Source organism: Chryseobacterium urinae, from assembly GCF_030518295.1.
Lineage (GTDB): Bacteria > Bacteroidota > Bacteroidia > Flavobacteriales > Weeksellaceae > Chryseobacterium > Chryseobacterium mucoviscidosis.
This window is the reverse complement of the sequence record NZ_JAULSJ010000008.1, coordinates 57,672-115,342: the sequence shown is the minus strand read 5'-3', so window position 1 is coordinate 115,342 and position 57,671 is coordinate 57,672. Positions and strand designations below refer to the sequence as shown.

The following is a 57,671-nucleotide window of genomic DNA, read 5'->3' as shown; positions in this document are numbered from 1 at the left end:
AAAGTTTATCTTCATATATTGGACAATCAAATGTTCAAATAAGATTTCAGTATACAGGTAACGATGCAGATGCTGTATCAATTGACGATGTACAAGTATTGGCTGCTGTTCTTTCAACTAATGAAGTAGAAACCAAACCTAAAGCTTATCTTTACCCCAACCCCACAAAAGGCGAGATTTTTATCAAGACGGATAAAAAAATAAAACTTTTAAGCGTGTACGATCTTTCTGGAAAACAAATTCTTACTTTAAATCCTGAAAGAACAGATCTTAGCGATTTGCAAAAAGGCAACTATTTTATTGCTATTGATTTTTTAGATGGAACTTCTGTTGCAAAAAAAATTATAAAAGAATAACATCATAAAATGTAATACACAGAATCCGCCTCACAACAAAATCTGAGGCGGATTTTTAATACGCAAAACTTTCTGTTGTTTTGGAAAAAGAAAAAGTTATTCTTTTCAGGCAATCTTCTTTCTCAAATTATAGGATAAGCATACAACCCAAACTCCAATTCTACTTTTTTCCAGACCCATGAGCATAAATCGCTTAAAACCACAGCTCCAAATGATGGTTTCGTTCAACGCTTCGGTCTTCTGTTAATTCTTCTAATTGGAGATATCCTTCGCGTTTTTTTTGCCTGATAATATGATATTCTGAGGACAACCTCTTTTGGTCTTCCGCGTTCTTTCACGCGTTTTCTCCATTCTTTGTCACATTGGACAGATGTAAAACTTTGTATTCTCTAAAATAATGCATTATGGACGAGTTTATGCTGGTCGTTCTTCATGCCCTGCTCATGGCTCATTTTTTTTGTTGATTTTAATTGAATTCGTGAAACTTCGCTTTCATGCGCGTGAAAGTAGTATTCATTAGTCTTGCTGTAAGAACTCCTTGCTTTTAAAAACACTTACTGAGCTTCGTATTTATCGAGATATTTCTCAAAATTATTTTAGCTTGGCATTCTTGTCGGAATCGATTTTCTCTAGCAGCCTTTTAATTTAGCATTGATATCTTGCATCGTTTGCGGATTTTTTTCTTTGCTGATAGATTAATTCTAGCTATCCGATCTTTATCTTCTTCACGGGCAACACTTTGGACAGACCTCCAGAATTCCTCCAATTGAAAAAGCTTCTTAACTTTATAGGCTTTAATGGGACTTACCCAGAAAAATGTGTCGCGGTTTGCCTGTTCCTCAATTTTGATTCCATACACAAAACCTCTCGCAGAGCCATCAGAAGTTATTCGGCAAGAAGCAAAATGATACGCGAGAAAATATCTTTGAGAGTGACTTCCAGCTTTTGGATGCGAAAATGATATTATAGTCCATCATAGTAATATATGAGAGTCACATAAATTGATGTTTTTCCAAAGTATCTTCTCAATCTTCCACAGGGAGCAATATTCCTTATATAGGCCAGTATCATCATCATAGAATTATTACCTCGATTCCCTTCTTTGTTGTAAACTTTCAAAAATGGTTTCATGTCGACTTACTCTAATATTATAGACGATCAAAACGGGATAACGCTCGGAGATCAAACCTGAAAACTGCGCAAAAACAAAACAACCTGATTTTGTTTATAACTTCTGCAAGTTATAAACAAATGTCACCTTATCAAAAACAAATACACTAAACATCAAATAATACATAAAACATTTGCCTCAGTTGTGAAAACGAATTGTTTTATTTTACTTTTGCAGAAAGTTTTTGCAGGTGTCAAAATTCAAGACAAAATTTATCCATTTTTTCAAGTTGCTTTTTCCGACAACGGGAGTTGAACTTATTGTTTTTCTGTTTTTTCTCGTTGCGTACGGATATATGGGATCATACATTGCCATTCATCATAAAATTATTTTTGACGGAAGAATTCCTTGGGATGCCTATTTCAGTTTTGATAATAAATCGATTGTAATGACGGGCGGAAGTTTTGAGAGACATCCCCTCTCTTATTATTTTTTTAACTGGATTAGAGAACTGGCTCTGCTTTTCTCTAATGGCAAAATAGATGGAAATTTTCGTTTTGCTTTAGCCTGGATGAGTAATCTCGCGGTAAGCCTAAGCGTTCTTCAGGTGTTTAAATATCTTAAAAACATTATTGGACTTCCATTAATTTTAAGTATCTTATTAATTCTGTTTTTCGGAGCCTTTTCAACGAATATACTACTTTCCTTCACGCCGGAAAATTTTACCTACACTTTATTTTTCCTGACTCTCTTTCATCATTATTCAGCTATAAAATTAAAGAAAGAGGAGAAAATTCCGCCTTTAGCTTTGGCTTTTTCAGGAACTACCATAGGAGGTTTAACGGTAACGAATATTGTAAAAGTATTCATTCCGGTAGCTTTTGAGAAAGGACTTTTTAAGGATTGGAAAAAACTTGGGAATGCGGTTTTAAGAGCAGTTTTTACCTGCTTCTGTTTTGTTTTATTATACTTAAACCGAATCGATTTTAAATATCAGAATATATTCAGTAAAACCAATGAACAGTACGAAAAGTTCTCCAATGTAAATTCTACTCCGACTTGGGATATGATCCTTTCGTACTTTTTCGGGGGAAATATACTTTTTTCAAATTTTCTGATCCGCGATAAACATAACATGAGCGGTTACCACTATAAAGGGATTATAATGACTGTTTATTCATCATGGATTCCTTATATTTTTATTGCCGTTTTATTGATCCTGATTTGTTGGAGTTATTTTAAAAATTTCAGAAATAAACTCGTTCAGGTTTTAATGATTTCATTCCTGTTTGATGTTATCATTCACTGTGTTATGAGATTCGGACTTCATACTTCTTACATCTACGGAGGGCATTTTGTTTTTGTCTATCCGCTGTTGATCGGATGGCTTTTTTACAGCTATAAAGAATCACCGAAAATGCTGTCTTTTTTATCCGTAATCTTTATAATTTTATGCGCTTATCTGATCATCAATAATTATTTGAGAATGACCGAATTCTTTTGGTTTTTAAATAAATTTTATTAAAATTTTACTTTTTATTTTGAAAAATTAAAATCAATAAAAAAAGCTGAGAAATAATTTTTCCCAGCTTTTCTATTTTTCTATTGCTAAATGTAAATTATTTTGCTTCTGCACAGAAAATTCTGTACTGTACTGCAAGTGCCGATTTAAAATATTCTCTCACTTTAGAAAGATCAGAAGCCGCGCTTTGTTTTGTGAAATAACTTCCCGCTAAAATCTTATAATTCGGTCTTAAAGAAGCATCCGTTTCCACTTTCAGATTAGGAAATCTTTTTCTGAAATAAGCCTTTACCTCATTGGCTTCCTCATTACTTTTTACTGTTGTAATCTGAATTTTATACCCTAAAATTCTTGGATTTTTTCTGCATATTTCAGCATTGGTAAGTTCCCTGTTCGGAACATAAATTTTAGTTGGTTTTGAAGGACTGAAATCTTCTTCGTCGTCTCTTGAAGAAGTTGCCAAAGTTGTTTTGGAACACTTATCTTCTATGCCTTCCAGAGCCGCATTTACCTTAGAATCCATCGTTATGGTAAGTTCAGTTCCCGCCAAAGTATCTTTTCTTACAACTTGTTGTGCATCAACACCATAAAATGCAAGCACAGACAGCATCGAAATTATTTTGATTAAATTTTTCATTTAAACTTGTTTGCGCAAATTTATACAAATTAAAAAATTATACCAAATTCAGTTATTTAGAATAATTACAAATTAAACGGAAATGACATTTTCCCCTTTCCATATACCGTTAAATTCCTGTTAAAAATATTATTTTTGCGGGATTGATTGAATGTTCAATATTTACTAACATAAGATAATTTAAATGATTAGTTGGAGAAAGCATTATAGACAGACGTTGATCGCAATAGGCTTATTGCTATCGACCAGTGCTTCAATTTACGGGCAGGACGGCGATCCTAAGAATGGTGAGAAGCTTTTCAAAGCGAATTGTACTGCATGTCACGCACTAGACAAGAAACTTGTAGGTCCTGCTCTTGGAGGAGTAGTTGAAAGACTGAAAAAAGATCAAAATCTAGACATTGACTGGTTTCAAAAATGGATAACCAACAATGAAAAACTTAGAGCTTCCGGAGACAAGTATGCTAATGAAGTATACGAAGCCAACGGAAAAGCGGCAATGCAGGTTTTTGAAGGGAAACTTTCAGAAAAAGATATCAACGATATCTTGGCATACACCTCAAATCCTCCGGCTGAAGAGCCAGCTCCTACAGCAGGAAAAGATGCCAAAGCAGGAAACGAAGCTCAAGCAGCGCCTGCAAACAACACTACAACAAGCGTAGTAATCATTTCACTTTTAGCAATCGCAGCTCTATTGGTTTGGATCTTGGTAAAATTAAGACAATTGGTAAAATTGGGTCAGTCAGACGACTTAGCCGGTCTTAACGAAACAAGGGTAAAATCTTTCAGCGAAATCTATGCAAAATATCACTATGTAGGAAAGGGATTAATCGCAATCCTTGCACTTCTGGCAACTTACGGAATCTGGAACTGGATCATGTGGATCGGGGTTTACAAAGGATATAAGCCAGAACAGCCTATTTATTTCTCCCATAAAATTCACGCTGGAGAACAGAAAATCGACTGTCAGTTGTGTCACTCCAGTGCCAAATACGGTAAAGTATCCGAAATCCCTTCGATGAACGTTTGTATGAACTGTCACAGAACAATTTCTGAATACAATGCAAACCACTACATGGAGCCAGGAAAAGATAAGGCTTTCTATGACGGAGAGATCAAGAAAATCTATGCCGCTACAGGTTGGGATCCTGAAAAACAACAGTACACAGGAAAAACTCAGCCGGTTGAATGGACAAGAATCCACAACATGCCAGACTTTGTATACTTCAACCACGCACAGCACGTTGTAGCAGGTGAACAGGCGATCATCAATTCTTTCAACAAAAAGAACCCTAACAACAAAATTGATGTTGTATGTAAAGCTTGTCACGGAAAAATCGATACAATGAATGTTGTTCAGATGGCTAACGACTTTACAATGGGATGGTGTATCGAGTGTCACAGAACTACAGAAGTTGACATGAACAACGGTTATAATAAAGAATACTTCAAAAATCTACACGACAAGTTGAAAAAACAGTACCCTAAAGATGGTGGTAAGATTACGGTAGATGCTATTGGAGGTCTTGAGTGTGGTAAATGTCATTATTAATAACTAAAAATTAGAAGTATCAAATGGCTTCAAACAAAATACAATTCAGAAGTATTCACGAACTTAAAGATCCGGCTTTAAACAATAAGCTGGCTCAGAAAGAGTTCCAGGAAGAAATTCCGGTAGAAGATTTCCTTGATGATGCGGAAAAGAACGGTTCCGCAACCTCAAGAAGAGATTTCTTAAAACTATTAGGTTTCTCTACTGCAGCAGTAACACTGGCTGCCTGTGAAGCTCCGGTAATCAAAACGATTCCTTATGTGGTAAAGCCGCATGAAATCATTCCGGGGATTCCAAACTATTACGCTTCAACGTATTTCGACGGTTTCGATTTCGCAAGCGTATTGGTAAAAACAAGAGAAGGAAGACCTATCAAAATTGAACCAAACCCGGCAGCAGGAGATTTAGGTAAAACGAATGCAAGAGCTCAGGCAAGTGTACTTTCTCTTTATGATAATGATAAAGTAAAGCAGCCTAAATTTGAAGGGAAAGACGAAACTTTCGACAAAGTAGACAGCTTCGTTATCAAAGGACTGGATGAGGCTAAAGCAGCAGGTAAAAGAATTGTTTTACTATCTCATTCTTTTGCATCCCCTACTTTCAAAAAATTATTTGCTGAATTTAAAGCTAAATATCCTACAGCAGAATTAGTAACCTATGATGCTTATCCTTATGCTGCAGCATTAGACGCGGCTCAGGAAGTTTTCGGAACAAGAGCATTACCAGTTTACGACCTTAAAGGAACTGAATTAGTGGTTGCATTCCAGGCTGATTTCTTAGGAGATTACAACGCAGGAGGTTTAGAATCTTCTTACGCAGTGGCAAGAACTCCGGGAAAAAATATGTTGAGACACATTCAGGTTGAATCCAATATGTCTTTAACAGGAGCAAACGCAGATTCAAGAATCAGACTGAAACCAAGCCAGGTAAACAAAACGTTAGTTGAAGTTTACAACGCAATCGTTGGTGGTGGTACTTCTGACAAAGCTGCATCTGAAATCGCAAAAGAATTATTGGCAAAAGGAAGCAAAGCAGTTGTTTTCGCTGACGGTTCTAAAGGAGCTCAGGTTTTAGCGCACTTAATTAACCAAAAATTAGGATCAGTAGCTTTCACAGGGAAAGCAAACTTCTTAAAAGATTTTGACAAAGCAAGATTCGAGGAATTCCTTGGATGGGTGAACGGAGGACAGGTTGGAGTATTGATCGCTAACAATGTAGATCCTATTTACTCTTACCACAAAGGAGAAGATTTCAAAAAATCATTATCTAAAGTTCCTTACGTAATTGCTGTTGCAGATAAGAAAAATGAAATGTACAAAGCAGCGAAAGCTGTAATTCCTGTAGCCAACTGGCTGGAATCTTGGGGAGATATCGAACCACAGACAGGAGTATATTCATTAATGCAGCCTACGATCCAGAAAATCTACAAATCAAGACAGATTGAAGAATCTTTATTGGTTTGGAAAAACGGTAAAAACAATGCTGCTAATAATTATTATGATTATTTAAAAGCAAATGCTACTTCTATCTTAGGAGCAACTTCTTTCAACAAAGCTTTATATAATGGTATCAATGCTTCTTCAAATGCGACAACATTATCGTATGCAGGAGGAAACGGTGCACAGGCTGTTGCTGAGTTAGGAGGTTTCAAAGCTTCAGATTTAGAATTGGTATTGTATACGAAGACAGCAATGGGAGACGGAACTCAGGCAAACAACCCTTGGTTGCAGGAATTACCGGATCCAATCACAAGAATGTCTTGGGATAACTACTTAACAATGTCTCCGAAAGATGCAGAAAGATTGGGTATTGATAACGATCTTAACGCGAGAATGCAGTTAGATGGTTCTCTTGTAAACCTTACTGTAAACGGAGTAACAATAAAAGATGTTCCTGTATTCGTACAACCGGGACAGGCAGACGGATCAGTAGGTCTTGCACTTGGATACGGTAAGAAAAACTCAGGAGCTACAGCAGATACCGGTGTAAATGCTTATCCTCTATTTGACGGTTCTAACTTAGTTGTTTCTAATGTTAAAATCGAAAAAACAGGAGAAGATCACGAATTCGCAGGTATCCAGCTTCAGAATACATTAATGGGACGTTACGAAATTGCTAAAGAAGTACCTTTGGCTGATTTCTTAAACGTAGCTTTTGATGATGAACACGACGGATGGAACAAACCTTTGGAGTATCACACCATTAGCGGAGCTCTTCCGGCAAGAAAAATTGACCTTTGGGATGCTTTTGATGACACCGATGGCCCTCACTTCAACTTATCGATTGACCTGAACTCTTGTACTGGTTGTGGAGCATGTATCATTGCTTGTCAGGCAGAAAACAACGTTCCGGTTGTAGGAAAAGAAGAAATAAGAATGTCAAGAGATATGTACTGGTTAAGAATTGACCGTTACTATTCATCAAGACAGAAGGTAGAAGTTTATGAAGGATTAAAAGAAGGAATGGCAGTTCCTGAATTATACGGAACAGCTTTTAACAAAGAAGGTGGTGCACTGAATCACCCGGCTGATAATCCGGATGTAATCTTCCAGCCGGTAATGTGTCAGCACTGTAACCACGCACCTTGTGAAACAGTATGTCCGGTAGCGGCAACTTCACACGGTAAGCAGGGACAAAACCACATGGCTTATAACAGATGTATCGGTACAAGATATTGTGCAAACAACTGTCCTTATAAAGTAAGACGTTTCAACTGGTTTACTTATAACCTGAATGACAAGTTCGATTTCAACATGAATAACGATCTTGGAAGAATGGTTCTGAACCCGGATGTCGTGGTAAGAACGAGAGGGGTTATGGAGAAATGCTCTATGTGTATCCAAATGACTCAGACTACTATTCTTGAAGCTAAAAAAGAGAATAGAATCGTGAAGGACGGAGAGTTCCAGACAGCTTGTTCTAAAGCTTGTTCTACAGGTTCAATCAAGTTCGGAGATATGAATGACAAAGAATCTGAAGTTAGAAAGCAATACGCTTCAAACAGAAGATATTATTTACTGGAGGAGATCGGAACAAAACCAAATGTGTTCTATCACACTAAAGTAAGAAACAGAGTAGAAAAATAAAGTTTAAATAATAAATAGGTAAAAAATGTCAGGACATTACGAAGCTCCGATAAGGGAACCTCTAATTATTGGTCACAAAACTTATCACGATATCACGGAAGATATTGCACGACCTATCGAAGAAAGAGCAGGTAAATTATGGTGGATTTCATTATATGCAGCCTTAGTTCTATTCATCTATGGATTCGGATGTATCGCTTACACTATCGGAACAGGTATTGGAGCATGGGGACTAAACAGAACTATTAACTGGGGATGGGATATTACTAACTTCGTATGGTGGGTTGGTATCGGTCACGCCGGAACCCTAATCTCAGCGGTATTATTATTATTTAGACAGAGATGGAGAATGTCTGTAAACAGATCTGCAGAGGCGATGACGATCTTTGCGGTTGTACAGGCGGCAATCTTCCCGGTTATCCACATGGGTAGAGTTTGGGTAGGATATTGGGTATTCCCTTTACCAAACCAGTTCGGTTCTCTTTGGGGGAACTTCAACTCTCCTCTACTTTGGGACGTTTTTGCGATCTCTACGTATTTCTCGGTATCAACAGTATTCTGGTTCATGGGGTTGATCCCTGACTTTGCAATGATCAGAGACAGAGCGAAGACACCTTGGACTAAGAAAATTTATACTTTCCTTGCATTCGGTTGGGGTGGTAAAGCAAAACACTGGCAAAGATTCGAAGAACTATCTTTGGTTCTTGCAGGTTTAGCAACTCCGCTTGTATTCTCAGTACACACTACCGTATCTTTTGACTTCGCAACTTCGGTTATTAAAGGATGGCACTCCACAATTTACCCTCCTTACTTCGTTGCCGGTGCGATTTTCTCAGGATTTGCAATGGTACAGACGCTATTGTTAGTTGCAAGAAAAGTATGTCACCTTGAAGATTACATCACTATGTATCATATCGAAATTATGAACATCGTAATCATCTTAACAGGTGGTATGGTAACTGTAGCTTACGCAACTGAATATTTCATCGGATGGTATTCAGGATCAAGATTTGAAGATTTCACATATCTTTCTCCTGGTGCTGCTGTTGGACCTTACTGGTGGGCTTTCTGGTCACTAATTATCTGTAACCTTGTTGTTCCTGCTTCTTTCTGGTTCAAGAGACTTAGAACGAATATTATCTGGACATTCATTGTTGCGTTAATTATCAACATCGGTATGTGGTTTGAGCGTTTCGACATCATCGTTATCAACCTTTCAAGAGATTACTTGCCTGGTTCTTGGACGATGTTTAAGCCAACAATCATTGATGTGGGAGTATATTTAGGAACAATCGGATTCTTCTCTGTATTATTCTTATTATACGCAAGAACATTCCCTGTAATTGCACAGGCTGAATTAAAATCGATTTTGAAAATCTCAGGTGAAACTTATAAAGCAAAAGAAGGAGATGAGCACCACTAAAATTGTATACGGACTTTATGCGGACGACGACGATTTAATGAACGGCGTTAAAGCATTCAACGATAAAGGAATCAAAATAAACGAAGTGTATACTCCGTTTCCGGTTCACGGACTAGATAAAGCTTTAGGGTTAAAGAAAACAAGAATTTCTGATGCCGCTTTTATCTACGCTTGTTATGGAGTTACAATCGGTGCTACTCTTACATGGTATGTAATGAACCACGACTGGCCTCAGAACATTGGGGGTAAACCAGCTTTCGACTGGGCTCACAATATGCCGGCTTTCGTAGTACCTATGTTCGAACTTATGGTATTCTGCGCAGCACACATGATGTCATTAACTTTCTTGGTAAGAAACAAAATGTATCCCGGAGCTCCTGCACAAAACCCGGATCCAAGAACAACGGATGATAAATTCTTAATGGAATTTGTAACTGAAGATGTAGAATCTGTAAAGCAGTTGCTTATTGAAACTGGAGTTGAAGAAATAACTGTTAAAGATGCTTAAAATGAAAAAGAATGTATTAAAAATTACAGCAGTTTTAGGTTTAACAACAGTTTTACTTAACTCTTGCGGACCAAAAGAGAATACTCCGCTGGTCTATTTCCCGGATATGTATTTTCCGGTAGCATACGATCCATTGATGAAAGCTCAGGACGCTTATTCAGATCATGAAAATGAAATTCCTGCTTTTGTTAAAAATAATTTTGCAACAGGTCTTTCTCCTGTAGAAGGATCCGTAGCTCAAAATAAAGATGGTGTTTTCGAAGAAGGATTACTTCCAAAAACACCGGATGAATACAATGCTGGTTATGATGCTTCAAAAACAGTAACAGGATCTCCTTTAAACCCAGCAAACGCTGCAAAAGATCTTGAAAGAGGAAAAAGCCTTTTCGAGAAAACCTGTTCAGCTTGTCACGGTGTAGGAGGAGACGGACAAGGGCCAATCGTTCAGTCCGGAGCATTCTCTGGTGTACCAAACTATGCAGACAGAGATATTACTGTAGGATCTGTTCATTATGTAATAACCAACGGTAGAAACGCAATGGGATCTTATGCAGGACAACTTAGCGCAGGAGACAGATGGAGAGTTGCCATGTATGTAATGGATGCTTTCAAAAAAGGAGCTGCAGCACCTGCGGCGGCTACAGCAACAGCTACTACAGCGGCTGCCCCTGCGAAATCCGAAACGATGACTACCGAAACTAAAAAATAAGAAAAGAAATGTATAGTTTTTCACCAAAATTAAAATCAACTTCTATAATCCTTCTTGTTGTAGGTTTAGTTCTTTTTGCTGTTGGTTTCTTTATGAATAAAGGAATTACTACTGAAAAAATAGAACACATGATGGAAGCGGTTCATGCTTCTGGTCATACAGCTCCTACGCATTCTAGTGAAATGGTAGGACCTCAGGATCATGCAGCTCACCTTGAGCATGCTACTCTTCAGGTTCACAACCAGCCTTTAGCGGCAATACATTTTGTAGCTGTATTTTTCTTTGGAGTAAGCTGCTGCGTATTATTCTTCTATTCTATTCAGCACGCTGCACACGCAGGTTGGCCAATTATCATTACAAGAGTAATGGAAGCTATTGCTTCTTATATTCCTTACGGTGGTGCTATTCTAATCATTCTAATGATTTTAAACATCACACACCAAGGTCACCTTTTCCATTGGATGGATCCGGAATTAACAGACCCAAATTCTGCTCATTTCGATGTGATCTTATTTGAAAAAAGAATTTTCTTAAATATCCCTTTCTATGCAGTAAGAACTTTCATCTATGTAATAGGTGCTTCTTTCTTCGCTTGGAAACTGAAAGCTCAGTCTAAAAAAGTAGACGAAACAAAATCAAGAGTAGAATATCAAATGCTTTACAGATGGGCAGTAGGATATATTGCATTCTTCGGTTTTGCTTCTGCAGCTTGGGCTTGGGACTGGTTGATGTCTATTGATCCTCACTGGTATTCTACCATGTATATCTGGTATTCAATGGTGAGCTGCCTTTCAAGTGGCATTGCGGTAATTATTCTTTTAAGTGTTTATTTAAAGAAAAACGGATTCCTTCCACAGTTCAACGATAACCACTTACACGATTTAGGAGTATTCCTTTTCGCGACAAGTATGCTTTGGACGTATACATGGTTTGCACAGTTCATGTTATACTGGTACGCAAACATTCCGGAAGAGGTTAACTATTTCTTCGGAAGATTCCAGCACTACTCTCCTACTTTCTTACCAATGCTTATTGTAAACTTCTTATTACCGTTATTGGTATTGGTGAGCAGCAGCATCAAGAGAAACTACAAAGTGGTTACAACAATGGCTGTAGTCGTAATTTGTGGTCACATCTTAGATTACTTCAACATGGTAATGCCGGGAACAGTAGGACCATACTGGAAAACTCCTGAAGTATTTATCTTAATCTTAGGAGCAATCTTATTCGTAGTTGGATTATTTATGTTCACTGTGCTTTCAGCATTATCTAAACTTAAACTGATCCCTACAGGTAACCCTTACCTTCACGAATCTGAAATTTATGAATATCCTTTCTAAGGAATTTGTAACAAGATAAAAACAAAAAAGACTGATTGTAATGATCAGTCTTTTTTTTGCTTTTTTGTGCAGAAATAAAAAAACAATGCAACCTTTTTAAGTTTTCGTTGTCATATAATCAAAGAATGATTTAACTAAAAAAACATTAATTGTATCAATCATGAAAAAAAATCTCCTGTTATTATTTTTAACAATCCTCGTAAACTTCGTCAATGCACAAAGTATCACTTTCGTTTCAGAAAAAACCAATAAGCCCCTTCCGAAGGTTTCTGTGTTTGGCAAAGACGGGAGCATTTTAGCTTATTCGGATATCGACGGAAAAATCGACAGGCAGTCCATAAAACCGGATCAGGAAAAGTTTCAGCTCATCTACGATAATATGTCTGTTGCGACTTTATCCTATGCGGATTTCGACAAAGAAATTATTAAAGTGGATGACAGGATAAAAGATATCGAACGCGTTGTCATAAAAAATAACAAGCCTGCAAAATATATTTTCGTAAAAGGAAACTTTAATACGTACGTTACCGTAAACAACAAACTAAACTGCTACACAGACGGAATAATTACTTACATTTTTGATAATAAAACAAAAAAACTGAAAAGTGCAAATGTAGAACAATACAGAGCATTCAGGATTGAAGATAAAAATGTTGATAAAAAACTGACAGCTTCCTTCGATTATGGTAAAATGATGAATGTTCCTGAAATGAAAGATGTCGGAAATATTCAGGAATACAAAAAAAAGAACGCCGTCATTAAAGAGCTGAAAGGAGACCGAAAAGATCAGATCGAAATTGCTCACAGTGCTTTACAGGAAAAAGAAGTCAACTTTTTAGGATACCGTTTCTACGATGTAAAGGTTATCTCTAATGCTTCTTACGAGAAAGAAAGCAATAAGACCTTAAGAGATCTTTTGGAATTTAACGACATTCGGTTCATCAAACTAAAGCATAAGAGTGAACCGGACTACAATCAGTTGATTTATTACTGCAATTTTTATCCTGCAGAAATAGAATTCAGAGACGATAATGATATCGAAAGTGTAAATCTGAATACCAATAAAAGCAGCTATACTACAAAATACTGGGAAGATTCATCTTTTCCGAATATGCAGACCGTTTTCAGCTCATTTTTCAAAGATCAGTTGAAAGAACAACAAAATAAAAAATAAAACACTCTATTAATAAAGGTTTTATTATTTTTGTGGTAAACCGAAAAAAAATGAAAAAGTTGTCTTTTCTACTAATTTTCAGCATGTTGCTTTTCACAGCATGCAAGCAAGATCATGTAGATGCTACCAATACTAAAACTTTGCAGTCGAGTATCAATGATATGACGGCAAGTTTACCTACCATTAAACAGATTAAATTTAACGAGGCACTCTACATCCTGAAAACTTTCGGAGTAGACGCAGATGGTGATTTTGCTGAACTGAAAGCCTTAGGACAAATGATTGATGGAAAAAAAGTTCCCGAAATCATGGCAATGGCAGATCAGGTAGCCCAGAAAAACGGAATCGAATGGGCAAGTACAGCACCTCCTTCGTTAGGAGCATTAGGAGAAATGAATATCTTTGGAAACGAAACAGCTAAAGAAAGCGATCCGAATGACGTAAAAGCAAACTCGTTAAGCATTTCTACAAGACCAACGGGAGATGACGGAACCGGAGCTCCAACAGCAATTCAGATTGTTCCGAGATTGGTAGACAATGCCGGAAATCCGGTGTCTTTTACAGGAGCAGGTCTGGAAGCAACACTGGAAGTTTTCAGCAATGGAGTAAAGCTTTCTACGGCTAAAAATTTAATGCAGGATAACAATTTCAAAGGATTTAATTTAAAATTCTCTTCACTTCCTGCAGCTCAGGTTGTTGATAATAAAATCGACATCACGGTTTCTGTAAAAACAACTGCGAAAACTTTCAAAATGACAAAAATCGGACTGGATGTTAATCCTCTTTTACTAAAAGTTCCGGCTGCTCCGAAAATAGATTCAACAGCAGTTATTCAGGATCCCGCTGTAATCGATCCGAATAATCCGAATGCAACGGTTCCTTCCACAACAGATCCGAATGCAGCCACACCTACAACTCCTGCAGCACCAAAACAGCCAGCTTCAGATCCGAAAAGTACCGTTTCAGGATTTTTAAATAACGTAAGCGCTCAAAACCTAAAAGCTGCGTACAACTCTGCAAGCAACCCGAGTTGGGGAAGTTATGAGTCATTTTCGAACCCGACTTCAGGATTTGGTTCGGTGAAAAACGTAAGCGTAAAAAACATCACCACCAATGCTTCCAATGCAACTTCTGCAAGTGTGAGTGCAACGTATGATGTAACGGATAAAAGTGGAAAAACAACTTCACTGAGAGCAACTTTCGGACTTAAAAATGTAAACGGAGACTGGAAAATTTCCAGCTACAAAATCAATCCATAAAAAATGGCATCGCAGCAGCTCATCACAAAACTGGAAGAAACCATTGAAAATATTCCAGATTTTCCGATTCCGGGAATTCAGTTTAAGGACATCTCTCCTATTTTCCTGAACCCGAAACTGTATGAAGAAGTGATTGCAGATCTGGTACATTTCAGCAAAGGAAAAGTTGATGCGGTATGCGGAATTGAAAGCAGAGGTTATCTTTTCGGGATTGCCATCGCTGTTGCATTAGAAGTTCCTTTTATTTTAATCCGAAAAGCAGGAAAACTTCCGCCACCGATAATTTCAGAAAAATATGATCTCGAATACGGAAGTGCTGTTATTGAAACCCGTGAAGGACAGTTAAAATCCGGACAAAGAGTCCTGATTCATGATGATCTTTTAGCAACAGGAGGAACGACCGAAGCCGCTGCAAAATTGGTTGAAAAACAAGGTGCAACCGTTTCTCAGTTCAGTTTCCTAATCGGATTGAAAGATTTAAAAGGCGAAGAAAAACTGAAGAAATTTAATGCAGAAATTTATCATATTTTAGAATATTAAACTGAATTAAATTAGATGCTTCGACAAGCTCAGCATGACAACGCTAATAATTTAACGTTACATCAAAACATATAGTATTAGAGATGTCATGCTGAGCTTGTCGAAGCATCTTTTTAGTAAATTCACGATTCATAATTAACAATTCTACTTGATTAATTCAAATAAAATCAACAATACGTACAAAGTATTTTGTAAATCATTCAGAAACAATTAAATTTGCATTTCAATTTTTAATAATCTATGGCAAAAATTACAAACGAGCAGGAAGGTAAAGAAACTGTTGAGTTTTTTAAAGATCTTGACAGAGAAGCTTTAAACACAGAAAGGTTCCTTGAAAAATATTCAAAACCTTTGGGAATTGTTTTCGGACTACTTATTTTGGGAGTTCTGGGCTTCTTCGGTTACAAACAATTTGTTGTAGCTCCTAAAAATGCAGAAGCTGTAAAAAGTTTTCTGGCTGCTCAGAAAAATCTTGCTGACGGTAAAGATAAAGAAGCTTTAGGCGGAAAATCTGCTGCAAATCCGGGTTTCTTAGGAACTTATAACGAATATTCTGCAACCAACGTAGGAAAGCTTTCTGCTTACAACGCTGGATTGATAAAATTCAAGGAAGGAAAATTTCAGGAAGCTTATGATCTTTTAGACAGTTTTTCATCCGACAACAAAACGTTGATGGCAATGAAATACGGAGCAATGGCAGATGCAAAATCCGGTCTTAATAAAAATGATGAAGCCCTTCAGTTATTAGACAAAGCCGCTTCAGCTTCAGACGATCCTTACACAACGTATTATTTTACAAGAAAAGCAGGTATTGTAGCTTTGGGATTAAAGAAAAATGCAGAAGCAAAAAAGTATTTTGCAACAATTGACGAAAAATATCAGGACTACGACAACGGAATGTCTGATTCTTATATTGAAATGACTAAATATTACTAAACAATGGCAACAGTTAATCTTTCTGATTACAAGCCACTTAACATAACCAATGCCGATGATTTTTCTATCGGCATTGTTTTTTCTGAGTGGAATGATTTTGTAACCTACAATCTTCGTGATGCAGCTCTGGAAATCCTTCAAAAAGAGGGAGTAAAATCTGAAAAAATTTCTCTTTTTCCGGTTCCGGGAGCGTTTGAGTTAAGCTATGCAAGTATGCAGCTTTGTAAAGAACGAACTTTTGATGCAGTAATTGCAATCGGATGTGTGATCCGTGGAGAAACACCTCATTTCGACTATGTCTGCTCCGCAGTTGCACAGGGAATTAAAGACTGTAACATCATGACAGATACCCCGACTATTTTCTGTGTTTTAACAGACGATACAAAAGAACAGTCGATTGCGAGAAGCGGCGGCGATCTTGGAAACAAAGGGGTTGAAGCAGCAGTTACGGCTTTGCAGATGATAGATTTTAAAAAGAATCTTTCTGGCAGAAAAGGAAACATCGGATTTGGAAATTCATAATTTTTCAAAGTAAAAAATATTTGAAAGAACTATTGAAGAATAGTTCTTTTTTTTGTCTCCGAACAGTTACCTCCTGAATATTATATTGTTAAAATAATTTTAAATATTTATAAACTTTCTAATTATTGTGGTATTTTAAAAAAATATACGCTCAAATAATATTCAATACTTATTTTTGTAAGAATTCATATTCAAATCATAACAATGTTTGTTCAGAAAACAAAACCATTCCTTTATTTAGGAATCTTTTACCTTATCATTTCTTTAATCATAAGGATTGTATTTTTCTTTCATCCCATTACCACAGCCAGTTTTGGAGTGTTTGAAGTGTTAAAAATAATTTTGGTGGGTGTCCTCAATGATGCTTTGGTTTTTATTTTAGCCTGCACCTTTTTAGCCCTCTATTTTTTATTTCTCTCCAATTCAAAATATCAGAAACCTTACGGACAGATCATTTTGGGAATTTTAGTACTTTTTTTCCTGTACATTCTTCTGATTCCGAACAATATTTTCAAACAATACGGCGGCTCGGTTGCAGAAATCGCGCTGGCTTTTATCGGCTTAAAAATTATCTGCTTCGCATTAATGCTTTTCCTCCCAAAACAACGTTTAAAAATAAGAAACATACTTTATTTCATAACCCTGTTTCTGTATGTTTTACTCATCGTATTCAACGCAGTAAGTGAATATTTCTTCTATAACGAATTCGGATTGAGATACAATTTCATCGCGGTAGATTATCTCATCTATACCAACGAAGTGATTGGAAACATCATGGAAAGCTATCCCGTTGTTCCTCTTTTCTCAGCAATTTTTATCGTAACACTTTCCATTACATTCTTCATTTTTAAGAAAACAAAAAAAGAACTTTCAGATCTTCCGAATCTGAAGCAGAAATTTATTTTACTGGGATCATTTGTTCTTTTGATCGGAGTAAGCTTATTTGGATTGAATTTCACAACAAAAATGAAAGGAAACAGCGTTTTTGAAGAAGAAATTCAGGCAAACGGTCTTCCGAAATTCTATTGGGCATTTACCCACAACGAGCTGGATTATTTCCAGTTTTATCCAGAAATTAATCAGAGTCAGGCAGAAAAAAACTTTTTAAGCCAGTTTGCTCCACCTGTCCTGAAAAGAAATATTGTTTCTGCAGAACCGGAACTGAAAAAAAATGTGGTTTTAATTTCCATTGAAAGTTTATCTGCAGACTTTTTAGCACATTATGGAAATACGCAGAAAATCACTCCTTTTTTAGACAGTTTAGCCGATAAATCGCTAATGTTTACCAATCTTTACGCTACCGGAAACAGAACCGTTCGTGGTCTGGAAGCATTAACGCTCTGCATTCCGCCTACAGCCGGAGAAAGCATTATTAAAAGAGAGAACAATAAAAATAAATTTACCACAGGAAGTGTTTTCAAATCAAAAGGATATGATGTGAAATTTTTGTACGGAGGATACAGCTATTTCGATAATATGCAGGATTTCTACGCCGGAAACGGTTATGATATTGTCGACAGAAATAATTTCAAGCCGGAAGAAATCACGTTTGCAAACGTTTGGGGCGTTGCCGATGAAGACATGGCAAAAAAAGCCATCCAAACCATGAATGCCGAAGCAAAATCCGGAAAGCCGTTCTTCAATCACTGGATGACGGTTTCCAATCACAGACCTTTTACCTATCCTGAAGGAAAAATTGATATCCCCGGAAATGCAAAATCTCGTGAAGGCGGTGTAAAATACACAGATTATGCTCTGAAAAAATTCTTCGAGATGGCTAAAAAACAGGACTGGTATAAAAATACAATCTTCGTTATCATTGCAGATCACTGCGCTTCCAGTGCAGGAGACACAGAACTTCCGATGGATAAATATAGAATTCCGGCAATGGTTTTCTCGGAAGGATTTATCCAGCCGCAGAAATTTACCCAAACCATGTCTCAGATCGATGTGATGCCGACTGTTTTCGGTCTGCTGAATTTCAGTTATCAGTCGAAATTTTTAGGGCAGGACGTTTTCAGCAAAGAATTTCAGCCGAAAGCTTATGTAGCAACGTATCAGGATTTAGGATTTGTAAAAGATAATTATTTAACGGTTATTTCACCTTTAAGAAAAATTAAGCAATATGCTTTGGTTCAGCAGAAAAACAATCTAGCTCCGGAATTTAATATTTATTTTGATGAAAATCCTTTAAAAGAAAAGGAACAGAATAAGCCGATGGTGGATGCAACGATTTCAGTGTATCAGTCGACTTCTTTCTGGCTGAAAAAAAATCAGCTGAATCGATAAATATTTTGAAAATATCATAATCCGCACAAAAATTGTATGGTTTAAATTTTTAAATTTACCAACAAATAAAAAATACAAACTATGAGATGGACGGACGACAGAGGTGGTAATGTGGAAGACAGACGTGGACTTGGCGGCGGAGCCGTTGTAGGAGGCGGACTGGGAACGCTTATTATTGCTGCAATTATATTCTTTCTGGGAGGTGATCCTTCCTCGATTCTTTCTTCGGGAGCGGGTTCCGGATCTCCGAGAACGGAGCAGAGAGAACTGACTGCGGAAGACAAAAAAATCGGAGAAATGGTAGACATGATGGGAAAATGGAACATCACGACATGGGATCAGGTTTTTCAGGAAAACGGAATGCAGTATACTCCACCAAAAATCATCCTTTTTTCGGAAACCACACAATCCGGCTGCGGAGTGGCACAGTCTGCAATGGGACCGTTTTACTGTCCGGCAGATCAGTCTGTTTACATGGACATGAGCTTTTTTAATGAACTTCAGCAGAGATTCGGAGCTAAAGTAACGGAATTTACGGTAGCCTATGTTTTGGCGCATGAAGTGGGACATCATGTTCAGACGCTTTTAGGAACAACGCAAAAAGTAGATCAGCTAAGAAGAAGCGGAAAATATTCTGAAGCAGAAATGAACAGAGTTTCTGTTGCCACAGAACTTCAGGCAGATTTTTACGCAGGAGTGTGGGCAAGAAGAACAGATGCTGAAAAGCATATTCTTGAACCCGGAGATATTCAGTCGGCTATTGAAGCGGCTGAAGCGGTAGGTGATGATAATATCCAGAGAAGATCACAGGGATACGTTAATCAGGAAAGTTTTACGCACGGATCCTCTGCGCAGCGTAAAGAATGGTTTATGAAAGGATATAACACCGGAGACATCCGACAGGGAGATACTTTCAACCAGCTTTTAAAATAATTAATACTCAAAAGAAATAAAAACCCTGAAGATTGGTTCTTCAGGGTTAATTTTTTATTGTAATTCTATCGGGTTGCTATTTCTTTTTGCTTCCTCTTTTACTCTTTCTTCCATCCTTTTTCTGAAATCTCCGGAATTTCCTCCTCCGAATCCACCGCCGCCACGGTTTCCACCACCGCCGTCAATTCTCACCGGCGCACCCATTCCGCCACCTTGTGTCATAAATGACATCGGGTCTTCCATAAACTTTTTCTGCTGTTTTACATAATCGCCTCTTTTCACTTTAATGGTATTTCCAAACTGACTCATTGTCGGAAAGTCTGCGATTTTATAATTTTTCATCAAATCGAAAGAATATTCACCTTTATCATCCTCCACTTTCACGATAAGTCCCGGAAGTCCGCCGAATTTATATGGTCCGTCCTGATAAGGCAGATCTGTGGTAAACCATGCCGTCCATTTTCTGCCTCCAAAATCCGTTTCTGCTTTCTGAACTTTATAATCTCCGATTTTTGTGGTTTCCGAAGAAATTTTCCAGTTGATCGGGCGATCTTCCTCGTAAGTATAAATATCTCTTCCTATTCTGTCTTTAAAAGTCATTTTCTGGCTTTTTTTATCTTTTTCAACAGAATAATTGATGTTGGATCGTAAAGCTTCCATCTGATCCCTGTTGAAACCTCTTGCTCCTCCACTTTGCATGGCAGCCTGAATGACAGAATCTCTTTTAATTCTGTTTTCGGAATAAAAAACAGATTTTTCCGGAGAAATGTCCAGATACGCATTTTCTGTTTTCGTATCTGTTTTATTGGACGCATCGGGTTTCATCGTAACCTGATATACAAATCTGTTGGTCTGTGCAAAAGCCGTCTGCATGAATAAAGCCAAAGCAAGAATGCCTAATTTTTTCATTTATAGTATATTTTTATTGTAAACTGTAATTTTAAAGACTACACAAAAAAACAGTGAAATCTTTGTTTTATTTATAGATTTAAAATCCCGATCAAAGTTAAATCAAAAACAGGCTTTACGACGTCTATTAAGAAAATTTAAATATTTTTAACAGTAATTTTATCACTGAAATACATCTATTAAGAACAGAATCATCAAAATAGATATCTTCGATTTGAGATTGCGGAAATTAGTTCGTATTTTTGCATCATTAAATCATTCTAAATAAATACAATGATAAAAGTATCAGATCAAGCAAAAGCAAAAGCCATTCAGCTGATGACAGAGGACGGTTTTAAGCCTTTTGAAGACTATATAAGAGTGGGGGTAAAAAGCGGAGGATGCTCTGGTTTAGAATATGTTCTTAAGTTTGACAACGAAAAAACAGATACCGACCAGATTTTTGAAGACAATGATATCAAAATTATTGTAGATAAAAAATCAATCCTCTATTTAGCAGGAACCATTCTTGAGTATTCGGGAGGTTTAAACGGAAAAGGATTTGTTTTTAACAATCCGAATGCATCCAGAACTTGCGGATGCGGTGAGAGTTTTTCTTTGTAAAAAAGACATTGGATGCAGATTTCAGATTTGGATAAAAAATCAGATCTGAAATCTGTCTTCTAAAATCTTAAAAAAAAATAATGAATAAATATACTGAAGACGATCTAAGAGTCGATCTGGAAAATAAAAAATACGAATTCGGCTGGGAAACAAAAATCGATTACGAAGATTTCCCAACGGGTTTAAATGAAGACATTGTCCGTGCAATTTCTGCTAAAAAGGAAGAGCCGGAATGGATGACGGAATGGCGTCTGGAATCGTTCAGAATCTGGCAGAAAATGACGGAGCCGGACTGGGCAAATATTAAATATGAAAAGCCGGATTTTCAGGCGATTAAATATTATGCCGCGCCAAAAGTAAAACCTGAGCTGGAAAGTCTGGACGAAGTAGATCCTGAATTGCTAAAAACTTTCGAAAAATTAGGAATCAATATCGAAGAACAGAAAAGACTTTCAGGAGTTGCGGTAGATATTGTAATGGATTCCGTTTCTGTAAAAACTACGTTTCAGGACACGTTAATGGAAAAAGGAATTATTTTCTGCTCCATTTCAGAAGCGATCAAAAATCATCCTGATTTAGTAAGAAAATATCTTGGAAAAGTAGTTCCGAGAGGAGATAATTTCTATGCAGCTCTTAATTCCGCAGTATTTTCTGACGGAAGTTTCTGCTACATTCCGAAAGGCGTAAGATGTCCGATGGAATTGTCTACGTATTTCAGAATCAATCAGGCAGGAACAGGTCAGTTTGAAAGAACGCTTGTGATTGCGGATGAAGGAAGTTATGTTTCTTATCTGGAAGGCTGTACAGCACCGTCAAGAGATGAAAACCAGCTTCACGCAGCGGTTGTTGAGCTGATCGCAATGGATGATGCAGAAATTAAATATTCCACTGTACAAAACTGGTATCCGGGAAATGAAGAAGGAAAAGGAGGGGTTTTCAATTTCGTAACGAAAAGAGGACTTTGCGAAAGAAATGCAAAAATCTCATGGACTCAGGTTGAAACCGGTTCTGCGGTAACATGGAAATATCCTTCATGCATCCTGAAAGGAGATCATTCCATCGGTGAATTCTACTCTATCGCCGTAACGAATAATCACCAATATGCAGATACAGGAACCAAGATGATCCACATCGGTAAGAATACCAAATCTACCATTATTTCCAAAGGTATTTCCGCAGGAAAATCCAATAATTCATACAGAGGTCTGGTAAAAGTAATGCCTTCTGCAAAAGGAGCTAGAAATTTCTCTCAGTGCGATTCTTTACTGATGGGGAATGAATGTGGAGCTCATACTTTCCCGTATATTGAAATTAAAGATCCGACTGCACAACTGGAGCACGAAGCAACGACTTCAAAAATCGGGGAAGACCAGATTTTTTACTGCAACCAGAGAGGAATTGACACAGAAAGAGCTATTGCCTTGATCGTGAACGGTTTCAGCAAAGAAGTTTTAAATAAACTGCCAATGGAATTTGCTATTGAAGCTCAGAAATTACTGGAGATTTCTCTGGAAGGTTCTGTTGGATAATTTTATTTTATCGCAAAGCTAAACTAAGCTTTTTTAGTCGCTTACTATTTATTCTCAAGATAAACAAAGGCGCTAACGCTTAGGAAAGTGATACAAAGTTTTTAAATTGAATTCCTACAATTAACTTGTGTATCTTTGCGAAAATTATACAAATGACAGAAAATGAAATTTCAAAAATTGTTTTTGAAAGTGGATTAAAAATTCACAGAAAATTAGGAATAGGCTTGTATGAAAGCATTTATGAAGAATGTTTATTTTATGAATTGAAAAAAGCCGGGATTAATGTGGAAAAGCAAAAATCTCTCAATATTCAATACGAAGAACTATTTTTAGAAAATGCTTTCAGAATGGATTTACTAGTTGAAAACAAAGTGGTTTTAGAGATAAAATCTGTTGAAAATTTAACCAATTTTCACGCTGCACAAGTAAAAAATTATGTAAGACTTGGAAATTATAAGTTAGGAATGCTTATCAATTTCAATTCTCAACTTTTTAAAAACGGAGTTATGAGAATTGCAAATGGTCTTGATTAATTTCAGATATAAATGTAATTAAACAAATAGTATTTCATTGACAAGCGTTAGCGCCTTTGTTTATCTTATAAAAGCAAAGGAAGATTAAAAAAATCTTAGTCTAGCCTTGCGATAAATTTAAACGTATGTTAGAGATAAAAAACTTGCACGCCAAAATTGAAGATGGCGACAAAGAAATTTTAAAAGGAATTAATCTTGAAATAAAGCCGGGTGAAGTTCACGCTATTATGGGACCGAACGGAGCCGGAAAATCTACGCTTTCTTCTGTAATCGCAGGAAAAGAGGATTATGAAGTTACAGGCGGTGAAATTATCTTCGGAGGTGAAAATATCATCGAAGACGCTCCAGAAGAAAGAGCACACAAAGGGATTTTTCTTTCTTTCCAGTATCCGGTAGAAATTCCGGGAGTTTCTGTAACCAACTTCATCAAAGCAGCGATGAACGAAAACAGAAAAGCTAACGGGTTGGGAGAAATGCCGGGAAAAGAAATGTTGGCAATGATTCGTGAGAAATCTGAAAAATTAGGCATCAAAAAAGATTTCCTTTCAAGATCTTTAAACGAAGGGTTTTCCGGAGGTGAAAAGAAAAGAAACGAAATTTTCCAGATGATGATGCTGGATCCGAAACTGGCTATTTTGGATGAAACAGATTCCGGATTGGACATTGATGCGTTAAGAATTGTTGCAGATGGTGTAAATGCTTTCAAAAACGAAGGGAATGCAGTTCTCCTGATTACCCACTATCAGAGATTGCTGAACTATATTCAGCCTGATTTTGTTCACGTTTTAGCCAACGGAAAAATCATCAAAACCGGTGATAAATCTCTTGCGTTAGAGCTTGAAGAAAAAGGGTACGACTGGCTTTTAAATTAATTAAAAGATTAAAAAATTCAGAGATTTTATCTGATCTCTTAGTTTAACAATTTCAGCCAAACAAAAAAAGAAAAAATGGTGCAAACCACAGATATACCAGTAATGGCATTAAAAGAACAGATCATACAAAACCATAATGAATTTTTGGAGAGCCTTCGTCACAGATTTCTGGATGAAGATCGTAAAGCAGCTCTTCAGAGGTTCGAAAAAGCTGGTTTTCCTACCAAAAAGGACGAAGAATATAAATATACCAACCTAAAGGAAATTACTGAGAAAAACTACAACTTTTTCCCAAAAGAAAGTCATAACATCACCAAAGAGCAGTTGGATCAGCTTCATTTAGGTGAAGAGAATTTCGACTGGATTACTTTCGTGAACGGTAAACTTCATAAAGAATTATCTAAAGTTTCCATTGAAAATGTTGAGTTTCTTTCATTCAATTATGCATTGAATGATGAGAAACACAGAGATGTTTTCGAGAAATATTTCAACACGATTGCTGAAGATCAATCTGCTTTCACGAATTTAAATCAGGCATACTGCAAATACGGTTTCTTTCTTAAAGTTCCGAAAAATGTAGTGATTGAAAAACCGATTCATGTTTTTTACATTTCTCAGAATCAGGAAGAAAACACGTTCTACAATACGAGAAACCTTTTAATCGTAGAAGAGGGCGCCAAAGTGGAAATTATTGAAAGTCATCATAATTTTGACAGCACGTATGTGTTAACAAATTCTGTTACGGAAATTTTCACCTATCCGAACGCAAAAGCGGACTGGCATAAAGTTCAGAACGATAACGATACTTCTTATCTGATTGACAATACTTTCGCAAAACAGGAAAAAGACAGCTTAACGACTGTAAATACGTTCTCTTTCGGAGGTAAGCTGGTAAGAAATAATTTAGATTTTATTCAGAACGGATCGAATATCAATTCATTCATGAACGGAATTACCATTATCGGAAAAGATCAGTTGGTAGATCATCACACGGCGGTTCACCATAATCAACCAAATTGTGAAAGTTACCAGAATTACAAAGGTATTTTCGACGGAAAATCTCACGGGGTTTTCAACGGAAAGGTTTTCGTAGATAAAATTGCCCAGAAAACGAATGCTTATCAGCAAAACAACAATGTTTTACTCAGCGAAGGAGCAACGATTGATACAAAACCTCAGCTTGAAATTTTTGCAGACGATGTAAAATGTTCTCACGGCTGTACAGTAGGACAATTGAATGAAGATGCGTTATTTTATCTGAGAGCAAGAGGGATTTCTAAAAAGGAAGCTCAGGCGTTATTGTTATACGCTTTTGCGAACGATGCCATGCAGAACATTGACATCGAGCCATTAAAAGAAAAAATTTCAAAACTTCTTGCCGAGAAGCTTCAGGTTGATATAGAGTTTTAACAATATATAATTGATCAATACGAAGGCTGTTTCATTTTTGGAACAGCTTTTATTTTTTTTACTCTTAAAAATTTACATCACATAAGTTATTTTTTTCAATGGATTGATAAATTCATAGAATATCTGCATCAGGAATGGATTATTTCAGTGAATCTCATTTTGTTTTTTAAATATTCAGGTAAATTCTTTTAAGAAAATCATTAATTAAAAAATTTTCTACATTTACGGCAAACACATATAAAATGCTGATTAAAGTCTATGGAAGTGCCATTCACGGAGTGTCTGCACAAACCATTACGATAGAAGTAAATGTAGATACAGGCCATTTTCCCGTACAAGGTTTAGAACAACTTGTTCTAAAAATTCTTTTGTAAGAGGTTTTCTTTGTAGGATTTCGTATCTAACATGAAATTTTAGAATGTGCAAATTTACAGACTCTCTGTCGTCATTATCAAAAAAACCGTCTCAAAAAAGAGACGGCTTAAACGTTAAAAACCTAAATCTTCGAAAGGCATTGCCGTACTTATGTACAATGGTTCGCCATTATCAAATAGTTTTTTTATAGAAAGATAATATCTATTGAATTCATATGGGATTCTTTCAGAAGGAAATCTCATTTGCAATACATAATATTCGCCTAAAATCTCGTGTACTTCATCATAAAAATGATCATCGGTATATTCCTTATCGGTAAATAGACTTCGGTGTACTTTTTCTTTATATTCCTCCAATCTATTGTAATATTCTTTAGGTACTTTGTGCTCTTTTTCTAAAAGTGTTCTTAATGTTTTTTCATAAGCCTCAATAATATTTCCATAAGAACCAGCCTCTAAAAAAAACTCTTTTTTACCTAAATCTTCTCCAAAAATAGATTTGAATATTTCGGTTTCTAAATGTCTTTGATCTTTTAACTTTGGTTTTAAAAATAACGTTCTACGATTTTTTCTTGCTACTTCCATCCCATCTGTTTTATAGTTTTTTATTGAGACTAAAACTATATAATCTATTTCTTTTTCCATAATTATATTATTTTTTAAAAATGAATACAATATCAGTTACTAATTCTATATCTCCTAATTCTTCTATTGCATCAAATTGATCGTCAGCATTATACAACTCTACTTTCCCATAGCCCTTGCTTTTTGCCCATTTTCCTGTAAAAGTTTTAAGGGCGGCTTGTTCTAAGAGTTCTTTTGTAAGAGGTTTACCTTGTAGCATTTCATACCCAACATGAAATTTTAGAGTGTGTAAATTTACGGATTCTCCGCCAGGATACTCTACATAACTGCTGTTTTTTTGCCACTGTCCAAAAATACCATCCAATTCTTTTCCAGCGTCTTTTGTTAAGTTAGCAAAGCCATCATTAATAATAGTTTCACCCAGGCTAAGATCAGTTAATCCTGTTATTTTATTGTTTTGTAGCGTCTGATTTAGACCGTAAGGTATGAAAATATCTCCATAAAAATATTTTTTATCTTCTATAAGCGGGAAAACATTAGGATCTGCAAATTTTACCCTACACCTAAACTTGTCTTTCAGTAACGGTTCACTTTCATCGAAAACTTTTTTTGTATCATATCGAAAATCATGAAGCTCATAATAATATTCTTTTTTTCCCTTTCTGAGTAATTTACCTACGTAAGTTTCCCCCGTTTGAGAATGTAGAAACCTTATCTCTTTGGAAGATTGCTTTGCAAAAAAGAAGTTTTCCATTGCAATTTGCCCTTCGTTTTTATATACTACTAACGCTTCATCCATAAATTCTTTTGCAGCGGTTCTTTCTCCTGAAAAAATCTCTGCTCCTTTAAAGAAAACAGTCACACTTTTTTGTGAATCTATTACTCTTTCTATATAAAACAGTAGCTTTCTTCCTCCTTGTCCCAATAAATAAGCAGGCAAAACGTGAGGTAAAATACCAAGAGCACCAATAGTAAGGGGTTTATAGGTTTTTTGCGTTCCTTTGATAATTTTTACACCATCTATTGTTGCTTCATAAGGTTCAAAAGCAATTTTTTTAGCTTTAATAGCGGTGTTCAGCTCTTCTGTTAATCCTTTTACATTAATGAAATCGGTAACCAAACGTGCCCACATCGCATAATGTATATATTTGGTAACGACCGGATGATTTTTTCCAAACTCCGGAATCATAGTAGCCCCAAAGGCAGCATCTATAGTTACACCCGCGGTGGCATATGCGACACCAATTGTACTTCCTGCCTCTATCGCAGCCATTATTTCTCCAACCCCTATCAAACAAAAAGCGAGTTGAACAGTAACTTCTGCGGCGAGTATAGCGGTTTCCCAAGTTTCTTCATTATATAAAAGATATACAAAGCAGGCAGGGAGTAAATAAATTTCTCCTTTTTTAAGATTATATTTTTCAATATTTTCAACAGGTGTAATGCTTATAATATCCAAAGGATTACAGGATACCTGCTTTTGCAGATCTTCAGCACTCATATCAGACAAAAAAGGAGCTGCAAGAGTAGCTTTTCCTATTTTTACAAATAGATTAAGGTCTGTGATAAACTTCAGTTTGTTATGTACCGTATCAAATTCCTCAATATTATGATTTCCAAAAGTTCTGTTGTCAAACAAAATCTGTCTCCCAAATTCAAGAGCATCAGCGTATTTTTTGCCCATTTCTCCTTTTTTAATGTAAGTCATATAAACACTGGTGATAATGGTACAAACCTGTGAGAACGCTTTAAATTTTAGATTATTAAGTAAATGAAAAAGTTTTCCTTCCTGTTCCAGACATATGATAATATCGAAAAGAGCCTGTTTATCCGAGCAGGTTTTAAACAGTGCAGCAACAATATCCCCGTCATTAAGACCTCCCGATATGCTAAATCTTGGAAAAGAAGATTCGTCTTTTTCACAATACATTTCAATATATTTTTTTCTCTGATCAGGATTTAAACTGAAAAAAGGAGTATCGATAAACCATTTGAACATGCTTCCTCCTGCAGTAAGGTTTTCTTCTACAAAAGAATTCATATCCTCAATACTTTTAATTCCACCGTCTTTCAGAATTTCCATTTTCTTTTTATAATTCTTCAACTGAGTAATTAATTGTTTTAAATCTTGAGAAGAAAAGTCTCTGCTGTTGTTGATGTGAATGCCAAAATAATTGTAGGGATCTGCTTTAGACATAATCCATTCATTATAAGCGTATTTTTCTTCAGCCCGCATTTTGGCAATAGTTCTGTTGACCTCCTGTAAAAGTTTTATAATTCCCTTTTCTTTTAAATTTACCCTGTATTTCAAAACCTGACTCGGTACCGTAAATCTAGATTCCTGTTTAGAGTTTTGTTCGCTGGTGACAAATTTATAATCTTCGATAGCATCATTAAAAGCAGATAAAATCTCTTCATACGTAAACAGAAATGCTTCTTTTTTGTCGGCTATAATATTAGTGATGACATATTCTTTAAACGTCATTTTACGATCATATCCTTCAAATTTATAAACATTTTGTGATGTTAATGCTTCCAGATAATATTGTGACCTATTGGTAATAGCCATATACAGCTCATTTTTGCTTCCTAACAGATAGAATATCAGTAAATCTGTATTACTCTGGTTCTTTAGAAATACAGGATCATTATATTCTTCAACCAGTTTATTGATATCCCCATAGGGTAAAAATGTATGGAAGTAAGTAGTCCCATTTTTTTCATCAAAATGACCATATTTGTTTTTAGGTGAAATTCCCAAAGCACTTATTCTGTCAATTTTGGGTATTTTAACCGAAGTGCCCTGATGAACTCCTAATGCTTTTATTGATTTCATCTTTTTAAGTTTAATTGTTGAAAATAGAAATGGTGGAAGTGCTCCCACCATTTCGTTAACCTTTTTTAATCTAAAGTACTTTCCGTTTTATCCGAATGACTTAATTGTACGTCCCTGTGATCAAAACTTGTTTCTGTTTCAAGTTCTGAAGGATTTTCACAATTATCCGTGTCGGTTTCAGGGAAGATCGGTAACGGCTGGTTAACCGGTAATCCCGTAGATTTGTCCTGAAGAATGGTAAGCGTAGTAGGGACTCTTGTAATCCAGTATTTACCTTGTGGTTTTCCTGTAGGCTCTCTCATTTCATCTACAATACTCATATACATCGGATCACCAATTACTGGTACTTCACCGCCATTCCAGATTTTTCCTGTCGTCATAAAGAACTGTACTGCGTCTTCAAAACCCGGTTTTACGGTCACCACTACTCTCGCCATACCTGCCTGTAAGAAACTTCTAAACAAAGGATCTACGGATTCGCTCACATACATTTCCTGCCACATTTTGCGGTTCGCCCAATAGTATGGGTAGAAAGTATAATCCATGATCTCCCATTCAAATGCCTGTTCCATAAACTTCGCAAGAGCAGTATATTTATCCAGATTCTCATTAAGGAAAACCTGGAAATTTTCCATTTTGTCTCCATCGGTAAAGTTTTGTCCTAACACATTCAGGTAATCCTGTAACAGATAAGCAATACAATTGTGCTTCAGCACATCATGCTCCATATATCGGTAGAAAGTCCCTTGCTTTTCTTTTGCAGCAGCTTCCTTTTCTTTCTGCTCGGCATCCAATCTTGCCTGTTCTTCCTGAAATTTCTTGTAAGCTTCTTCGTATGCTTTGATAATAGCATTAAAGTTTTCGGTTTGCCATTGTAGCATAAATGCATCAGAAAGTTTGCAGTAAAGAGTAACATTAAGAGTAACATCTTCAATATTTCTACCTCTGTACAAGAAATTGAAAGTTCCGGAAAGGTTTAACCCATTTTCCCAAACAGTATCCTGATTGATTCTGCCTCCAAAATTTAAATTTCTCTCTCCTCCTTTACCGTTGCTGCAATAAAACTCACTGTTATGCCATCTGGAATTTCGATCCATGTAATATTGGATCTTCATATCTTTGGCGGCATAATTTTGTGTGATATTGATTGATGTTCCTACTGCACCAAATGAGCCGGTTGAATTAGGTCGGCCGACAATTTCCTGGTACACTTCCACATTTTCTTTTGGAAGTTCGGTCAAAGTTACACCATAAATATCTGCCCAATGCTGAAGTAATTCTCTGGTTGCTGCTTTTGGACTTGCCATGTTCCAAGGTTCCGGAGCTTTTCTCGGGTCGACAGGAGCTGTAAGAACCTGGCCTTTAGATACTGCTAAAGCCAATCTGTGAAGTTTTGCCGGTTCGGGAACCATAAATTCAAACATGGTACGCTTGCCATAGTTGTAAATCTGGTTTTTCATCTTTTTATCGATCCAACGATATACTCCTGTAATATGTTGTGGAGGAATATTGGTAGTAAGAGATTTTCCTCGGTTATCAAATTCATGGACATTGGTTTCCGTGTATTCTTTGATAATTTTCTGTACCCTTTCCTCATTAATTTTGGTCAGAACTCTTTCCATTGCTCTTTCCGTAATCTCCTGAGATTTCGCAACAGCTTGTCTCGTACTGTCATGTTGAGCCGTATTGTTTGCATAATCTGCACCAATATCCAGTTTATACCCAGGATTGTAACTGAAATGTGCATAAGCAGTAATACTTTGTTGCTTATCCAATTCTTTCGCTACTTCTGTCTGCATATCTGTTCTGGAAGTTTTGGAAGTATCAGAAACTTTCTCTGTTTCTACCGATTTAGATGTAGTATCCGTTATTTCAGAATAATCTCTGGCAACAGAAGATTTATGTCTCAGTTCGCTTGCCATCACATTCTCAATATTGGAGACTTCTCCAGGAACATAAGCATGAACGCTTTGTACTACTTTCAGATAGTCGGCAATTCCCAATCTTTTGATTCCGAAGTTCTTTCTTTTTGAGGGTTCAGCAGATTCTTCTTCTCTTGGATTAGCTTTTACCAGTTTTAAAGTTAGCATTCCGGTATGAATCTCTCCATTGGCAATTTTCTGGACATCACCATAAGCTTCTCTCCCGTTCGCGAAGGTAATTTCAACTCTGAAATTGTATATACTGCTAAACTTATTAACCAAACTTGCAGGTAAGGTAATCTTGTTATCCACCACTGAAATATTGCCGTAATTTTCTTCAATATGCCCCAGATTTGTATCTGCGATAATTTTAGCATTCGCAACTTCCCAGGATATATCTTCCACCTCAAATGAAAAACTTAAGAAACCACGGCTAGACATCAATGACAGTCCATAGGTATTGGCAATAAGAGAATATGCCATTGGAGTTCTTGCTGTGTTCTGGATCACCGGAATAGATGCCCCTCCAAGGTTGACATACTGTTGTTGCGGCAAAGATGTGTTTTCAAGAGCCGTCTGAGTGGAAACTGAAATCTCCTGCTGTACATTCGATATAGCTTCATTAAAGCTTTGTAAACCACTGTCAATTTGCAAAACTCTTTCCCCGATACGCATTTCTCTGCCAGAAATGATTTCTGCTTTTCCTTCAATGTTTTCTCTTGAGGCATTTTCTGTATCAGCATCTGAAAACAACTCAATAAATAAATCAAATGATTCAGGAGACAATTTAGACTGAAGCTCTGAAATATCAATTTCATTTTTATAAGAGAATTCAAAGGCAGGCACTTCCAATTCTTTTAGACGCTCATGAAGCTTTTGTAATTCTTCTTCAGGAGCTTTTGTTTCTTCAAGCTGAACTATTTCTTCAGACAGTTTTGCGTATTCTTCCAATTGCGGCTGATATTTTTTTTGATATTCAGCATAGGTAACCTGTTCCGTTTTGTACTTGGAAGTATAATAGGATTTCTGAAGTTTTTCTAATTCAGAATTTAAATTCTGTAATGCTCCTTTTCTGTGAAGAGCTTTCTGGGCTACCAAAGCGGACTCTGCTTCATTAGTCAATCTCTGACTGGTAATTTTATTTACTATTACTGTAGATGCGGTTCTTGAGGCTACAGAAGATCCTCCTGAAACTGATTCATCTTCTACAAATAATTCTTTTGGAAGTACGATCTTACCGTTTAGCGCGTTTTCAAGAGGTTTTTCTCCATTAGCTTTTAATACATCCGCATCAATAGTCATGTTTTGAGCAAATCCTAAATGGATTGCTTTTAAAATATGGGTAATTGCCTCTTTTACATAGAAATCTTTCTGGGAAACCACCTGATAGATTAAGTTGTTCCAAAGAAGATCAAAAATCTTAAGACCTTCTCCGTTCAACTCTTTATTGGAATCGATTAATGTCGCATAATAGCTTTTGGTATATGCTAAATCCTGATCATTTACTTTTTCTTTTTTAGAAATCTTCCTTCCTATAATCAATAACTGACTAAAGATTCCTGTTTCAAGTTCTTTCTCTGTTTTGAATGAAGTATTTGCAAAATTCCCTGATTTCACAGCATTCTCCATTGCATTGATCTTAGCTGTAGAAGCAGCTCTACCAGATACAGCAGTATCGAAAATACCCGCAATTCCTTTTGGTCTGTGGATGAAGCCAAGATTTCTTCTTTTGGTTTCTGTAAGCTGTGGGTTTCTTAAACTCACGAATCTGAAAAGCGTCTGAGACGCATTGCTGTTTGTTGACATTTTTTGTAAATTTGTTTTGGTTTTATAAAGGTTAAGATTTGAAGCCTCTTTTTAGTAGAGTTACTTCAGGTTTTAGCCTTATTTTTTTAGGTGGTCTTCAGGCTAAATTATATCCACCTTGAGTTTTAAAGTCTAATTTCATTTCTGTGTTGTTTCTATAATGCAAATATCCATCAGGGAAGCGACAAAACTTGACGTATTAAATTCATTTTCAGATGTTTTTGTTATTTTTTTACAGTTTTCTGATAATCAGTAAGAAAGATTTACAGAATGTTTTTTGGAAAGGTTGAGAAAGAATTTTTAAACTTTAAAGTAAGCTCTACTTGCTATATTTAGAGCATATAAGCTATCTATCTTCTGATTTTTTTATAGCTATTTATATTGATTATTAAAACTTTATTAGAAAACCTAAACAGTAAATCATTAATTTAATTGCTGGAAATCAGCCTTGGTTTTTTTTCATTCTTAAAAATTTTAATTACAAAAAATATTTTTTTCGGCTGATTGATCTATTGAAAGAAAAGTCTGATCAAAAACTGAATATTAAGGGAAATATATTTTTACTTTTAAATATTCAGGTAAATTCTTTTAAGAAAATCATTATTTAAAAATTTTTCTACATTTACGGCAAACACATAAAAAATGCTGATTAAAGTCTATGGAAGTGCCATTCATGGAGTCGCGGCACAAACCATCACGATAGAAGTAAATGTAGATACAGGCGGAGTTGGCTATCATTTGGTTGGACTTCCGGATAACGCCATCAAAGAAAGCAGTTACAGAATTTCTGCTGCTCTGAAAAACGTCGGCTTTAAGATTCCCGGAAAGAAAATTACCATCAATATGGCTCCTGCAGACCTCAGAAAGGAAGGCGCCGCTTATGACCTGAGTATTGCCATCGGAATTCTTGCCGCTTCGGATCAGATTGTTGCCGAAAATATTCAGGAGTATGTGATTATGGGCGAACTTTCCCTTGACGGAACTTTGCAGCCTATAAAAGGCGTTCTTCCTATTGCGATTCAGGCTCGTGAAGAAGGTTTCAAAGGAATCATTTTACCAAAACAAAATACACGGGAAGCAGCAATTGTTAACAGTCTTGATGTTTTTGCCGCCGAAAATATTAAAGAAGTTATTGATTTTTTTAATGAAGGTAAACCACTCCCAAAAATCGAAGTGGATACCCGGAAAGAATTTCAGGAAAAAATTAATGATTTCCCATTTGATTTTTCTGAAGTGAAAGGACAGGAAGCAGCTAAAAGAGCGATGGAAGTTGCCGCAGCGGGAGGACACAACATCATCCTGATCGGACCACCCGGAAGCGGAAAAACAATGCTTGCCAAAAGAGTTCCGAGTATTTTACCACCTTTGACATTAAAAGAAGCTTTGGAAACAACAAAAATACATTCCGTAGCCGGAAAAATGGGTACGGAAACGTCACTCATGACGGTTCGTCCTTTTCGATCTCCCCATCACACGATATCAGATGTTGCATTAGTTGGTGGTGGCGGTTATCCGCAACCGGGTGAAATTTCACTGGCTCACAACGGGGTTTTGTTTCTGGATGAAATGCCGGAATTTAAAAGAACGGTTCTTGAAGTGATGAGACAGCCTTTGGAAGACCGCGAAGTCACCATTTCACGAGCCAGATTTACGGTAAATTATCCTGCCAGTTTTATGCTCGTTGCTTCGATGAATCCGAGTCCGAGTGGTTTTTTTCCGGATGATCCCAATAATACTTCTTCCACCTACGAAATGCAGCGGTATATGAGTAAGCTTTCCGGGCCGCTTCTGGACAGAATTGACATTCATATTGAAGTACAAAAAGTAGAATTTGAACAATTGGCAGAGCGCAGAAAAGGTGAAAAAAGTGAAGACATCCGAAAGCGGGTTCTTATTGCCCGCGAAACACAGAGAGAACGTTATAAAGATTTAAAAATCAGCTACAATGCTCAAATAGGACCGAAAGAAATTGAAAAGTTCTGCGAACTAGATGCCACATCTTTCAACCTCATCAAAGTGGCTATGGAAAAGCTTAATCTTTCCGCGCGAGCTTACGACAGGATTTTAAAAGTATCCCGCACCATTGCCGATCTTGAGGAATCTGAGAATATTCTTTCTCATCATGTTTCAGAAGCGATTCAATACAGAAGTTTGGATCGTGAATTCTGGAATGCCTGATCATACAATATTTCTTCATTTTAATTATAATTTTTGTGGTTTCGGGGCAGCTTCGCTGCCCCGAAACTTTTATTGAAATATTTTTTAATACGACAAGTTTTGTCGTTATAAACATTCATGTTTGCAAAAAGATCAAAATAAAACTCAAAATAGTAATGAAAACTGCTGTAGAAATTTCCGAAACAAACTCCAAAGAAAATCATTTCAAATCCATCGTTCTTCTTTCAAAAGATTTTGCGCCTCATGAAAGTTCGGTAGAAGAAATAGACACTGCCATTCTCAAAAATGATTTCGGAATCTTAATCATTAAAAACAGTAAGGATCAGACGGCAGAATTTTCATGGCAGAAAAATATTATTTCTTCCAATACGGAAAGTGGCTATTTTAAGGAAATAATGAATGATCTGGGAGTAACCGTTCATCATAATGAAGATTCTATTGCCATAATTAATGGTGGGGTTAAACAGTTTCTGACGATTCATTTTATGATTTAATTGTAAAAAATTTAGCTGAATAAAAAAGTCCGCCAAAATAATGAGCGGACTTTTTCATTTATGATAAGACCTTTTAAATGGATAACGGAACGTTTTAAATTCCTTTTTTTCCATCCAAAATCATCTGAATCATTTTCAGCTTTCTGTTTTCTCGTGTTTCTGGCTTTTTTGCTTCTTCAATCCAGCGGATATATTCCTTTCTGTGGGTATAGCTCATCTTGTCGAATAATACTTTCGCATCAGGATTTTCATTAAAAAGCAATACAATATCTTCCGCAATCTCCACTACTCTTTCTTCTTTGTCTTCAAGCAGATAAACAGAAACCTCATCACCGAAAGTTTTACCAAGTTTGTTTCTTATTTCCTGAGTTAAGCCTAAAATGTGACAGTCGGATTTCATTTTAGCGAGGCTTCCGCGATATTCCACACTATCATCAAAAACAGCTTTGATTTTTATCTGACCTTTCTTGCCGAATACCTCCTGTGTGAAAAAAGGAAATTCAACAAAAGCGGCATCCATTTCTCCGTTTTGCTTAATAACTACTTTAAATTGTACAGAATCTGTTTTCATAACTTAAAATTTAGCACAATAACCACCATAGATTGAAATCATCCAGTTTTCCGTCTTTAAAATAAAATATAAATGAATCCTCTATTTCTTTTCCCAACGGAATTCTGAAGCTCTTGATGTTCTTCTGATCGGTATCTTCTATTTTCAGTTTGGGAAATAACTTTTGAAAATCTTCAACAGTGGTTTCATGAGTAAGGATAATATGATGCGACTTGATCTTGAAACGGTTATTTCCGGATTTCGCACTGCTGAAAATAACCTTATGATTATTTGAAATAAATTCAGCATTGTTGGTATAGAAAGTGGTTATTTTACCATCAAAGTTTACAAGATCTTTTCCGTATGTTTTTTCCATCCACGTTTTATCAAGCCATTCAAAAGGGCTTCCGCAGTCCCATGGTTCCGTTTTAACAGAATCATTTTTTGGATGGAGTTTTTGGAATTGTTCCTGAGGTAAAACAATATCATTTCCATTCACCTGAACGTTTTCAATTTTCAGGAAATCATCTGTAAATGCTTTAGGTGTTTCATTTCCCGATATCGCTTCTTTAGGTAAACTGTCTTGTTTGATAATCGTTTGTAAAGAATCTTTTTCCTGTAAAGATTTTAAATTTTCCTTCTCTTTTTTCTGACAGCTCCATAATGCTAAAAACATCAGTAACCCTGTTAAGATTTTATCTTTCATCATTTAATAATATATTTTTTGATCGGGTTAAAATAGTAAAATTTAAGCATAAAAAAACCGCGAAAGTTTACTTTCGCGGCTCCCATATCTGTTTAAAGATTATTTTTTCTTTCCTTTTGCAGGAGTTGCTTTGGGCATTTTTGTTTTGGTGTCTGCAGGAGTGTTTTCGTCTCTTACCAATTGTAATTCGTCGATAAGTCTTCTTGCACCTGCGTATTTGTCGATTGTCCAAAGAACGAAACGAACGTCTACGTTAATGGTTTTCTGCCATTCCTGTTCGAAAACGATATCCCCACTTAATGCTTCACTGTTTCCGTCGAATGCAATACCAATTAAGTTTCCGTCTGCATCGATCACCGGAGAACCGGAGTTTCCTCCTGTAATATCATTGTTGGAAAGGAAGTTTACCGGCATATATCCTTTTGCATCTGCATACTGTCCGAAATCTTTCAGGTTGTAAAGATCGATCACTCTCTGTGGAAGATCAAACTCTTCGTCCCCTTTCTTGTATTTTCCTACAAGACCTGTCATATCAGTATAATAGTTATCGGTAATTCCGAAGTAGTTTCTGTCTGATCTGATCGGCAATTTATCTACCGTTCCGTACGTTAATCTCATGGTAGAGTTTGCATCCGGATAGAATTTTTTCTCAGGCATTGCCTTCATTAATCCCGCTAAGAATAATCTGTTGTTTTTAGCAAAATTATCATCAATTTTCACAAATCTTTCAGCGGAAGCTTTTTGATCTGCCATAATTCCGTTTGCAATTTTCCAAAGCGGATCTGCATCCAGTTTCAACGGATCCGGATTAAGCATAAAGTTTGTTGCAGAAGTTTTGTTTGCGAAGATGGAAGAATACGCTACATTCGAAAGATTTTTAGCATCCAGTCCCATAATGGTTTCAGAAGCTACATCTTTGTTTACTCTTGTCTGGTAAAGGTTTACCATAGAGTTCATCATTTCTCCTTCAAGCTTGATATTAATGTTTTCATAAGCAGATTTCAATGCTGCCTCTACTTTCGGCTTCATTGCCAGTCTTCCTGCCATATCCTGTTTTGCATATGCCTGAAGAACGCTTCCTACCTGTAATGCAAGTGTGAAATATTTAGAATTTCTGGAAAGCTGCGTCATGTACATTCTCTCCACATTTCTGTCTGAAGTCTGCTTGTAATAAAGTCCGATATCTTCTAAAACCGTTTCGTACTCAACCACATTTTCAGGTTGTACTGCCCAGGTTTTAAATCTTTCTTCAATCTTTTGCTTGTCTGTAATGGTTCCGTTTTTAATAACGGCATCAATTGTACCTTGTCTGTTTTTCCAGTAGTTCGCAACTGAGGCGTACTGAGAAGCGTAATTCAACTGAGTCCCTTTGTCTTTATCCATGTACTTCTTCATTACATCCATCGCTAATTTAGAAGCTTCAACCCAAGCCGGATAATCTTTGTTTACCATCTGCTGAATTCCGTAAGAAGTCAGGTAACGGTTTGTTCTTCCCGGGTATCCTAAGATCATAGAGAAATCTCCCGGCTTTACTCCTTTCAGAGAAACCGGCAAGAAATGTTTTGGTTTTAAAGGAACGTTGCTTGGAGAAAATTCTGCTGGATTTCCCGCCGCATCAGCATACACTCTGAAAACAGTAAAGTCTGCGGTGTGTCTTGGCCACTCCCAGTTATCGGTATCACCTCCAAATTTTCCCAGTGCAGAAGGCGGAGCTCCTACCAATCTGATATCTTTATAATCCTGATAAACGAAATAGTAGAATTCGTTCCCGTTGAAGAAGTCTCTTACAACTACTGTGTATTTTCCGTTCTCAGAGTTTTCAGACTGGATCGCTTTTGTTTCAGCGTCGATCACAGCTTTTCTCTCTGCAGCGGACATATTGTTGTTTAATTTAGCGTTGATTCTTTGGGTAGCATCATCCATTCTTACCAAAAATCTTACGTAAAGATCTTTTGCATTGAACTCGTCTTTCTGCTTCATTGCCCAGAAACCGTTCTTAAGATAATCTTTCTCTGGTGTAGAAGCTGCTGCTACAGCACCGTATCCACAGTGGTGGTTGGTAAAAATAAGACCCTGATTGGAAACAATTTCTCCTGTACAGAATCCTCCAAAGCTTACAATCGCGTCTTTTAAGCTTGAATTGTTCACAGAATAAATTTCTTCCGGTGTAAGATGCAATCCTTCTTTTTGCATATCTACCCCATTCAGTCTTTTCACGAGCATTAACAGCCACATTCCTTCATCTGCCCTCATCTGGACAAAACTTAAAAGGAAAGTGAATAGTAGTAATATTCTTTTCATTTTATAAAATAATTTTTGTGTCGCTAATTTACTAATTTTTTTACTGTCTGATGTCTGAGATGGTATGAAAATGGATTCCGGTGAATTATGAAAAAGAGATTCACTGCAATTTTAACATTTTTATGCCTGAGTTTTATCTTAAACTGCTCTTCCGTACCTGTAAAAAATCCACAGATCCAGAGAGAATGGATGCTGGTTTCTTTTAAAGATTATTCTAAAGAGGAATTAATAAAGAACAATGCAAAAATTGATCTTACCTCTGCTATTGAAAACGGAAAAATCAAAACTTCCGCCTTTATGGGGTGCAATAAACTGTTCTTTACATTTGAATTAAAAAAAGAGAATCAATTAAAAATTTCAGAAGTTACTTCAACAGAAATGGCGTGTCCGAATATAAAACTGGAAAACGATTTTTCTCAGAACATCAAAAAGATGAAAGATTATAAAGTGGAAGGACATTTTCTTATTCTAAATGATGATCAGGGAAATAGGATGAAGTTTATTGCGTCTGACTGGGATTGATTTCTTTGTTCTTACTTAATATCTTCGTCTTCATTTTATCTTGCTAAAAAATTTTTATCATTTTGCTTTACCCGCTTTTTTCGCTTAGCTGACTTAAAATTACCACAAAATGTCCATTTTCCACCACCATAAAAAATTCTGACCGGTTTTGACTGCTTTTGACTGCTTTTGACCGGTTTGAAAACCCATTTCTTCGGATCATGTTCGGGTCTTCTTCGGGTCGGCTTCGGAAAAATGGGATTTTTTCCGAAGGAATACCGAACAACAGTCGAAGGATTTCGGGAGAGTCTTATGAAAGTATTTTTGCTTCATTGTACGCTTCGGCTCCGCTCAGCGTACTTCAGTGCGACTTCATTGTAAACAGATTATTATAAATGAAATGTGTCATCGTGCGCTGAGCGGAGCCGAAGCGCACATCATCGTAAATAATTATTCCTAAAGTTGTTTAAGGACGCAATATTTTTTAACACGCTCTATCTATTTAAGGCGCAAAGATTTTATCTCCGGTAAAATTTTAATGCAGATATTTTTAAAGTAACCGTACGCTTCGGCTCCGCTCAGCGTACTTTAGTGTGACTTTATTTAAACAAATTATTGTAAACCAAACATTCACCATGAGCTGAGCGGAGTCGAAGCGTACACTATCCTCCCCAAAAAATTCGTTTTGGATTTTTTCCTGAAAAATAGTATCTTGTAAATCTCACAAATACAGACAGAATTTAATGCTAGAAAAGAAAGAACATAATTACGAAAAGGCAGTTTTGGTTGGGGTGGTTACACAGCATCAGGATGAGGATAAACTTCAGGAATATATGGATGAGCTGGAGTTTTTAGCCTTTACAGCCGGAGCAACGGTAGATAAACGTTTTACACAGAAACTCACACAGCCCGATTCCAAAACCTTCATCGGAAGTGGTAAAGCTCAGGAAATTAAAGAATACGTAAAAGAAAACAACATAGGAACCGTCATTTTTGACGACGAATTATCTCCTTCACAGCTTAAAAACCTGGAAAGAGAAATGGAAGTCAAAATCTTAGACCGAACCAACCTTATCCTTGATATTTTTGCACAGAGAGCAACAACCTCTTACGCAAGAACTCAGGTGGAGTTAGCTCAATATCAATATCTTTTACCCCGATTAACGAGAATGTGGACCCACCTTGAACGCCAGAAAGGGGGAATTGGAATGAGAGGTCCCGGAGAAACGGAAATTGAAACCGACAGACGTATTATCCGCGATAGAATTTCATTGTTAAAAGATAAGCTGAAAACCATCGATAAACAGATGGCAACCCAGAGAAACAACCGTGGAAAAGTAGTTCGTGCCGCTTTGGTAGGATACACCAACGTCGGGAAATCTACTTTGATGAATGCATTGTCCAAATCTGAAGTTTTCGCAGAAAATAAACTGTTCGCCACATTGGACACCACGGTAAGAAAAGTAGTGATCGGAAATTTACCTTTCCTTTTAACGGATACGGTTGGATTTATCCGAAAATTACCTACCCAATTGGTTGAATCGTTTAAATCTACCTTGGATGAGGTTCGAGAAGCCGATTTGCTGATTCACGTGGTAGATATTTCGCATGAAAGCTTTGAAGATCATATTGATTCCGTGAATCAGATTTTAATGGAAATCAATGCCCATCAAAAACCGATGATTATGGTTTTTAATAAGATTGACGATTTCAGCTATGAGAAGAAAGACGAAGATGATTTAACGCCATCTACAAAAAAGAATATTTCTCTGGAAGAATGGAAAAAAACATGGATGGCAAAATCCAAATATCCGACGGTTTTCATTTCGGCACTTACGAAAGAAAATTTCCCTGAAATGAAAAAGCTGATCTATGATGAAGTAATGAAAATCCATATTTCCAGATTCCCGTACAACGATTTCCTTTTCGAATATTTCGATAACGATGAGGAAGAAAGTGCAGAAAAAGATCATGAAGAGCAATAATTCATGAACAGGCTGTTTTCCAACAATACATTCTATTACTTTTTTCTGATCGTGGTAGGAATTAATTTTTTGGGAAGCATCGGAGGAATCAGCAAAGAAACAGATATTCTGATATTAAAGATTTTAGGAATGATAACAGTCGCAGTTTGTCTGTTGGCACTGTTATCATTCTTTACAGATCTTAAATTTAATCATCTTTTCTTTAAAATTTATCTCTACGGTAAAGGTTTGCTTTCTCCTTTTTGTTTATTGATTTATTTTCTTTACGAAAAAATAACCAACGACCTATATGTTTCCGGAACCTATTTTATGCCCGCTTTGTTCCGGCTGGTTTTAGGATTTGTCATGCTCGTTTTATACAACAAATACAAAATAGAAAAGAACCGATGAAACATTACTTTTTTCTCCTGTTTCTTCTGATTTCGCTTAGTGGTTTTGCTCAGAAATCAAAAATAGATTTCAAAGCGATAGAGAAAGACCTTAAAAGCGAAAAGTCTCAATACAACTACAACAAGCTGATTTTTAAATACAAAGCCTATCCGAAATCTTTAGATACGCTTGAAACACAGCATCTTTACTACGGAAGAAATTTCAGGGAAGATCTGCTCTTTACAACGGATGAAGCGTTTAAAAGTTTAGCCGATGCTTTCAAGAGCAATAATTTTCAGGACTGCATCAGACAGGGAAAAGCTTTGTATGATAAAGATCCTACCAATCTGGATATTCTGCTGATTCTTCTGAAAGCATATGACAGCATTAAAGACGGTGAGAATTTTCTGTATCATCTCAGTCAGTTCCGCGCGTTAACCGACGGAATGAAGTCTTCCGGAGACGGAAAAACAGAAAAAACACCCTATCTCGTGAATTCAGTAGGCGACGAATACATTCTGCTGAACATACTGAATCTCGGAAAAGAATATACAAGAGGATCAAAATCCGCAAAAGACGGAATTCTTGATATCTGGGAAAAAGACAGCAACAAAGTTTACATCAAAGTATTATATATCGATTATTAATCACAAAAAATTTTAAACACCAAATTAGTGGAATTATACTATTCATTTTCAGCCTTAATTGTTTTAGCATCCATATTTTCATACCTTAATTACAGATTTCTGAAGCTTCCGAGTACCATCGGAATTATGGTGATTGCCATTGTGGTTTCCATATTTTTAGTTTCCTTCGGAGAAACAGTTTTGCCAAGAACTTTCGGACATCTTCACAATTTAATGACAAGCATCGACTTTACAGAAGTTCTGATGGGCGCCATGCTAAATTTCCTTCTGTTTGCGGGAGGAATTCACATTAATATCGACGATCTCAAAGAGCAGTTTGTTCCTGTCGTTATTTTTTCAACGGCAGGAGTCGTGATTTCTACTTTTGTGGTGGGTTTCGGCATGTATTATCTGTTGCCGCTTGTCGGGATTTCTCTCCCTTTTATCTACTGTCTGCTTTTTGGCGCACTCATCTCTCCTACCGATCCGGTTGCCGTTCTCAGTATCTTAAAACAGGCAAATGTTTCAAAATCTCTGGAAACCAAAGTTGCCGGAGAATCGCTTTTTAATGATGGAATGGCGGTGGTGGTTTTCACAGTTGTTCTTCAGCTTGCGATTGGAAATGCGGTAGATCTTAACATCGAAAGTATTGGTTTGTTATTGCTGAAAGAAGCAGGCGGCGGACTTTTACTCGGGGTTGTTCTGGGATGGATTACTTCCCGACTGATGCGTGAAGTGGACGATTATATTATTTCCGTACTGGTAACGCTTTCTGTAGTGATGGGAGGTTATCTTATTGCAAGACAGATGCATATTTCGGGACCTTTAACCATGGTTGCAGCCGGATTGTTCATGGGGAATTTTAATGTAAGATTCAAAATGAAATCTGTAACACAGGATTATCTGATCAAATTCTGGGAACTTATCGACGAAATCCTGAATGCAGTTCTATTCCTTTTTATTGGCTTTGAATTACTGATGATCAAAGACTTAAGCCATTATATGATTCCGGGATTGGTTGCGATCATCGTTGTATTATTTGCAAGATTTATTTCAATTTGGGGACCTACTAAATTCATGTCTTTCAGAACAAGATTCAGTCCGCAAACGGTAAAAGTTTTGGTTTGGGGAGGAATCCGCGGCGGGGTTTCGATTGCTCTGGCTCTTTCTATTCCGAAAAATGAAAACAGCACGATTGTTTTAAGTATTACTTATTGTGTGGTTGTGTTTTCAATTATTGTTCAAGGACTTACGATTGCCAAAGTTGCCAACCCAAAGAAGATTGCAAAAGAAGAAGAGGAACAGGAAGGTGTTGCTTTACATAATGTTGACTAATCTATTAATTATCAAATGATTGAAATTTTAAAAGAAATAAAAGAAGCTTTAAATGAGCTTTCAATTCTGGAAAAAGCAGATTCTTCTGCTAAATTTTTCAAAAACGGAAAAGGAGAATATGGAGAAGGCGATTTGTTTTTAGGGATAAAAGTTCCAGATCAGCGTTCTGTTGCAAAAGAATTCTATGCCAGAATTTCGATGGAGGAACTCAGCAAATTACTGTCTTCCCAATATCATGAACACAGATTGACAGCTTTATTCATGTTAATTTCTAAATTTGAAAAAACAAAAGATAAAGCGGTAAAAGATGAAATTGTTGAGTTTTATCTGAATCATTTACAACACATTAACAACTGGGATCTGGTAGATTCAAGCTGTTATAAAATTCTGGGACGCTATGCTTTTGAAAATCAGAAAGATGAATTACTGAGAACGCTTTCGGATTCTGAAGAAATGTGGCATAAAAGAATTGCTGTTGTGGGAACGATGCATTATGTAAAAAAGGGATCATTTGATCTTACCAAAGACTTCGTTACCAAAAATCTGAAACACACTCATGATCTGATGCACAAAGCCAACGGCTGGCTGCTTCGCGAAATGGGAGAAAAAAACGAAGCAGAATTAATTAATTTCCTGAATAAACATTACAAAGAAATGCCCAGAACCAGCCTTCGGTATGCTATTGAAAAACTGGATGAGAATCTGAGGCAGGATTATCTGAAAGGCAGAATTTAAACATCTGGTCTGTCTAAAATTTTACTTAAATTTGAAAATTATTTAAAAACTCAAATATGAAAAACATTATGAAACAGTTGCTCTTACTATTGCCACTGTTGCTTCTTACAAGCTGTTTTGATATTTTAGACAAAATCAACGTAAAAGCAGACGGCAGCGGAGAATATTCGCTTATTCTGAACGCCAGTAAAAGCAAGACACGATTGGCTTCCATCTCGAAAATGGAAACAATTAATGGTAAAAAAGTTCCGAAAAGACCTGAAATTGAAGCTAAAATTAATGAAGCGGCAAGAATTTTCAAAGCAACTCCCGGAATTTCGAATGTGAAGACTTCAATGGATTTTGATAACTACATTATCAAATTAAGCTGTAATTTCAAAAAAATCGAAAACATCAATGCCGGACTCCAACAACTGAAAGCAAAAAACATCGTTGGAAAAATGGTTCCGGTAAAGCTTTACAGTCAGAGTCCGGAGAAAAAAACATTCACGAGAAATAAAGTGAGTAGTTTTAAAAACGATTACGACAGGATGAGCAAAGCAGATAAGGAAATCTTTAACAATGCGAAATATACTTCCGTAATGCAGTTTGAAAATACCATAAAATCCCAGACCAATAATGCTTACCTGCTTTCTCCGAACAAAAAAGCAGTAAAACTGGAAGCCAATATTCTGGATTTTATCCTTCAGAAAAAACAATTACAAAATACCATTCTCTTTCAATAATTTCAATCAATAATCATGAAATCTATTTTACAAAAAACACAAATTTTATTTCTACTTTTTGCTTTCGGTTCCATCTTTTCACAACAGAAAATGAAGCTTCCGAAAGACGTTCTTTTTTACATGGAAATTAACGGAAAGCAGCTTAACCAGAAAATCAACTGGCAGAAACTGAATCCTTTTCTGCTTGAAGTAGCCAAAGAAGATAAAGAAAAACAGGCTTCGTGGAACGATTATTCCAAAACCGGAATAAAGTATGATGCCACACAATATCATTATGCCGTTTTTAATGATTCTGTAAAAACCTATACGGCTCATTTTCTTTTGGATAACAAAGAAAAGTTTCAGGAATTCATTAATTCATCCAAGAAAAAAGGACTGGAAATTTCGAAACGAAACAATTATTCTTACGTTAATCTAGATGATGAAATGTTCGTTGCATGGAATGATAAGCAGGCAGTTTTGAAGCTCATCGGTTATGAAAAACCCTCTGCTGAATGGAATGATGAAATGATAGCAGACAGTGCAGCTGTAACAATTGACAGTGCAGCAGCGGCTGTTATGGACAGCGCAGCCGTTGCGGTTGACAGCGCATATGTAGAAAAAGCATTCGATTACAAGGAAGAGATTAAATATCTGAAAGATGATATTCAATATCTAAAGGAAGACATTAAAGAATATCAGGCTGAAATTGCCAAGAAAGAAAAAGATATTAAATATCTGGAAAAGCATCACAAATATCCTGAAGAAGAAAAAGATTCCAGCGACAAAAATTATTCTGAAAAGGAAAGCGAATACACACTTCCGCATATGGAGGAAGAAATGGATGAGGAGACGGAAGAAGACAGCATTTACCAGAAACAGATGGATTCTCTGAAGATCGAAAAGTTTAAGATCACCAAAAAACTGGCGGAAAAGGATTTTGATGATTATTTTAATTCTACACTGGAACTTGATGTTTCGAAAGACATCTTATCTTTCCGGGACGGTACTTCTGATGTTTTTGTATATACGGATTACGGAAGAATTGTAAACAACGGAGCATACGGTAAAATTATGAGCCACTACCCTTTCGGAAATCTTATGGGGAAAGCATACAATTCCAATTCTTCTTATAATCTGTATTTTGATAACGATAAAGTAAGAATGGTGAATAGTTATCAGCACAAAAATGAAGCGGTTCAGAATAGCCTCAATTCAGTTTACAAAGGGAAAAAGAATAAAAAACTGACGGCTCTCATCAAAGATAAAAGCATCGGATATTACGCTATTAATGTAGACGGAAATAAATATTTTGATGTGATGTACAGCCTGTTGAAAGATTCCGGAGAAGGCGATTATCAGAAAGAAATGGAACTTGTAATGGAAACCATGAAGATTGTTCTGGATGAAAAGGCCATTACCAAGATCGCACCCGGAAACGGAATTTTCGTCCTTAACGAACTGAAATCCAAAACCGTAGAATACACCGATTATGAATACGATGATGATTATAATGAAAAGGAAGTGAAGAAAACTAAAGAAATCGCTGTTCCAAATTTCACGTTTGCTTTTGCTACGGAAAATGAAGGGTACTGGAACCGTATTTTCGATATGATGACCACAAATAAAGTGACGGCTAAGAAATTCTCTAAAAACGGAGATTTCTATGCTTTCAGCGAAGGAAAAAATGACGGATATTTCGATAAGTTATTCTTTACGGTAAAAGACGGAATTGTCTACGTAACGACCTCAACGGATAATATTTCATCTAAAAACCAGTCGGAAATCTCTGAAAAATGGGCAAAAGATTCGGCGAAATATCCTTTGTCGGGAAGATTTGACATTCAGAAACTAATGGTCGGACTTGAGAAAGAGTTTAAAACTCCGTCGGAAAGAAAAACACTGGATCTTCTGAAGAAAAATATGGGCGAATTGTATTTTAAAACAGAAGCCAAAGGAGAAAAGATAGAAACGGAAATTAATTACAACATTAAAAATGCTTCGGAAAACAGCTTAATGTATTTCTTTGATGTAATTGATGAGGTGTATAAAATGAAGGAATCTGATAAAAAGCCGGCTATTTTATAATGAAAAAGAAACTTTTTGCCTTAGCTTTTTTGCTTCTTGCCGGAACTGTTTATTTCGTGTTTTATTATCAAAAAGATACGAAGATTTTTTCTCCGAAGGAAGCCGATGCTATTATTCTGGTTGATACAAAAAAGCTGACAAGAGAATATGTTTACAGTCTTGCAGGACATCCTTCTTTATGGTTTGAAAGCAAAGGAAAAAACAAAATATCTTTTAAAAAATCGGGAGTGAAAATTCCCGATTTTTTGCAGGTTTTCCATCTGAAAAATTCAAAAGTTTCGAACTGGTACAGTGTTTTTGAACTGGAAGACAGGAAGACTTTTTTGTTGTTTCTGAAACAGCAGAAGTTTACGGATCTGGGAAATCAGATGTTCAGGAAAGATTTGGTTTTTATTAAAATTTGGGGGAGAAATTGCATTGTCGGAAGTTCCAGTGATGATTTTGAGCGAATTAACAACCAGTTATTTCACAGTTTTCAGGCAAATCTTTTTGATGCAGACGCGCTCGTTACCAATGGATTGGGAAGTATTATTCTGAACACAAAAAAGGGCAGCCACAATCTTTCTGTCGAATTAAGACACGATGAAATTGAAATCAGAAATCAGTCTGATTCTTACGATCCCTCTCCTGTTATTTCAAAACTATTGAAGACCGATTCTTTTTTAGAAACAAAACTGGATGCTGAAAATATTAAAAACTTCTCCTCTATTTTTGATAAAACGTTTGCAGATTCTTCATCCATTAATCAGATCAAAGCTTCTGTACATCTGGAAGAGGTGAATGACACAATCATTACCTACAGCTACGATGATAATTTTAATGAAGTTGAAAAGAAAACGTTCCAGAAGATCATTCAACCGAATTATATCATTGATTTTCAAAGCTTAAACCCTGAAAAGACAAAGCTTTATTTTCAGAATAAAAAATGGATCAATGGACAGAACCAGTTTACGGCAATTCCATTTCAGCCTAACCTCATCACTCAGCAAAGCAAAGGTTTTGAGATAAAATCTACAAGAAAACCTGTTCAGCAGTCTTTCAATCTGAATGAAAATTATATTTTTGTAAAAAATAATCCGTTATTGCTGTCTTTTTTAAAAACATTATCATCTAAGGAAAAGAAGATGATTTCCGATATTGATTATATTTTTTATGGAAACAGAGATCAGGATTATTGTTTGAAAGTACAGTTTAAAAAAGATGACCTTCCTTTGATTTTAAGGTGGTAAAAAATTTAAAATTCAATGGATGCTTCGCATATTGCCTTACTGAAAACGTTCACGCATTACTTCCTTCATTTCGTTTTTCCCGTATTTATTGCTTTACTGTTTTACAGGGAAAACTGGAAGAAAGTGTACCTTATTCTTCTGGCAACGATGTTGGTAGATCTGGATCATCTTTTTGCAGATCCTATTTTTGATCCTAACCGCGGAAGCATCGGTTTTCATTTTTTACATTCTTACTACGCCATTGCGGTGTATTTTATCATGCTTTTTTTTAAAGGAAATACAAGGATTATAGCAATCGGACTTCTTTTTCATATGTTTACCGATTTTCAGGATTTTTATTTCTGGAATCATTAAAATACCATTAATATTTTCTTTTGATATTTCAAAAGTCATCGATTTTTTGTATTTTAGGAACAGTTATGAAATTGAAAGACTTTTTACATTATACGTATATTTTTCCCATTCTTGCAGTTGGTTATTATTTTTCCGGACTCATGGGAACGGGTGTTTTGTCTGATGTAATTGCCGGAATTTTATTAACAGGCAGTGTTTTATCCGCAGTGCATCACGCGGAAGTGGTCGCACATAAAGTAGGCGAACCTTTCGGAACTATTATCCTTGCGCTGTGTATTACAATCATTGAAGTGGCGCTGATTATTTCGCTGATGGTTGCGGGAGGAGATCAGGCAATCACGCTTGCAAGAGATACGGTTTTCGCCGCGGTGATGCTTATTCTCAACGGAATTTTAGGAATCTGTATTTTGGTGGGCGGCGTGAAATATTACGAACAGTTTTTCGCAAGAACTTCCGCCACAACTTATCTGGTTAGTATTGTTTCCATCCTGATTTTGACTTTGGTTCTTCCGAATTTCACGTCCAGCGTAAACGGACCTTTTTACAATCAGGCACAGTTGATTTTTGTTTCAATTGCCTGTTTGGTGATTTATGGTGTATTTCTGATGGTACAAACGATTCGTCACAGAAATTATTTCATCGTTCCTGAGGAGCAATCTGAAGAAAATTATATTCCTTCGGTTTCAAAAACGGCAATCAGTTTTACTTTTCTGGTGATTTGTCTGGCGATTGTTGTGATGATGGCAAAAGGACTTTCTGCCACAATTGAAAATATGGTGCAGAGTTTAGGCGCTCCAAAATCTCTGGTCGGAGTCATTATCGCGGCGGTTGTTCTGCTTCCGGAAGGTGTTGCGGCGATCCGGGCGGCTCGAAGCAATCAGATCCAGTCGAGTTTAAATCTTGCTCTGGGTTCTGCTTTAGCAAGTATCGGACTTACCATTCCTGCGGTTTCTGTGGTTTGTATCCTGTATGATATTCCGCTGGTTTTAGGTCTGGATAAGAAAGATATTATTCTGCTGTCGCTTTCTGTTTTTATCGTGATGCTTTCTTTAAGCCGCGGAAAAACGAATATTCTCTACGGAACGGTTTTATTGGTAAACCTTGCAGCCTACATTTTCACGGTAATTGTACCTTAATCTGAAACATTAAACGCAGAACATTAAACCATTAAAGTCTTCTCGCCAAATCCATTTTAAAAGCCATTAATTTGGCAATATTTTCAGATTTGTAAATTGCCAGATCTGCATTTTCGCCCACAAAATTTTCTTCAACCGTTGTTTTCCAGAGATTCAGCCAACGATGGAAATGGTGCTGTTCCATCGCCTTAATTTCATTGATCGGAAAATGAACGCCCATCGGATTTCCTTTATAGGACATCTGCCCGAAAAGAATGGATTCCCAAAATGAATACATCTTCGGCAAATGACTGTCCCAGTTTACTTTAGCAATATCATTAAAGAAAAAGCCAATCACCTCATCCTTAACAACTTTAGCATAAAATGAATTTACAAGATGTTCAATATCTTCTCTTGATTCTAATTTTTTCATACACCAAAGTTAGCATAAAATTGGGTTGGAATGTTTTGTGGCTGGGTTGATACATTTCAGGTGTGGGATTTTGTTTTTTATGAGAACAGTATTCAATTTTCTGTAAGTCAGATTAATTTGTTATTTGATAAGAAGCATATTTCCATCCATTCGTTTTTTATTAAAGATTCGGTAAATAAATTTTTCATTTTAATAAATTTGAATCTAACAATATCTTCCCGCTTCATATTCCTGAATGTAATATTCGATCGTATTGTCGGAACCAAATTCTATAATTTCTCCATCAACATTTTTGACTAAAAAAGGAACATTTCCAACTAATGTATTATACTTTTCATCTCTTGTCTCATAAAATTCTTTGCTTACATAAAAAAAATCATTCCATAACTTTTTTTAATAGTAGCTTCTTTAAAAAGAGAAAGTTTAATCCCAGATTTTTTACCAGATTTATAAATATGATCTTGAGCAATCCGGGTGATTACCCATTCTGTTAACATAAGTTGTTTTACTGTTTTTACGATTTCAATTTACGAAAAACAAAAAGATTGCCTCTTTTCTGAGACAACCTATTTTGTTCTTATTTATTTTTTTAGATTCAATAAATCTCTAATTCTAAGAATTAAAAATAAGAGTAATAAAACTGTATTAAAAATATATAGGTAATTCTCATGGTTGTTATATTTCTGATTGTAATAAAAAAGTTCAGAAATATTAGACGTTAAATTTAAATAAATCAAGAAATAAAAAAGAAATGCTTAAATAAATATATTTTTTTAAACTACTTCTAAAAAATAGAAAATAAAGAAGCAAAAAACTATTTAAAGGTAATGCTAAAATCCCCCAAGAAGAGTTAATATCATTCCAATGAAATATATTTATACCAAAAATTAGCAAAAGTGTCCAAAAGTCAATCTCTTGTTCTACATGCTGATTTTTTCTTTGCACTAAGAAAAAAATAATATAAATAATGGCTAGGATTATTGTATGGATTTTAATCCATCGTTTTACCACCTCATAACATTCTGTAAATCCATCGCCACAAAATAGTCCGTAATCTATGATATCACTTAAGTAAATATATCCGAAATAAGCAGTAAAGCCTGCTGACAAGATCAATAAAATAAATAAAAACTGTTTTTTTCTCATTTGTTTTTAGAAAATAGCAAAGCAATATTAGCTACTTATGTTTTATTTTTGAGGGCTGTAATTTCGGCTTGAATTGAGCATTAGTTTCTCAATGGTATAGTTTTCAGAAAGTAGATGATTTATAGAAAGTGGTCAATTAACACTAGAAGTTGGATTGTCAATCCTACTTATTTTCCGATTAAGGCATAAAATATTCTACTTCTGTTGCGTAATTATATTCATTATTTTTTTTCTCTTCTGCTGTTGGTTGTTTATTCCTAAATTTTAGTATTTTTTCTTTTGTCTTATTCGTTACTAAATAAAGCGTAGCATCTCGATCATTATCATCAATCTCTAAATTAAAAATAATTATCTTTAGCTCTTTTTTTTCTACAAAACTTCTAAAGCTTTTTGGCATAACAAATTTTGAACAATAGAAAGTTTTTTTTGCTTTATCTCGCCATCCCAATTCAAACTCAACGGGTAATTTTCTACGGAATTTTTCATATATACCTATCCCTTGTTCGAATGTTCCGTCTAAAGAAGTAAAACTAAACCCAACCTCACGTTTATTAGGTTTATTAAAATCAAAATAAATATCATATTCCCTTTCATTATTAGCCCATGCTTCATAAGGGATTCCATGATGCTGCCAGTAGCTGTAAGTATTACCCCATGTTTTAAAATCTTTTGTTTTTAAGCCAGCCCCTACAGTTTCATCTTTATAGCCATTCAAGTGTCCTTTTGCTACTTCTAAATTTACATATTCATCTGCCTTTTCATCCAAAGCTTGAAACCAAACCCGTATCCAGCCTCCAGGTGCCATACCTACCACCAAATGCCCTAAATTGTCTTCGTCATCAAGATTATATTCATTAAATAAATCCCTTATTTTTTCTTGTGGGAGTAGTACTTTTCCTTTAAATCCTTTACCATCTACAACACTGTAATAGTCTATATACACTTCTTTTGGTACATCTTTCCATTTCTCCCCAACTACTGCACCATAGCTCTGTCCCCAACCAGGAGCAATGCTTGTATTACTTCCGTTTCCGGCATTCCCAAAATCTACATTCCCCGCTACAGGATAATACTTGGGGGCGGAAATTCCCGCCTCCCAACTGTATTTTTTTTTGTTACAAGACTGTAAAAGGCTAAGACTTATCATAAGTATCCAAATTAGGAATGTAGTATTCCCTTTTATAAGGCGGATCTGTATATTCTTTTTCATAGGTAAAGTCTTGGCTATTACACATAAGCAAAATTATAATAATCTAATGCATCTGCTAAAGGAGCATTGAAATTTGCAGATAAATGTACAAAATTCTCCATAAGATAGTTGTTCATTTCAGATGAAATATGATAACGTCCCTTTTCATCAATAAGATTGGAATAGGTAACAACTTTTCCCTCTTTGTTTACCCAGCCATCCTCTGCTACTTTTTTTAGCAATTCATAATATGTTTTCAGATCTTTTTCTTTCCCATCTCCTGTGGGATAAATATATTCTTTAGGGTGCTTTGTTTTACTTTCAGGCAGTGTAAACGGTACATCAGCATAAGTGGAGGCAATATATTTCATTATATTCATATAGACCATGGATAGTTTGTTATTCAATGGACGTTTAGAAAGAAGCTTGTGATGGTATCCTTGTAGCTTATAATGCCATTCTCCGTCAGTTTTATACCAATCATTTCCCATGAAATCTTTCTCCAACAAGAGATATTTTGATTTATTGATATGAGACTCTAAATCTTCATCCATACTTCCGCTTAATGTGTAAGCCCTGACATGATGCATTACTTCCCAGTACAGTATGGTCTGATCATCTGGGCAAAGCTTTTGAGAAATATACCAGTTACGCAATAATTCTTTCTGCTGTTCCAACTTTTGTTTTTCAGAAATACTTGCACCCACTCCTAAATCAAAAAAATGTAAGGTACAAAGCTCTTTTTGTATTTGCCAGTATGCCCCACCGACATCTGAATGTGCTCCCAAAATACCAATTTCTTTTGCATGGGTAGTATTCAAAATAGGTCCTATGGGTGTAATGGGAAAGTTATCTCGCCACTCGGTTTCAGCCTTTAGCTGTAAAATTTTTTTAATATTAGGATTGGACAGATCTGGGTTTACTTTCTTTATTCTGCTTATACCCTCTACAGCTGCACCTATTACAGGCTTTAGCTTTATAGGACTCAATGCTACTGCCAATACTTTTGTAATAGGATTTCTCGTAGCGCCTATAATTCCTTTTCTTTCGAGCATCTGAGAAATTACCGTGTCAAATAATCCCAAAAACTCGACATTCACATTGTATTTTGGATAATTAATTCCCTTTTTTTGAAGGATATTGCCCAAATGTCCCCCTATAAAAATATCTCTCTCAGGTGCATTGAAGCGTTGTACCACTCGGGTATTATCCTTTTCTACTTTATACGCATCTTTTTTGTATTGTTGGATACTTGGAAGACTGTTTTTTATTTTCTCATACTTTTTAGCGGCTGGTCGTTTAATTTCTGTAATTGGCATATTTCCACCGCTTCCCGGATTTTTATCTTTTCCTATTTTCAAAACTTCGTTACTGAAATGTCTTGCCGCTGCAGCACCTCGGATGAATCCGAATACATCAAACTGAATAGATATAATCCCTAAAGGTTTATGGGTAATTTTTTGCCTTGCTGAGAACAATTTTACTATCTCATCAGCAATATTCTGACACGCCTGCTCCACTCTGGATATCATACCTCGTTCTCCTTCGCCCATACCGGAACCCACCATATCATCTTCTTCATCCCGTAATGTGCCAATGCCTTCTATATAAAATTTCAGATGAAGACTTTGAAATTTTACATCTTGTTCCCACTTTCTTTTTTCTTCATATAAATCGTGAAGAAGTGCAATATTGGAATAGGTATTCCAATAGCTGCTCCCCGATTCTATTACAAAACTTTTAAGATTCCTAATTTTTTTTATTTTATCTTGTTCCAATGGAGGTTTACTATACTTTGGATCATAATATACTGTATCGGAGTTATATCTATTATTTCCTGTCCCATCAAAGAATACCCCAATACGAAGTTGTACTTTTTCTGTTTTTTCAAATGCTTTATATTTTCTTTTGTTCGTTCCATATGGATCAACATCCGCCACCCCGATATCTGCAAGGTTTCTAATTCCTGTATTTCCTGTTTCCATTTTTGTTAATTTTAAATGTTAGTAAGAAAGAAAGCGGAGGTTTCCCACCACTTTCAAAACAAAGTTTAACCGTTGTTATACAGGTTTTATAATTGTACTTGGCAACGTGGTCGCTCCATCACTATGAGCCAACTGCGCCTCTGTATCCAATTTGAAGCTTGTTTCAAACTCAAGTTCATCACGGTTTTCACAATTTTCCGGATAATCTTCACGGAACAGTGGAAGCGGATGCAGCGGATCAACCGGTAATCCTGTAGAAGATGCCTGAAGAATCGTAAGGGTTGTAGGAACTCTTGTGATCCAGTATTTCCCTTGCGGTTTTCCTTGTGGCTGTCTCATCTCATCCACGATAGACATATACATAGGATCGCCAATCACAGGAACGGCACCTCCGTTCCAGATAATTCCTGTTTCCATAAAGAACTGTACAGCCGCTTCAAAGCCCGGTTTTACGGTAACGATAATTCTCGCCATGCTTATTTGGCATAAAAAAACGCCACCTTTTTACAAGTGGCGTTAGGTTTGTTTATCTGCTCCGAAGTTACAAACTTCGGAGAGCGGGTCATTTTCTCTTTTGAAACATTCTGAAAAAATCAGATGTTCAAATATACTTTTTCTTATAAATTCTTCTAAAAAGAATCATTTGAATTCTGCACCAAAGCATTCGAATTTCGCTGTCTTTTTTTCAGAAGCTTATTTGTTTCTCAAAACCCTCTGTTTTTTCATGGGGTTAATAGAGGGAGCCGCAGTTAATACGACAAAACGTGTCGCGTTTTATTTTTTATCTATTATATTCTTATCAGAAGGATGCCATCAAATTACCATTTTCATCCCATTTTTTATAAGTCCCGTCGTATTCTACGTTGTTATGGGCTTTGTATTCTGTGTATTTTTTACCGTTTTTATGATAAGATCTGAACCATCCTTCCTGATATCCGTCTTTATATTCCTCTTCGCAAAAAAGCTCGCCAGTGTCATAATATCGTAAAACAATACCTGTAAAAGGGCTGCCATTGTGATAATATATAGGAACTCCTCCGCCGTCTAAACGGTTACATGTTAACTCGCTTTCTTTTATTTTTAATGCCATGATTATTCGATTAATGTATTATACAAATTTATTAAAATCCCATGAATCTAATTCCTGAGGTTAAATAATAACAATGGACACATGGAGGTTGTAATTTATCGGCAATTCTTAAATATCTGTTGTATCCGATAATATCATGAAAGACTGCTTCTCCCAGTTTTCCTTCAGGATCAATAGTCGTTAACAGCCTATCTAATGCTCTGATCTCTCCATGAGACCCCATTGCACCAGCCCTTAATATGTCAATTTCTTCAGCAGGAACCCCTTTCATTTTTAAACGGGCAATATGCTTTTCCAACCTTATTTTAAGAGTAGGGTGGATATTATCAATGAAGTTTTTATATACTTCACCTTTTCCTTTTCCTATTTCTGCTTTCAAAAAATTGGTTTCAGTTGAAATATACCTTATTCCATTTTTTACATAAATGAAACCACTTATCATTGTTTTTTCGAAAATAACACCAGCATCGAAAGTAGAAAGAATTTTGGCAGCATCTATATTCACCTTTTCTACGAGGCTTCTACCCCAATCCCCATATTTATTATAAGCTTCTGCTTCAGTAAGTAAATCTTTTAAATTGCTTGTAGGATATATTTTACCATATGTAAGAAGTTCTTCAGCTGCTTTAATAAATTCCTTTGGGTTATCAAGGTGCTTCAACAGCTTGTTAGCCTCTTTATAAAACTCGGATTTTTGGGCTCTTGTAATTATTTCACCTTTATATACTATAGCAATCTCATTATTAACTTCTTCTACAACCTTATTTTTTACAATTCTTTGAGTCTTGAACTGTCCTTCTATTAGGAACATGCCATATTTATTTAGCATTTTTGATTTAGCTTCGTTTACAAGACCTCTTGTTGCATCTATTAATTCCTTGTTTGTCAGGAGTACCTTAAATGTATTTTTGGTAAAGTTAGAAATTTCTCTTTCAAGCATTACTTTTACCATGCAGCTCATTACAAAATTCTTTATTTCTGCTCTGGTTTCTTCGGCTAATATCTTTCCCCCTATTTTGTATAATTGTTGTACTACGGCTGTTGTAGCTGTTGCATAACCTGCTGTTTTATAAATTTTCTCCCATATATCCAGAAATTCTTTCGTTAGGTTATCTTTGGCTAATTGAATTCCCAAATCTCCTAAGGCGATGGCTCCGTCTACAGCTACTAACATTCCCCAAAATGTAATAGAGCTGGCTCCTTCAGCAGCTAATAAACTTGTTCCAAGGGTTTCTACAGCTAATGCAATCGCCAGCATGTTTATCCCAATTCTGATTGCATT

48 protein-coding genes (2 of these 48 cut by a window edge) are annotated in these 57,671 nt (G+C 36.1%); 33 read left to right on the top strand and 15 right to left on the bottom strand.

Annotated features, from left to right (window positions below):
* Together QWT87_RS06990 and QWT87_RS06985 are read left to right on the top strand one after the other, a co-directional pair.
* On the top strand, positions 1-356 hold the final stretch of the coding sequence (locus tag QWT87_RS06990; RefSeq protein ID WP_302715135.1) for a T9SS type A sorting domain-containing protein. It extends 484 nt beyond the left edge of the window; the window shows 356 of its 840 coding nt (coding positions 485-840); the start codon falls outside the window, past its left edge; it ends in the stop codon at positions 354-356.
* Between the two features lie 1,361 nt (positions 357-1,717).
* A complete protein-coding gene (locus QWT87_RS06985) occupies positions 1,718-2,992 on the top strand; it encodes a DUF6080 domain-containing protein (protein WP_302715132.1) in 1,275 nt (424 codons plus the stop codon).
* A 94-nt stretch (positions 2,993-3,086) separates the two neighbouring features.
* Here QWT87_RS06985 and QWT87_RS06980 read toward each other — a convergent pair whose 3' ends face one another.
* Entirely contained in the window at positions 3,087-3,626 is a 540-nt protein-coding gene (locus QWT87_RS06980) for an SPOR domain-containing protein (RefSeq protein ID WP_302715129.1), read from the bottom strand.
* A gap of 184 nt (positions 3,627-3,810) precedes the next feature.
* Here QWT87_RS06980 and QWT87_RS06975 point away from each other — a divergent pair, with 184 nt between their 5' ends.
* The 13 genes from QWT87_RS06975 to ypfJ all read left to right on the top strand — a co-directional run bounded on the left by QWT87_RS06975 (position 3,811) and on the right by ypfJ (position 19,897).
* Positions 3,811-5,178 (top strand): c-type cytochrome, encoded by a 1,368-nt coding sequence (locus QWT87_RS06975; RefSeq protein WP_302715127.1) that lies wholly within the window; start codon positions 3,811-3,813, stop codon positions 5,176-5,178.
* 23 nt (positions 5,179-5,201) lie between these two features.
* Complete coding sequence (locus tag QWT87_RS06970; protein WP_302715125.1) at positions 5,202-8,264, top strand: TAT-variant-translocated molybdopterin oxidoreductase; 3,063 nt, start codon at positions 5,202-5,204, stop codon at positions 8,262-8,264.
* Between the two features lie 25 nt (positions 8,265-8,289).
* The gene (gene nrfD / locus QWT87_RS06965; RefSeq protein ID WP_027381049.1) at positions 8,290-9,687 is read left to right on the top strand and encodes an NrfD/PsrC family molybdoenzyme membrane anchor subunit; all 1,398 of its coding nucleotides are present in this window, start codon (positions 8,290-8,292) and stop codon (positions 9,685-9,687) included.
* Complete coding sequence (locus QWT87_RS06960; RefSeq protein ID WP_076393898.1) at positions 9,674-10,195, top strand: DUF3341 domain-containing protein; 522 nt, start codon at positions 9,674-9,676, stop codon at positions 10,193-10,195. Before nrfD ends, QWT87_RS06960 begins: the two co-directional genes overlap by 14 nt.
* On the top strand, positions 10,188-10,904 hold the full coding sequence (locus QWT87_RS06955; RefSeq protein ID WP_076393900.1) for a c-type cytochrome: 717 nt from the start codon (positions 10,188-10,190) through the stop codon (positions 10,902-10,904). The genes QWT87_RS06960 and QWT87_RS06955 overlap by 8 nt, the downstream gene beginning before the upstream one ends.
* An 8-nt stretch (positions 10,905-10,912) precedes the next feature.
* Positions 10,913-12,244, top strand: coding sequence for a quinol:cytochrome C oxidoreductase (locus tag QWT87_RS06950; protein WP_116096603.1), 1,332 nt, complete (start codon positions 10,913-10,915; stop codon positions 12,242-12,244).
* A 160-nt stretch (positions 12,245-12,404) separates the two neighbouring features.
* On the top strand, positions 12,405-13,418 hold the full coding sequence (locus QWT87_RS06945; RefSeq protein WP_302715115.1) for a hypothetical protein: 1,014 nt from the start codon (positions 12,405-12,407) through the stop codon (positions 13,416-13,418).
* 50 nt (positions 13,419-13,468) lie between these two features.
* Positions 13,469-14,677, top strand: coding sequence for a hypothetical protein (locus QWT87_RS06940; protein WP_116096599.1), 1,209 nt, complete (start codon positions 13,469-13,471; stop codon positions 14,675-14,677).
* 3 nt (positions 14,678-14,680) lie between these two features.
* Entirely contained in the window at positions 14,681-15,217 is a 537-nt protein-coding gene (locus tag QWT87_RS06935; RefSeq protein ID WP_302715112.1) for an adenine phosphoribosyltransferase, read from the top strand.
* Positions 15,218-15,457: 240 nt separating this feature from the next.
* The gene (locus tag QWT87_RS06930) at positions 15,458-16,153 is read left to right on the top strand and encodes a YfgM family protein (protein ID WP_185207957.1); all 696 of its coding nucleotides are present in this window, start codon (positions 15,458-15,460) and stop codon (positions 16,151-16,153) included.
* Between the two features lie 3 nt (positions 16,154-16,156).
* A complete protein-coding gene (gene ribH, locus QWT87_RS06925) occupies positions 16,157-16,675 on the top strand; it encodes a 6,7-dimethyl-8-ribityllumazine synthase (RefSeq protein WP_087711749.1) in 519 nt (172 codons plus the stop codon).
* A 204-nt stretch (positions 16,676-16,879) separates the two neighbouring features.
* Positions 16,880-18,964 carry an LTA synthase family protein gene (locus QWT87_RS06920; protein WP_302715109.1) on the top strand — a complete coding sequence of 695 codons (2,085 nt, stop codon included), beginning with the start codon at positions 16,880-16,882 and terminating at the stop codon, positions 18,962-18,964.
* An 81-nt stretch (positions 18,965-19,045) separates the two neighbouring features.
* Complete coding sequence (ypfJ, locus tag QWT87_RS06915) at positions 19,046-19,897, top strand: KPN_02809 family neutral zinc metallopeptidase (protein WP_076393916.1); 852 nt, start codon at positions 19,046-19,048, stop codon at positions 19,895-19,897.
* A gap of 54 nt (positions 19,898-19,951) precedes the next feature.
* Here the strand turns inward: ypfJ and QWT87_RS06910 are convergent, their stop codons facing one another.
* Positions 19,952-20,806 (bottom strand): GLPGLI family protein, encoded by an 855-nt coding sequence (locus QWT87_RS06910; RefSeq protein WP_302715106.1) that lies wholly within the window; start codon positions 20,804-20,806, stop codon positions 19,952-19,954.
* 273 nt (positions 20,807-21,079) lie between these two features.
* Here QWT87_RS06910 and QWT87_RS06905 point away from each other — a divergent pair, with 273 nt between their 5' ends.
* The 5 genes from QWT87_RS06905 (at position 21,080) to sufD (ending at position 25,753) form a co-directional block, all read left to right on the top strand.
* Complete coding sequence (locus QWT87_RS06905; protein WP_076393920.1) at positions 21,080-21,409, top strand: HesB/IscA family protein; 330 nt, start codon at positions 21,080-21,082, stop codon at positions 21,407-21,409.
* 80 nt (positions 21,410-21,489) lie between these two features.
* Positions 21,490-22,938, top strand: a complete 1,449-nt coding sequence (gene sufB / locus QWT87_RS06900) for a Fe-S cluster assembly protein SufB (RefSeq protein WP_076393922.1) — start codon at positions 21,490-21,492, stop codon at positions 22,936-22,938.
* A 152-nt stretch (positions 22,939-23,090) separates the two neighbouring features.
* Positions 23,091-23,471: a GxxExxY protein gene (locus tag QWT87_RS06895; protein WP_235132041.1), complete on the top strand. Its 381-nt coding sequence runs from the start codon at positions 23,091-23,093 to the stop codon at positions 23,469-23,471.
* Between the two features lie 125 nt (positions 23,472-23,596).
* Positions 23,597-24,343, top strand: a complete 747-nt coding sequence (sufC, locus tag QWT87_RS06890; RefSeq protein WP_302715099.1) for a Fe-S cluster assembly ATPase SufC — start codon at positions 23,597-23,599, stop codon at positions 24,341-24,343.
* Between the two features lie 102 nt (positions 24,344-24,445).
* Positions 24,446-25,753: a Fe-S cluster assembly protein SufD gene (sufD, locus tag QWT87_RS06885; RefSeq protein ID WP_268055485.1), complete on the top strand. Its 1,308-nt coding sequence runs from the start codon at positions 24,446-24,448 to the stop codon at positions 25,751-25,753.
* Positions 25,754-26,241: 488 nt separating this feature from the next.
* Here sufD and QWT87_RS06880 read toward each other — a convergent pair whose 3' ends face one another.
* From QWT87_RS06880 to QWT87_RS06870, 3 genes are all read right to left on the bottom strand, one after another.
* Positions 26,242-26,772 carry a hypothetical protein gene (locus QWT87_RS06880; RefSeq protein ID WP_108409918.1) on the bottom strand — a complete coding sequence of 177 codons (531 nt, stop codon included), beginning with the start codon at positions 26,770-26,772 and terminating at the stop codon, positions 26,242-26,244.
* 7 nt (positions 26,773-26,779) lie between these two features.
* On the bottom strand, positions 26,780-29,548 hold the full coding sequence (locus tag QWT87_RS06875; RefSeq protein WP_302715094.1) for a hypothetical protein: 2,769 nt from the start codon (positions 29,546-29,548) through the stop codon (positions 26,780-26,782).
* Positions 29,549-29,613: 65 nt separating this feature from the next.
* Complete coding sequence (locus QWT87_RS06870; RefSeq protein ID WP_302715091.1) at positions 29,614-33,276, bottom strand: hypothetical protein; 3,663 nt, start codon at positions 33,274-33,276, stop codon at positions 29,614-29,616.
* 642 nt (positions 33,277-33,918) lie between these two features.
* Between QWT87_RS06870 and QWT87_RS06865 the strand changes: the two genes are divergently transcribed.
* Both QWT87_RS06865 and QWT87_RS06860 read left to right on the top strand, forming a co-directional pair.
* The gene (locus QWT87_RS06865) at positions 33,919-35,454 is read left to right on the top strand and encodes a YifB family Mg chelatase-like AAA ATPase (RefSeq protein ID WP_302715089.1); all 1,536 of its coding nucleotides are present in this window, start codon (positions 33,919-33,921) and stop codon (positions 35,452-35,454) included.
* A gap of 155 nt (positions 35,455-35,609) precedes the next feature.
* On the top strand, positions 35,610-35,948 hold the full coding sequence (locus tag QWT87_RS06860) for a hypothetical protein (RefSeq protein ID WP_185208016.1): 339 nt from the start codon (positions 35,610-35,612) through the stop codon (positions 35,946-35,948).
* 94 nt (positions 35,949-36,042) lie between these two features.
* Here the strand turns inward: QWT87_RS06860 and QWT87_RS06855 are convergent, their stop codons facing one another.
* The 3 genes from QWT87_RS06855 to QWT87_RS06845 all read right to left on the bottom strand — a co-directional run bounded on the left by QWT87_RS06855 (position 36,043) and on the right by QWT87_RS06845 (position 39,505).
* Positions 36,043-36,519 (bottom strand): YdeI/OmpD-associated family protein, encoded by a 477-nt coding sequence (locus QWT87_RS06855; RefSeq protein WP_302715086.1) that lies wholly within the window; start codon positions 36,517-36,519, stop codon positions 36,043-36,045.
* A 10-nt stretch (positions 36,520-36,529) separates the two neighbouring features.
* The gene (locus QWT87_RS06850; protein WP_302715084.1) at positions 36,530-37,207 is read right to left on the bottom strand and encodes a hypothetical protein; all 678 of its coding nucleotides are present in this window, start codon (positions 37,205-37,207) and stop codon (positions 36,530-36,532) included.
* Positions 37,208-37,303: 96 nt separating this feature from the next.
* Positions 37,304-39,505 (bottom strand): S46 family peptidase, encoded by a 2,202-nt coding sequence (locus QWT87_RS06845; protein WP_302715082.1) that lies wholly within the window; start codon positions 39,503-39,505, stop codon positions 37,304-37,306.
* A gap of 87 nt (positions 39,506-39,592) precedes the next feature.
* Between QWT87_RS06845 and QWT87_RS06840 the strand changes: the two genes are divergently transcribed.
* The 11 genes from QWT87_RS06840 to QWT87_RS06790 all read left to right on the top strand — a co-directional run bounded on the left by QWT87_RS06840 (position 39,593) and on the right by QWT87_RS06790 (position 50,567).
* Positions 39,593-40,027, top strand: a complete 435-nt coding sequence (locus tag QWT87_RS06840; RefSeq protein WP_302715080.1) for an META domain-containing protein — start codon at positions 39,593-39,595, stop codon at positions 40,025-40,027.
* Positions 40,028-40,749: 722 nt separating this feature from the next.
* On the top strand, positions 40,750-41,991 hold the full coding sequence (hflX, locus tag QWT87_RS06835; protein WP_108410217.1) for a GTPase HflX: 1,242 nt from the start codon (positions 40,750-40,752) through the stop codon (positions 41,989-41,991).
* 3 nt (positions 41,992-41,994) lie between these two features.
* The gene (locus tag QWT87_RS06830; protein ID WP_268052191.1) at positions 41,995-42,381 is read left to right on the top strand and encodes a hypothetical protein; all 387 of its coding nucleotides are present in this window, start codon (positions 41,995-41,997) and stop codon (positions 42,379-42,381) included.
* On the top strand, positions 42,378-43,007 hold the full coding sequence (locus QWT87_RS06825; protein ID WP_302715076.1) for a DUF4919 domain-containing protein: 630 nt from the start codon (positions 42,378-42,380) through the stop codon (positions 43,005-43,007). Before QWT87_RS06830 ends, QWT87_RS06825 begins: the two co-directional genes overlap by 4 nt.
* A 27-nt stretch (positions 43,008-43,034) precedes the next feature.
* Positions 43,035-44,321 carry a cation:proton antiporter gene (locus QWT87_RS06820; protein ID WP_302715074.1) on the top strand — a complete coding sequence of 429 codons (1,287 nt, stop codon included), beginning with the start codon at positions 43,035-43,037 and terminating at the stop codon, positions 44,319-44,321.
* Positions 44,322-44,336: 15 nt separating this feature from the next.
* Positions 44,337-45,056 (top strand): DNA alkylation repair protein, encoded by a 720-nt coding sequence (locus QWT87_RS06815; protein ID WP_302715072.1) that lies wholly within the window; start codon positions 44,337-44,339, stop codon positions 45,054-45,056.
* A 56-nt stretch (positions 45,057-45,112) separates the two neighbouring features.
* The gene (locus QWT87_RS06810; RefSeq protein WP_185208029.1) at positions 45,113-45,781 is read left to right on the top strand and encodes a hypothetical protein; all 669 of its coding nucleotides are present in this window, start codon (positions 45,113-45,115) and stop codon (positions 45,779-45,781) included.
* A gap of 15 nt (positions 45,782-45,796) precedes the next feature.
* On the top strand, positions 45,797-47,848 hold the full coding sequence (locus tag QWT87_RS06805; RefSeq protein ID WP_302715070.1) for a hypothetical protein: 2,052 nt from the start codon (positions 45,797-45,799) through the stop codon (positions 47,846-47,848).
* On the top strand, positions 47,848-49,077 hold the full coding sequence (locus QWT87_RS06800) for a hypothetical protein (protein ID WP_302715067.1): 1,230 nt from the start codon (positions 47,848-47,850) through the stop codon (positions 49,075-49,077). The genes QWT87_RS06805 and QWT87_RS06800 overlap by 1 nt, the downstream gene beginning before the upstream one ends.
* A 15-nt stretch (positions 49,078-49,092) precedes the next feature.
* Complete coding sequence (locus QWT87_RS06795) at positions 49,093-49,431, top strand: DUF6122 family protein (protein ID WP_302715065.1); 339 nt, start codon at positions 49,093-49,095, stop codon at positions 49,429-49,431.
* Between the two features lie 65 nt (positions 49,432-49,496).
* Positions 49,497-50,567 (top strand): calcium:proton antiporter, encoded by a 1,071-nt coding sequence (locus tag QWT87_RS06790; protein ID WP_076393978.1) that lies wholly within the window; start codon positions 49,497-49,499, stop codon positions 50,565-50,567.
* Between the two features lie 31 nt (positions 50,568-50,598).
* On the opposite strand, the gene QWT87_RS06785 is transcribed toward QWT87_RS06790, so the two are convergent.
* From QWT87_RS06785 to QWT87_RS06755, 7 genes are all read right to left on the bottom strand, one after another.
* Positions 50,599-50,979 (bottom strand): group III truncated hemoglobin, encoded by a 381-nt coding sequence (locus QWT87_RS06785; RefSeq protein ID WP_302715061.1) that lies wholly within the window; start codon positions 50,977-50,979, stop codon positions 50,599-50,601.
* Positions 50,980-51,690: 711 nt separating this feature from the next.
* Positions 51,691-52,125, bottom strand: a complete 435-nt coding sequence (locus QWT87_RS06780; RefSeq protein ID WP_302715058.1) for a hypothetical protein — start codon at positions 52,123-52,125, stop codon at positions 51,691-51,693.
* Between the two features lie 178 nt (positions 52,126-52,303).
* A complete protein-coding gene (locus QWT87_RS06775) occupies positions 52,304-53,335 on the bottom strand; it encodes a DUF2931 family protein (RefSeq protein ID WP_302715056.1) in 1,032 nt (343 codons plus the stop codon).
* A 17-nt stretch (positions 53,336-53,352) separates the two neighbouring features.
* Positions 53,353-55,299 carry a phospholipase effector Tle1 domain-containing protein gene (locus QWT87_RS06770; protein ID WP_302715054.1) on the bottom strand — a complete coding sequence of 649 codons (1,947 nt, stop codon included), beginning with the start codon at positions 55,297-55,299 and terminating at the stop codon, positions 53,353-53,355.
* 75 nt (positions 55,300-55,374) lie between these two features.
* Positions 55,375-55,773, bottom strand: coding sequence for a hypothetical protein (locus tag QWT87_RS06765; RefSeq protein WP_185208045.1), 399 nt, complete (start codon positions 55,771-55,773; stop codon positions 55,375-55,377).
* 325 nt (positions 55,774-56,098) lie between these two features.
* Positions 56,099-56,389 (bottom strand): toxin-antitoxin system YwqK family antitoxin, encoded by a 291-nt coding sequence (locus tag QWT87_RS06760; protein ID WP_185208047.1) that lies wholly within the window; start codon positions 56,387-56,389, stop codon positions 56,099-56,101.
* A 31-nt stretch (positions 56,390-56,420) separates the two neighbouring features.
* Positions 56,421-57,671, bottom strand: partial view of a hypothetical protein gene (locus tag QWT87_RS06755; protein ID WP_302715049.1) — the end only. 1,326 nt of this gene lie beyond the right edge of the window; the window shows 1,251 of its 2,577 coding nt (coding positions 1,327-2,577); the start codon falls outside the window, past its right edge — the gene reads right to left on this strand; the stop codon is at positions 56,421-56,423.

What these genes read in the sequence shown, in the direction of transcription:
- QWT87_RS06980 (WP_302715129.1), bottom strand. Translation starts at nt 3,626, where the DNA reads ATGAAAAATTTAATCAAAATAATTTCGATGCTGTCTGTGCTTGCATTT.
- QWT87_RS06975 (WP_302715127.1), top strand. Translation starts at nt 3,811, where the DNA reads ATGATTAGTTGGAGAAAGCATTATAGACAGACGTTGATCGCAATAGGC.
- QWT87_RS06970 (WP_302715125.1), top strand. Translation starts at nt 5,202, where the DNA reads ATGGCTTCAAACAAAATACAATTCAGAAGTATTCACGAACTTAAAGAT.
- nrfD (WP_027381049.1), top strand. Translation starts at nt 8,290, where the DNA reads ATGTCAGGACATTACGAAGCTCCGATAAGGGAACCTCTAATTATTGGT.
- QWT87_RS06960 (WP_076393898.1), top strand. Translation starts at nt 9,674, where the DNA reads ATGAGCACCACTAAAATTGTATACGGACTTTATGCGGACGACGACGAT.
- QWT87_RS06955 (WP_076393900.1), top strand. Translation starts at nt 10,188, where the DNA reads ATGCTTAAAATGAAAAAGAATGTATTAAAAATTACAGCAGTTTTAGGT.
- QWT87_RS06950 (WP_116096603.1), top strand. Translation starts at nt 10,913, where the DNA reads ATGTATAGTTTTTCACCAAAATTAAAATCAACTTCTATAATCCTTCTT.
- QWT87_RS06945 (WP_302715115.1), top strand. Translation starts at nt 12,405, where the DNA reads ATGAAAAAAAATCTCCTGTTATTATTTTTAACAATCCTCGTAAACTTC.
- QWT87_RS06940 (WP_116096599.1), top strand. Translation starts at nt 13,469, where the DNA reads ATGAAAAAGTTGTCTTTTCTACTAATTTTCAGCATGTTGCTTTTCACA.
- QWT87_RS06935 (WP_302715112.1), top strand. Translation starts at nt 14,681, where the DNA reads ATGGCATCGCAGCAGCTCATCACAAAACTGGAAGAAACCATTGAAAAT.
- QWT87_RS06930 (WP_185207957.1), top strand. Translation starts at nt 15,458, where the DNA reads ATGGCAAAAATTACAAACGAGCAGGAAGGTAAAGAAACTGTTGAGTTT.
- ribH (WP_087711749.1), top strand. Translation starts at nt 16,157, where the DNA reads ATGGCAACAGTTAATCTTTCTGATTACAAGCCACTTAACATAACCAAT.
- QWT87_RS06920 (WP_302715109.1), top strand. Translation starts at nt 16,880, where the DNA reads ATGTTTGTTCAGAAAACAAAACCATTCCTTTATTTAGGAATCTTTTAC.
- ypfJ (WP_076393916.1), top strand. Translation starts at nt 19,046, where the DNA reads ATGAGATGGACGGACGACAGAGGTGGTAATGTGGAAGACAGACGTGGA.
- QWT87_RS06910 (WP_302715106.1), bottom strand. Translation starts at nt 20,806, where the DNA reads ATGAAAAAATTAGGCATTCTTGCTTTGGCTTTATTCATGCAGACGGCT.
- QWT87_RS06905 (WP_076393920.1), top strand. Translation starts at nt 21,080, where the DNA reads ATGATAAAAGTATCAGATCAAGCAAAAGCAAAAGCCATTCAGCTGATG.
- sufB (WP_076393922.1), top strand. Translation starts at nt 21,490, where the DNA reads ATGAATAAATATACTGAAGACGATCTAAGAGTCGATCTGGAAAATAAA.
- QWT87_RS06895 (WP_235132041.1), top strand. Translation starts at nt 23,091, where the DNA reads ATGACAGAAAATGAAATTTCAAAAATTGTTTTTGAAAGTGGATTAAAA.
- sufC (WP_302715099.1), top strand. Translation starts at nt 23,597, where the DNA reads ATGTTAGAGATAAAAAACTTGCACGCCAAAATTGAAGATGGCGACAAA.
- sufD (WP_268055485.1), top strand. Translation starts at nt 24,446, where the DNA reads ATGGCATTAAAAGAACAGATCATACAAAACCATAATGAATTTTTGGAG.
- QWT87_RS06880 (WP_108409918.1), bottom strand. Translation starts at nt 26,772, where the DNA reads ATGGAAAAAGAAATAGATTATATAGTTTTAGTCTCAATAAAAAACTAT.
- QWT87_RS06875 (WP_302715094.1), bottom strand. Translation starts at nt 29,548, where the DNA reads ATGAAATCAATAAAAGCATTAGGAGTTCATCAGGGCACTTCGGTTAAA.
- QWT87_RS06870 (WP_302715091.1), bottom strand. Translation starts at nt 33,276, where the DNA reads ATGTCAACAAACAGCAATGCGTCTCAGACGCTTTTCAGATTCGTGAGT.
- QWT87_RS06865 (WP_302715089.1), top strand. Translation starts at nt 33,919, where the DNA reads ATGCTGATTAAAGTCTATGGAAGTGCCATTCATGGAGTCGCGGCACAA.
- QWT87_RS06860 (WP_185208016.1), top strand. Translation starts at nt 35,610, where the DNA reads ATGAAAACTGCTGTAGAAATTTCCGAAACAAACTCCAAAGAAAATCAT.
- QWT87_RS06855 (WP_302715086.1), bottom strand. Translation starts at nt 36,519, where the DNA reads ATGAAAACAGATTCTGTACAATTTAAAGTAGTTATTAAGCAAAACGGA.
- QWT87_RS06850 (WP_302715084.1), bottom strand. Translation starts at nt 37,207, where the DNA reads ATGATGAAAGATAAAATCTTAACAGGGTTACTGATGTTTTTAGCATTA.
- QWT87_RS06845 (WP_302715082.1), bottom strand. Translation starts at nt 39,505, where the DNA reads ATGAAAAGAATATTACTACTATTCACTTTCCTTTTAAGTTTTGTCCAG.
- QWT87_RS06840 (WP_302715080.1), top strand. Translation starts at nt 39,593, where the DNA reads ATGAAAAAGAGATTCACTGCAATTTTAACATTTTTATGCCTGAGTTTT.
- hflX (WP_108410217.1), top strand. Translation starts at nt 40,750, where the DNA reads ATGCTAGAAAAGAAAGAACATAATTACGAAAAGGCAGTTTTGGTTGGG.
- QWT87_RS06830 (WP_268052191.1), top strand. Translation starts at nt 41,995, where the DNA reads ATGAACAGGCTGTTTTCCAACAATACATTCTATTACTTTTTTCTGATC.
- QWT87_RS06825 (WP_302715076.1), top strand. Translation starts at nt 42,378, where the DNA reads ATGAAACATTACTTTTTTCTCCTGTTTCTTCTGATTTCGCTTAGTGGT.
- QWT87_RS06815 (WP_302715072.1), top strand. Translation starts at nt 44,337, where the DNA reads ATGATTGAAATTTTAAAAGAAATAAAAGAAGCTTTAAATGAGCTTTCA.
- QWT87_RS06810 (WP_185208029.1), top strand. Translation starts at nt 45,113, where the DNA reads ATGAAAAACATTATGAAACAGTTGCTCTTACTATTGCCACTGTTGCTT.
- QWT87_RS06805 (WP_302715070.1), top strand. Translation starts at nt 45,797, where the DNA reads ATGAAATCTATTTTACAAAAAACACAAATTTTATTTCTACTTTTTGCT.
- QWT87_RS06800 (WP_302715067.1), top strand. Translation starts at nt 47,848, where the DNA reads ATGAAAAAGAAACTTTTTGCCTTAGCTTTTTTGCTTCTTGCCGGAACT.
- QWT87_RS06795 (WP_302715065.1), top strand. Translation starts at nt 49,093, where the DNA reads ATGGATGCTTCGCATATTGCCTTACTGAAAACGTTCACGCATTACTTC.
- QWT87_RS06790 (WP_076393978.1), top strand. Translation starts at nt 49,497, where the DNA reads ATGAAATTGAAAGACTTTTTACATTATACGTATATTTTTCCCATTCTT.
- QWT87_RS06785 (WP_302715061.1), bottom strand. Translation starts at nt 50,979, where the DNA reads ATGAAAAAATTAGAATCAAGAGAAGATATTGAACATCTTGTAAATTCA.
- QWT87_RS06780 (WP_302715058.1), bottom strand. Translation starts at nt 52,125, where the DNA reads ATGAGAAAAAAACAGTTTTTATTTATTTTATTGATCTTGTCAGCAGGC.
- QWT87_RS06775 (WP_302715056.1), bottom strand. Translation starts at nt 53,335, where the DNA reads ATGAAAAAGAATATACAGATCCGCCTTATAAAAGGGAATACTACATTC.
- QWT87_RS06770 (WP_302715054.1), bottom strand. Translation starts at nt 55,299, where the DNA reads ATGGAAACAGGAAATACAGGAATTAGAAACCTTGCAGATATCGGGGTG.
- QWT87_RS06765 (WP_185208045.1), bottom strand. Translation starts at nt 55,773, where the DNA reads ATGGCGAGAATTATCGTTACCGTAAAACCGGGCTTTGAAGCGGCTGTA.
- QWT87_RS06760 (WP_185208047.1), bottom strand. Translation starts at nt 56,389, where the DNA reads ATGGCATTAAAAATAAAAGAAAGCGAGTTAACATGTAACCGTTTAGAC.